48 protein-coding genes and 1 pseudogene (2 of these 49 running past the window's edge) are annotated in these 56,056 nt (G+C 71.5%); 13 read left to right on the top strand and 36 right to left on the bottom strand.

Going from position 1 to position 56,056, the window contains the following annotated elements; translation table 11 throughout:
• The 17 genes and pseudogenes from dxs to ACH4DZ_RS36030 form a co-directional block, all read right to left on the bottom strand.
• Positions 1 to 495, bottom strand: a pseudogene (gene dxs, locus ACH4DZ_RS35950) (1-deoxy-D-xylulose-5-phosphate synthase); its annotated part reaches 1,392 nt to the left of the window's first position; the annotation flags it as partial.
• A gap of 29 nt (positions 496 to 524) precedes the next feature.
• The gene (gene ispG / locus ACH4DZ_RS35955) at positions 525 to 1,706 is read right to left on the bottom strand and encodes a flavodoxin-dependent (E)-4-hydroxy-3-methylbut-2-enyl-diphosphate synthase (RefSeq protein WP_398292431.1); all 1,182 of its coding nucleotides are present in this window, start codon (positions 1,704 to 1,706) and stop codon (positions 525 to 527) included.
• Between the two features lie 4 nt (positions 1,707 to 1,710).
• Positions 1,711 to 2,733, bottom strand: a complete 1,023-nt coding sequence (gene hpnH, locus ACH4DZ_RS35960) for an adenosyl-hopene transferase HpnH (RefSeq protein ID WP_398292433.1) — start codon at positions 2,731 to 2,733, stop codon at positions 1,711 to 1,713.
• Between the two features lie 5 nt (positions 2,734 to 2,738).
• Entirely contained in the window at positions 2,739 to 3,383 is a 645-nt protein-coding gene (locus ACH4DZ_RS35965) for a 1-hydroxy-2-methyl-2-butenyl 4-diphosphate reductase (RefSeq protein WP_398292435.1), read from the bottom strand.
• Positions 3,383 to 5,413: a squalene--hopene cyclase gene (gene shc / locus ACH4DZ_RS35970; protein ID WP_398292438.1), complete on the bottom strand. Its 2,031-nt coding sequence runs from the start codon at positions 5,411 to 5,413 to the stop codon at positions 3,383 to 3,385. Before shc ends, ACH4DZ_RS35965 begins: the two co-directional genes overlap by 1 nt.
• 110 nt (positions 5,414 to 5,523) lie before the next feature.
• Positions 5,524 to 6,591, bottom strand: a complete 1,068-nt coding sequence (locus ACH4DZ_RS35975; protein ID WP_398292792.1) for a polyprenyl synthetase family protein — start codon at positions 6,589 to 6,591, stop codon at positions 5,524 to 5,526.
• A gap of 83 nt (positions 6,592 to 6,674) precedes the next feature.
• A complete protein-coding gene (gene hpnE, locus ACH4DZ_RS35980) occupies positions 6,675 to 8,099 on the bottom strand; it encodes a hydroxysqualene dehydroxylase HpnE (protein ID WP_398292440.1) in 1,425 nt (474 codons plus the stop codon).
• Positions 8,096 to 8,236, bottom strand: a complete 141-nt coding sequence (locus tag ACH4DZ_RS35985; protein WP_398292442.1) for a DUF6380 family protein — start codon at positions 8,234 to 8,236, stop codon at positions 8,096 to 8,098. Before ACH4DZ_RS35985 ends, hpnE begins: the two co-directional genes overlap by 4 nt.
• Entirely contained in the window at positions 8,236 to 9,186 is a 951-nt protein-coding gene (gene hpnD / locus ACH4DZ_RS35990) for a presqualene diphosphate synthase HpnD (RefSeq protein WP_398292445.1), read from the bottom strand. Before hpnD ends, ACH4DZ_RS35985 begins: the two co-directional genes overlap by 1 nt.
• Positions 9,183 to 10,085 (bottom strand): squalene synthase HpnC, encoded by a 903-nt coding sequence (gene hpnC, locus ACH4DZ_RS35995; RefSeq protein WP_398292447.1) that lies wholly within the window; start codon positions 10,083 to 10,085, stop codon positions 9,183 to 9,185. The genes hpnD and hpnC overlap by 4 nt, the downstream gene beginning before the upstream one ends.
• A gap of 385 nt (positions 10,086 to 10,470) precedes the next feature.
• The gene (locus ACH4DZ_RS36000) at positions 10,471 to 11,253 is read right to left on the bottom strand and encodes an ABC transporter ATP-binding protein (protein ID WP_398292449.1); all 783 of its coding nucleotides are present in this window, start codon (positions 11,251 to 11,253) and stop codon (positions 10,471 to 10,473) included.
• Positions 11,246 to 12,175, bottom strand: coding sequence for an ABC transporter permease (locus tag ACH4DZ_RS36005; protein ID WP_398292451.1), 930 nt, complete (start codon positions 12,173 to 12,175; stop codon positions 11,246 to 11,248). The genes ACH4DZ_RS36000 and ACH4DZ_RS36005 overlap by 8 nt, the downstream gene beginning before the upstream one ends.
• Positions 12,176 to 12,271: 96 nt before the next feature.
• Positions 12,272 to 13,126, bottom strand: a complete 855-nt coding sequence (locus ACH4DZ_RS36010; protein WP_398292794.1) for a glycosyltransferase family 2 protein — start codon at positions 13,124 to 13,126, stop codon at positions 12,272 to 12,274.
• A gap of 35 nt (positions 13,127 to 13,161) precedes the next feature.
• On the bottom strand, positions 13,162 to 13,941 hold the full coding sequence (locus tag ACH4DZ_RS36015) for a CDP-alcohol phosphatidyltransferase family protein (RefSeq protein ID WP_307534613.1): 780 nt from the start codon (positions 13,939 to 13,941) through the stop codon (positions 13,162 to 13,164).
• Positions 13,919 to 14,980 (bottom strand): iron-containing alcohol dehydrogenase family protein, encoded by a 1,062-nt coding sequence (locus ACH4DZ_RS36020; protein WP_398292453.1) that lies wholly within the window; start codon positions 14,978 to 14,980, stop codon positions 13,919 to 13,921. The genes ACH4DZ_RS36015 and ACH4DZ_RS36020 overlap by 23 nt, the downstream gene beginning before the upstream one ends.
• Complete coding sequence (locus ACH4DZ_RS36025; protein ID WP_398292455.1) at positions 14,968 to 15,720, bottom strand: sugar phosphate nucleotidyltransferase; 753 nt, start codon at positions 15,718 to 15,720, stop codon at positions 14,968 to 14,970. Before ACH4DZ_RS36025 ends, ACH4DZ_RS36020 begins: the two co-directional genes overlap by 13 nt.
• Positions 15,717 to 17,513: a DUF5941 domain-containing protein gene (locus ACH4DZ_RS36030; protein WP_398292796.1), complete on the bottom strand. Its 1,797-nt coding sequence runs from the start codon at positions 17,511 to 17,513 to the stop codon at positions 15,717 to 15,719. Before ACH4DZ_RS36030 ends, ACH4DZ_RS36025 begins: the two co-directional genes overlap by 4 nt.
• A gap of 308 nt (positions 17,514 to 17,821) precedes the next feature.
• Between ACH4DZ_RS36030 and galE the strand changes: the two genes are divergently transcribed.
• Together galE and idi are read left to right on the top strand one after the other, a co-directional pair.
• Complete coding sequence (gene galE, locus ACH4DZ_RS36035; protein WP_398292457.1) at positions 17,822 to 18,826, top strand: UDP-glucose 4-epimerase GalE; 1,005 nt, start codon at positions 17,822 to 17,824, stop codon at positions 18,824 to 18,826.
• A gap of 390 nt (positions 18,827 to 19,216) precedes the next feature.
• A complete protein-coding gene (gene idi, locus ACH4DZ_RS36040; RefSeq protein ID WP_398292459.1) occupies positions 19,217 to 19,810 on the top strand; it encodes an isopentenyl-diphosphate Delta-isomerase in 594 nt (197 codons plus the stop codon).
• A 30-nt stretch (positions 19,811 to 19,840) separates the two neighbouring features.
• Here the strand turns inward: idi and ACH4DZ_RS36045 are convergent, their stop codons facing one another.
• Positions 19,841 to 20,350: an ATP-binding protein gene (locus tag ACH4DZ_RS36045; RefSeq protein ID WP_398292798.1), complete on the bottom strand. Its 510-nt coding sequence runs from the start codon at positions 20,348 to 20,350 to the stop codon at positions 19,841 to 19,843.
• Positions 20,351 to 20,579: 229 nt separating this feature from the next.
• Here ACH4DZ_RS36045 and ACH4DZ_RS36050 point away from each other — a divergent pair, with 229 nt between their 5' ends.
• Positions 20,580 to 21,371: an enoyl-CoA hydratase/isomerase family protein gene (locus ACH4DZ_RS36050; RefSeq protein WP_398292461.1), complete on the top strand. Its 792-nt coding sequence runs from the start codon at positions 20,580 to 20,582 to the stop codon at positions 21,369 to 21,371.
• A gap of 51 nt (positions 21,372 to 21,422) precedes the next feature.
• Here ACH4DZ_RS36050 and ACH4DZ_RS36055 read toward each other — a convergent pair whose 3' ends face one another.
• Both ACH4DZ_RS36055 and ACH4DZ_RS36060 read right to left on the bottom strand, forming a co-directional pair.
• Positions 21,423 to 22,058: a DJ-1/PfpI family protein gene (locus ACH4DZ_RS36055; RefSeq protein ID WP_398292463.1), complete on the bottom strand. Its 636-nt coding sequence runs from the start codon at positions 22,056 to 22,058 to the stop codon at positions 21,423 to 21,425.
• Positions 22,059 to 22,194: 136 nt separating this feature from the next.
• Positions 22,195 to 23,163, bottom strand: coding sequence for a GlxA family transcriptional regulator (locus tag ACH4DZ_RS36060; RefSeq protein WP_398292465.1), 969 nt, complete (start codon positions 23,161 to 23,163; stop codon positions 22,195 to 22,197).
• Positions 23,164 to 23,341: 178 nt separating this feature from the next.
• On the opposite strand from ACH4DZ_RS36060, the gene ACH4DZ_RS36065 reads away from it, so the two are divergent.
• The 3 genes from ACH4DZ_RS36065 to ACH4DZ_RS36075 all read left to right on the top strand — a co-directional run bounded on the left by ACH4DZ_RS36065 (position 23,342) and on the right by ACH4DZ_RS36075 (position 27,020).
• Positions 23,342 to 24,208: a hypothetical protein gene (locus ACH4DZ_RS36065; RefSeq protein ID WP_398292467.1), complete on the top strand. Its 867-nt coding sequence runs from the start codon at positions 23,342 to 23,344 to the stop codon at positions 24,206 to 24,208.
• A gap of 108 nt (positions 24,209 to 24,316) precedes the next feature.
• Positions 24,317 to 24,460, top strand: coding sequence for an LPFR motif small protein (locus tag ACH4DZ_RS36070; protein ID WP_248776454.1), 144 nt, complete (start codon positions 24,317 to 24,319; stop codon positions 24,458 to 24,460).
• Positions 24,461 to 24,632: 172 nt separating this feature from the next.
• Entirely contained in the window at positions 24,633 to 27,020 is a 2,388-nt protein-coding gene (locus ACH4DZ_RS36075; protein WP_398292469.1) for a Tex family protein, read from the top strand.
• 209 nt (positions 27,021 to 27,229) lie between these two features.
• On the opposite strand, the gene ACH4DZ_RS36080 is transcribed toward ACH4DZ_RS36075, so the two are convergent.
• Both ACH4DZ_RS36080 and ACH4DZ_RS36085 read right to left on the bottom strand, forming a co-directional pair.
• The gene (locus tag ACH4DZ_RS36080; protein ID WP_398292471.1) at positions 27,230 to 28,870 is read right to left on the bottom strand and encodes an ABC-F family ATP-binding cassette domain-containing protein; all 1,641 of its coding nucleotides are present in this window, start codon (positions 28,868 to 28,870) and stop codon (positions 27,230 to 27,232) included.
• Between the two features lie 120 nt (positions 28,871 to 28,990).
• The gene (locus ACH4DZ_RS36085) at positions 28,991 to 30,010 is read right to left on the bottom strand and encodes an oxidoreductase (protein WP_398292473.1); all 1,020 of its coding nucleotides are present in this window, start codon (positions 30,008 to 30,010) and stop codon (positions 28,991 to 28,993) included.
• 66 nt (positions 30,011 to 30,076) lie between these two features.
• On the opposite strand from ACH4DZ_RS36085, the gene ACH4DZ_RS36090 reads away from it, so the two are divergent.
• Positions 30,077 to 31,042 (top strand): FAD-dependent oxidoreductase, encoded by a 966-nt coding sequence (locus tag ACH4DZ_RS36090; protein WP_398292475.1) that lies wholly within the window; start codon positions 30,077 to 30,079, stop codon positions 31,040 to 31,042.
• Between the two features lie 130 nt (positions 31,043 to 31,172).
• Here the strand turns inward: ACH4DZ_RS36090 and ACH4DZ_RS36095 are convergent, their stop codons facing one another.
• The 3 genes from ACH4DZ_RS36095 to ACH4DZ_RS36105 all read right to left on the bottom strand — a co-directional run bounded on the left by ACH4DZ_RS36095 (position 31,173) and on the right by ACH4DZ_RS36105 (position 36,269).
• Positions 31,173 to 32,903 (bottom strand): BCCT family transporter, encoded by a 1,731-nt coding sequence (locus ACH4DZ_RS36095; RefSeq protein WP_398292477.1) that lies wholly within the window; start codon positions 32,901 to 32,903, stop codon positions 31,173 to 31,175.
• A gap of 88 nt (positions 32,904 to 32,991) precedes the next feature.
• Complete coding sequence (locus tag ACH4DZ_RS36100) at positions 32,992 to 34,308, bottom strand: M14 family metallocarboxypeptidase (protein ID WP_398292479.1); 1,317 nt, start codon at positions 34,306 to 34,308, stop codon at positions 32,992 to 32,994.
• Positions 34,305 to 36,269, bottom strand: a complete 1,965-nt coding sequence (locus tag ACH4DZ_RS36105) for a Xaa-Pro dipeptidyl-peptidase (RefSeq protein ID WP_398292481.1) — start codon at positions 36,267 to 36,269, stop codon at positions 34,305 to 34,307. The genes ACH4DZ_RS36100 and ACH4DZ_RS36105 overlap by 4 nt, the downstream gene beginning before the upstream one ends.
• Before the next feature lie 177 nt (positions 36,270 to 36,446).
• Here ACH4DZ_RS36105 and ACH4DZ_RS36110 point away from each other — a divergent pair, with 177 nt between their 5' ends.
• On the top strand, positions 36,447 to 37,955 hold the full coding sequence (locus ACH4DZ_RS36110) for a M1 family metallopeptidase (protein WP_398292484.1): 1,509 nt from the start codon (positions 36,447 to 36,449) through the stop codon (positions 37,953 to 37,955).
• Positions 37,956 to 38,066: 111 nt separating this feature from the next.
• Here ACH4DZ_RS36110 and ACH4DZ_RS36115 read toward each other — a convergent pair whose 3' ends face one another.
• Positions 38,067 to 38,426, bottom strand: coding sequence for a hypothetical protein (locus tag ACH4DZ_RS36115; RefSeq protein WP_398292486.1), 360 nt, complete (start codon positions 38,424 to 38,426; stop codon positions 38,067 to 38,069).
• A 276-nt stretch (positions 38,427 to 38,702) separates the two neighbouring features.
• On the opposite strand from ACH4DZ_RS36115, the gene ACH4DZ_RS36120 reads away from it, so the two are divergent.
• The gene (locus ACH4DZ_RS36120; protein ID WP_398292488.1) at positions 38,703 to 39,407 is read left to right on the top strand and encodes a MerR family transcriptional regulator; all 705 of its coding nucleotides are present in this window, start codon (positions 38,703 to 38,705) and stop codon (positions 39,405 to 39,407) included.
• Between the two features lie 18 nt (positions 39,408 to 39,425).
• On the opposite strand, the gene ACH4DZ_RS36125 is transcribed toward ACH4DZ_RS36120, so the two are convergent.
• Entirely contained in the window at positions 39,426 to 40,151 is a 726-nt protein-coding gene (locus ACH4DZ_RS36125) for an SDR family NAD(P)-dependent oxidoreductase (RefSeq protein ID WP_398292490.1), read from the bottom strand.
• A 194-nt stretch (positions 40,152 to 40,345) separates the two neighbouring features.
• On the opposite strand from ACH4DZ_RS36125, the gene ACH4DZ_RS36130 reads away from it, so the two are divergent.
• The 3 genes from ACH4DZ_RS36130 to ACH4DZ_RS36140 are packed head-to-tail and all read left to right on the top strand — an operon-like array spanning position 40,346 to position 44,012.
• On the top strand, positions 40,346 to 41,416 hold the full coding sequence (locus ACH4DZ_RS36130; protein ID WP_398292492.1) for an ABC transporter permease: 1,071 nt from the start codon (positions 40,346 to 40,348) through the stop codon (positions 41,414 to 41,416).
• 24 nt (positions 41,417 to 41,440) lie between these two features.
• Positions 41,441 to 42,508 carry a sugar ABC transporter substrate-binding protein gene (locus ACH4DZ_RS36135; RefSeq protein ID WP_398292494.1) on the top strand — a complete coding sequence of 356 codons (1,068 nt, stop codon included), beginning with the start codon at positions 41,441 to 41,443 and terminating at the stop codon, positions 42,506 to 42,508.
• A gap of 1 nt (position 42,509) precedes the next feature.
• The gene (locus tag ACH4DZ_RS36140) at positions 42,510 to 44,012 is read left to right on the top strand and encodes a sugar ABC transporter ATP-binding protein (protein WP_398292496.1); all 1,503 of its coding nucleotides are present in this window, start codon (positions 42,510 to 42,512) and stop codon (positions 44,010 to 44,012) included.
• A gap of 25 nt (positions 44,013 to 44,037) precedes the next feature.
• Here ACH4DZ_RS36140 and ACH4DZ_RS36145 read toward each other — a convergent pair whose 3' ends face one another.
• The 6 genes from ACH4DZ_RS36145 to ACH4DZ_RS36170 form a co-directional block, all read right to left on the bottom strand.
• Positions 44,038 to 44,772: an IclR family transcriptional regulator gene (locus ACH4DZ_RS36145; protein ID WP_398292499.1), complete on the bottom strand. Its 735-nt coding sequence runs from the start codon at positions 44,770 to 44,772 to the stop codon at positions 44,038 to 44,040.
• Between the two features lie 97 nt (positions 44,773 to 44,869).
• The gene (locus ACH4DZ_RS36150; protein WP_398292501.1) at positions 44,870 to 46,495 is read right to left on the bottom strand and encodes a thiamine pyrophosphate-binding protein; all 1,626 of its coding nucleotides are present in this window, start codon (positions 46,493 to 46,495) and stop codon (positions 44,870 to 44,872) included.
• Positions 46,496 to 46,755: 260 nt separating this feature from the next.
• Positions 46,756 to 48,960 (bottom strand): 3-hydroxyacyl-CoA dehydrogenase NAD-binding domain-containing protein, encoded by a 2,205-nt coding sequence (locus tag ACH4DZ_RS36155; RefSeq protein ID WP_398292503.1) that lies wholly within the window; start codon positions 48,958 to 48,960, stop codon positions 46,756 to 46,758.
• 143 nt (positions 48,961 to 49,103) lie between these two features.
• Complete coding sequence (locus ACH4DZ_RS36160) at positions 49,104 to 50,318, bottom strand: acetyl-CoA C-acetyltransferase (RefSeq protein ID WP_398292505.1); 1,215 nt, start codon at positions 50,316 to 50,318, stop codon at positions 49,104 to 49,106.
• Positions 50,319 to 50,358: 40 nt separating this feature from the next.
• Complete coding sequence (locus tag ACH4DZ_RS36165) at positions 50,359 to 51,501, bottom strand: acyl-CoA dehydrogenase family protein (RefSeq protein ID WP_398292507.1); 1,143 nt, start codon at positions 51,499 to 51,501, stop codon at positions 50,359 to 50,361.
• Positions 51,498 to 52,718 (bottom strand): CaiB/BaiF CoA transferase family protein, encoded by a 1,221-nt coding sequence (locus ACH4DZ_RS36170; RefSeq protein WP_398292509.1) that lies wholly within the window; start codon positions 52,716 to 52,718, stop codon positions 51,498 to 51,500. Before ACH4DZ_RS36170 ends, ACH4DZ_RS36165 begins: the two co-directional genes overlap by 4 nt.
• A 249-nt stretch (positions 52,719 to 52,967) precedes the next feature.
• Between ACH4DZ_RS36170 and ACH4DZ_RS36175 the strand changes: the two genes are divergently transcribed.
• The gene (locus tag ACH4DZ_RS36175) at positions 52,968 to 54,158 is read left to right on the top strand and encodes a saccharopine dehydrogenase family protein (RefSeq protein ID WP_398292511.1); all 1,191 of its coding nucleotides are present in this window, start codon (positions 52,968 to 52,970) and stop codon (positions 54,156 to 54,158) included.
• 288 nt (positions 54,159 to 54,446) lie between these two features.
• On the opposite strand, the gene mmpA is transcribed toward ACH4DZ_RS36175, so the two are convergent.
• From mmpA to ACH4DZ_RS36190, 3 genes are all read right to left on the bottom strand, one after another.
• Complete coding sequence (gene mmpA / locus ACH4DZ_RS36180) at positions 54,447 to 54,596, bottom strand: morphogenic membrane protein MmpA (RefSeq protein WP_398292513.1); 150 nt, start codon at positions 54,594 to 54,596, stop codon at positions 54,447 to 54,449.
• 100 nt (positions 54,597 to 54,696) lie between these two features.
• Entirely contained in the window at positions 54,697 to 55,389 is a 693-nt protein-coding gene (locus tag ACH4DZ_RS36185) for an endonuclease V (RefSeq protein WP_398292515.1), read from the bottom strand.
• Positions 55,390 to 55,430: 41 nt separating this feature from the next.
• A protein-coding gene (locus ACH4DZ_RS36190) for a WD40/YVTN/BNR-like repeat-containing protein (RefSeq protein ID WP_398292518.1) crosses the window boundary here: on the bottom strand, positions 55,431 to 56,056 show its 3' portion. The gene runs 523 nt beyond the window's last position; 626 of the gene's 1,149 nt are visible here — the last part of the coding sequence; its start codon lies beyond the right edge, outside the window; the stop codon is at positions 55,431 to 55,433.

Raw genomic sequence — 56,056 nt, forward strand, 5'->3', positions numbered from 1 at the left:
GCGGTCCTTGGCGGCGGCGATGTTGTTCAGCGCCTCCCAGGCCATGCCGCCGGTGAGCGCGCCGTCACCGATGACCGCGACGACGTGCCCCTTCCCGCCCTGCACCTGCCGGGCCTTGGCGAGCCCGTCGGCCCAGCCCAGCGCGGTGGACGCGTGGCTGTTCTCGATGATGTCGTGCTCGGACTCCTCGCGGGACGGGTAGCCGGAGAGGCCGCCCTTGCTCCGCAGCTTGGAGAAGTCCTGACGCCCGGTCAGCAGTTTGTGTACGTAGCTCTGGTGGCCGGTGTCCCACAGGATGCGGTCGGTCGGTGACTCGAAGACCCGGTGGAGCGCGATGGACAGTTCCACCACTCCCAGATTGGGTCCCAGATGCCCCCCGGTCCTGGCGACCGCGTGCACCAGGAACTCCCTGATCTCCTCGGCCACTTGGCCTATCTCGGTCTCGGACAGCGCCTTCAGGTCGCGTGGTCCCCGGATGGTCTCCAGAATCGTCACGCTCGGCCCCCTCTCGGTCCGTGCTGCGGCTAACGCGCGGTGCCGGTGGGTTGCCCCGGCACCGTGACCTCCGGCTCGCCCGATGCGACGCCGTCCGCCTCCATCTGCTCCGCGATCTTCATCGCCTCGTCGATGAGGGTCTCCACGATCTTCGACTCGGGGACGGTCCTGATGACCTCGCCCCTGACGAAGATCTGTCCCTTGCCGTTGCCGGAGGCGACCCCCAGGTCCGCCTCCCGCGCTTCTCCCGGCCCGTTGACGACGCAGCCCATGACTGCGACGCGCAGGGGCACTTCCATGCCCTCCAGGCCGGCCGTGACCTCGTCGGCGAGCTTGTAGACGTCGACCTGGGCCCGTCCGCAGGACGGGCAGGACACGATCTCAAGGCGCCGCTGCCGGAGCCCCAGCGATTCCAGGATCTGGATGCCGACCTTGCACTCCTCGGCGGGCGGGGCGCTCAGTGACACCCGGATGGTGTCTCCGATGCCCTCGCCGAGCAGCGCCCCGAAGGCCACCGCGGACTTGATGGTCCCCTGGAAGGCGGGCCCCGCCTCGGTCACGCCGAGGTGCAGCGGGTAGTCGCACTGCGCCGCCAGCTGCCGGTAGGCGTTGACCATCACGACCGGGTCGTTGTGCTTGACCGAGATCTTGATGTCCCTCAAGCCGTGCTCCTCGAAGAGCGACGCCTCCCACAGCGCCGACTCGACGAGCGCCTCCGGTGTCGCCTTCCCGTATTTCTGAAGGAGGCGCCGGTCCAGCGAGCCGGCGTTGACGCCGATGCGGATCGGCGTGCCGTGGTCCTTCGCGGCCCGCGCGATCTCCTTCACCTTGTCGTCGAACTGCTTGATGTTGCCGGGGTTGACCCGTACCGCCGCGCAGCCCGCCTCGATCGCGGCGAACACGTACTTCGGCTGGAAGTGGATGTCCGCGATCACCGGGATCTGCGACTTGCGCGCGATGGTGGCCAGCGCGTCCGCGTCGTCCTGCGTGGGGCAGGCGACGCGGACGATCTGGCAGCCGGACGCGGTGAGTTCGGCGATCTGCTGCAGGGTGGCGCCGATGTCCGACGTACGCGTGGTCGTCATCGACTGCACCGACACGGGCGCCCCGCCCCCGACCGCCACCGGTCCGACCTGGATCCGCCGTGAGACACGGCGCTCCGCGATCGGCCGGACCGGCACCTCGGGGAGGCCCAAGGAGATGGCGGTCATCACGTCACCCGCGGTTTCCCGAGACGGTCTCGCGCGCGGCCCGCAGGGACTCCTTGAGGGAGCCCATGGTGGCCATGACCGCCGTCGGCTCGTAGCCGCAGTGCGCCATGCAGTTGGCGCACCGCGGGTCCTTGCCGCGGCCGTAGGCGTCCCAGTCGGTCTTCTCGATCAGGTCCTTGTACGTCGTGACGTACCCGTCGCTCATCAGGTAGCAGGGCTTCTGCCAGCCGAACAGCGAGTAGTTGGGGATCGCCCACGCCGTGCAGGGGAAGTCGACCTTGCCCTCCAGGAAGTCCAGGAAGAGCGGGGAGTGGTTGAGCCGCCAGCGGAGCCGGTTGCCGCCGGCGAATGCCTTCTTGAACAGTTCGCGGGTCTGCTCCACGCCCAGGAAGTGCTCCTGGTCGGGCGCCTTCTCGTAGGCGTAGGCGGGCGAGATCATCATCTCGTCCACCTTCAGGTCGTCATTGAGGAAGTTGAGCACCTCGATGATCGTCTGTGGGGTGTCGGTGTTGAAGAAGGTCGAGTTGGTGGTCACCCGGAAGCCGCGCCGCTTGGCCTCCTTGATGGCCGCGACCGCCTCGTCGAACACCCCCTCCTTGGCGACGGACTCGTCGTGCCGCTCGCGCAGACCGTCGATGTGCACGGCGAACGCGAAGTACGGCGAGGGCGTGAACTTGTCCATCTTCTTGCGCAGCAGCATGGCGTTGGTGCACAGGAAAATGTACTTCTTCTTGGCCACCAACTGCCGGACGATCTCGTCGATATGAGGGTGCATCAGGGGTTCGCCGCCGGCGATGGACACCATCGGCGCACCCGATTCGAGCACCGCCCCGACGGCCTGCGCCACCGGCATGCGCTGCTTGAGCACCCCGGCCGGGTGCTGGATCTTGCCGCAGCCCTCGCACGCGAGATTGCAGGCGTAGAGCGGTTCCAGTTCGACGATCAACGGGAACTTGTCCCGCTTACGGAGTTTCTGTTCCATGAGATACGTCGCGACCTTGATGGTCTGGCGAAGCGGCATGGCCATCTGGCTCACCTCCAGGGGAGCAGCGAAGAACGGTGCCATTCATAGAAAACAGGAAGAACAGCACGAAGAACACGGAAGGCTGATATTCCACCGCGTACCGTGCCGATCCGGACGAGTTCATGTTCTGGAGCGTCCACGACCACCCGTACGGCGGCAACCGGGCGCTCGCCCGCGCGGACCGCGCTGCGGAGCGTCGCCGCCGACTCCATGTCGACCGCGATCGCCCCGGTCGCGAACAGATGCGACCGTTCGGGACCGCGGACCACGTGATCGGAACCGGCGAGCGGCCCCGTGTGGACGGCGCGCCCGGGCACGGCGCGCCGCAGTTCCCCGACGAGCAGGCCGGTGCCCACGCAGGGCGTGCTGCCGCGCGCATCCCGGGTCTCCTCGGCGACGATCAGGTCCCCGGGATGCATACCGGGGGCCAGCCCGGCACAGAAGCCCGTGGCCAGGACGGCCGCCCCGCGCATCGCGGGACCGGCCAGCACCTTGCCGACCGCCCGCTCGGCTGCCGCGGGACCCATGCCCGTACGCAGCACGGTGACCGGTCCGTGGGCGCCGCCCCGGTCGCCGCCCGTGCGCAGGGCGAACCGCTCGATGCCCAGCGCACAGGCGATCAGCAGCGGGGCGGCGCCCGATGTCGCGCTCATCAGCTCGCCCTGCCGAAGGCGCTCTGGGAGCCGCTCTGCAGGTCGGCGAACGGTTCGCCGTTGACGTACCGGCCGAGTGCGGTGAGAGGGAACACCTGCCGGTAGAGGTGGTAGTTGATGGAGAAGTCCCACGGGAATCCGGTGCCGGTGAAGTACGGCTCGTCCCAGGAGCCGTCCGCCAGCTGGGTCCCCGCGAGCCAGGCGATGCCGCGCTCGACGGCCTTGGACTCCCGCTCCCCGGCCGCGAGCAGCGCCAGCAGCGCCCACGCGGTCTGGGAGGCGGTCGATTCGCCGCGCCCGCTCCACTCGGCGACGTCGTGGTAGGAGCGCAGGTCCTCGCCCCAGCCCCCGTCGTCGTTCTGCACGGTCTCCAGCCAGGCCACGGCCCGCCGGATCGCGGGATGCGAGCCGGGCAGTCCGGTGGCGACCAGCGCGGGCACCACCGACCCGGTCCCGTATACGTAGTTGACGCCCCAGCGGCCGAACCAGGAGCCGTTGGCCTCCTGTTCGGCGAGCAGCCACTCGACGCCCCGGCGGGTGCGCGGGTCCTGGGCCAGGCCCTCGACCGCGAGCATCTCCACGACGTGCGCGGTGACGTCGGCGGACGGCGGGTCGATGACCTCGCCGAAGTCGCAGAACGGCAGCCGGTTGGGGAAGGGACTGGTGTTGTCGACGTCGAAGGCGCCCCACGCGCCGTTCTTCGACTGCATGCCGAGGTTCCAGCGCACCCCCCGTCCGATGGCCTTCTCCACGCGCTCCGGGTCGTGGTGCCGCACGCGGCGCAGCGCGAGGACCACTTCGGCGGTGTCGTCGATGTCGGGGTAGTTGTCGTTGTGGAACTCGAACGCCCAGCCGCCGGGCGGGAGTCCGGGCCGTTTGACCGCCCAGTCGCCGGGGCGGACGATCTCCTCTCCGAGCATCCAGTCGGCCGCCCGCACCAGCTGCGGGTGGTCGGCGGGCACGCCCGCGTCGGCGAGCGCGATGGTCGCCAGACAGGTGTCCCACACCGGTGACTGGCAGGCCTCGATCATCCGGGCGCCGTCCTCGCGCCACACGGCGAAGCGGTCCAGGGAGGCCAGTCCCTCGCGCATCACGGGGTGTTCGAGGTCGTAGCCGAGCAGGTACAGGGAGATGACCGAGTAGACGGCGGGCGGCTGGATGCCGCCCCAGCACCCGTCGTTCTCCTGGCGCTCGATGATCCAGCGGGCCGCGGTGTTCATCGCGGCCCGGCGGAGCCTGCGCGGCGCGACCTTGCGGTAGGCGTGCAGGGCCCGGTCCAGCCGCTGGAACGCCCCGTCCCAACTCGCCACCGGCGCCAGGGGTTTGACCGGGTTGGGGTTACCGGGGTCGGTGTGCAGCTCGTCCAGCGTGAAGGGCGCCGGGCGGACCGGGCGCTTCGCGGAGACGACGGTGAGCGGCACGATGGTCTGCCGGGCCCAGCAACCGAAGTCGTAGATGTTGAGCGGCATCCACTTCGGGAACCAGATGAGTTCCGGGGGCAGTTCGGGAAGGTCGTCCCACTTCCACCAGCCGAACAGGGCGAGCCAGATCCGGGTGAAGACCCGGGCCGCGGCGATACCGCCCCGCTCCCGGATCCACGCGGAGGCCCGCGCCATGTGCGGATCGTCCGGCGCGTCACCGGCCAGCCGCAGGGCCACGTACGCCTCGACGGTGGTGGAGAGTTCGCCCGGTCCGCCGTAGAAGGAGGCCCAGGTGCCGTCCTCGCGCTGCTCGCCGCGGATGAACAGCGCGGCAGCCTGTGTGGTCTTCTCGTCGTCGATGCCCAGGAACTGACGGAGCAGCAGGTCTTCGGCGTCCATGGTGACGTTGGTCTCCAGGTCGCCCTTCCACCAGCCCTCGGCGTCCTGCGTGGTCAGCAGGAAGTCGGTGGCACGCTGTATCGCGTGCGTGGCGGTCTCTCGGATATCGGCTGTCCCGGCCGCCGCGGGAGTCGATTCCGTCCGGATGTCGCTGGCCGAGGCTGCGCGGGGCGGGAGGGCCCCGGTGCTTCCGTCGGTCGTCGCTGTCATGGCTTCCCCTTCGTGCAGTGGCATGGCTCTGCTGGGTCCGCCGTCGGCCGGTGCTCGTTCGTCCGCAGCACCGGCCGGCGACTACGCGAGGGCTATTCGACCGATAGTGATCATCTCTTTCGTACGACGACGAAGTCGGCGAGCTCCACGAACTGTGCCCGCACCCGGTCCGGCATGTCGATCGTGTCGAGGGCGTCGATGGCGACGGTGTGCTGGCGGCGCGCCTCCTGGGCGGTCCACTCGCGGCCGCCCGCCTCCTCGATGAGCGCGGCGCGCACGGCGAACTCCTCCTCGGAGAAGTTCTCGAAGTCGCTGCTCCTGGCGTCCGCGGCGAGCAGTTCGCCCAGGCGCTCCGAGGCCGGGCCGCCGGCCGCGAGCGCGGCCACGACGGGCAGGGACTTCTTGCGCTGGCGCAGGTCGCTCCAGGTCTGCTTGCCGGTGGCCACCGGGTCGCCCCAGATGCCGAGCAGGTCGTCGACGGCCTGGAAGGCGAGGCCGAGGTGGTAGCCGTACTTCTCCAGCGTGTCGGCCGTGCGGTCGTCAGCGCCGCCGAGGACCGCGCCGATGGAGCAGGCGCAGGCGAGCAGGGCGCCCGTCTTGTTGCCCTCCATCTCCAGGCACTCCTCGACGCTGACGCGGTCGCGGTGCTCGTAGGAGATGTCCTGGGCCTGGCCGTCGATCAGCGCGCGGGTGGCGGTGGTCAGCCGGCGCGTGGCGCGGCCCGCCTCGACCGTGCCCAGTTCCAGGAGCAGTTCGTTGGCCAGCGCGAACAGGGCGTCGCCGACGAGGATCGCCTGGGCGGGGCCGTGCACCTTCCAGACGGTGTCACGGTGGCGGCGCTGCTCGTCGCCGTCCATCAGGTCGTCGTGCAGGAGGGAGAAGTTGTGCACCAGTTCGACGGCGACCGCGCCCGGCACGCCCACCTCGGGGGCGGCGCCCGCGGCCTCCGCGGACAGCACGGCGAGTGCGGGGCGCACGGCCTTGCCGCCGTCGCCCTCGGCGGGGTTGCCCTCGGCGTCGATCCAGCCGAAGTGGTAGGCGGCGACGGTGTCCATGGGAGGTGCGAGGCGGTCGATGGCCGCCCGCAGTACAGGTGAGGCCAGGGTCCGGCCGCGCTCCAGGAGCGCGGTCACGTCCACCGCGTCGGCAGCCTTCGATGCCGGGGGCACAGTGGGCACAGTCTCTCCTCTATTCGCGATACGGGGGGTGCGGGGGCCGGTGCCGGAGCGGGCGACGGTGGCCCCGTCGCTCTGATCGAGCGTCACGCCGCCTCCTCGAAGAGCTCGAAGAGATGGTCGCGCGGCCGGCCCAGGGCAGCGAGTACGGCGTCCGCCGCGCTCACGCCGCTGCGGACCGCACTCTCCATGGTCGCGGGCCACCCTGTGGCGGTCCACGCGCCGGCCAGGTACAGGCCGGGTGCCTTGGTGCGGGCGCCGGGCCGCAGCCGTCCGACGCCGGGGGTCGGGGCGAACGTCGCCGTACGCTCCCTGGTCACGAAGAAGTCCCGGACCTCCGCGTCCCTGGTGTGCGGCAGCAGCCGCTCCAGTTCCGGCAGGTATCGCTCGCGCAGCGCGGCGACCGGTGCGTCGATCTCGTCCTGCGCGGCCGACTGGGACAGCGCGAGGTACTGGCCCTCCTTGAGCCCGGACGCCTCGGTCCGGTCGAAGACCCACTGCACCGGGGAGCCGAGCGCGGCGAAGAACGGCCGGCTGAGCACCTGGCGGTCGTACACGACGTGGATGTTGAGGATGGGTGCCGTACCGATCTCCAGCAGCCGCTCGGGGGCGTCGAGGGCGCCTTCGGGCAGCAGATCGTGGGCCTCGCGCTGCGGCACGGCGAGGACGACCGTGTCGGCGTCGAGCGTCTCGCCGGGAACCTGAACGCTCCAACGTCCGTTCTCGTGTCGGGAGATGGAGGTGACTCGTGTACGGACCTCGGTACGGACTCCCGCGGAGTCGAGCGCCTTGCGGGCCAGCCGGTCGTGCAGTTCACCCAGCGGGACGCGCGCCCAGCCGATGTCGGCGGCGCCCGGGTCGGACAGCAGACCGGTCTTGAACACCATCGCGGCGAGCCCGAGCGAGGCGTCGCCGGCCACCGCGTTGAGGGTGGCGACCCCCACCAGGTCCCACAGTGCCTCGATGGCCCGATCGGACTGACCGTGCGCGGTCAGCCAGGTGCCGAAGCTCTGCGCGTCGAGCGCCGGATCGGCGAGGTCGAGCCCCTTGAGCGCCAGAGCGGCACGTCCGACCCTGGCGCGCTCGGCGAGCGACAGATGCGGGTAGGTCGCGAGGCTGCGCGCCAGATGCAGCGGGACGGGCAGCGCCGTTCGGCCGATTCTGCCGAGCCGTCGTCCGGCCGGGGCCCCGGCGTCGAGGACGGGCACGTCGAGGCGGTCCTGCAGCGGCGCGAGGTCCGCTCCTTCGACGCGGTCGAGGAACCAGCGGTACGCCGTGCAGCAGCGCAGGTACACATGCTGGCCGTTGTCCACGGTGAGTCCGTCGCGCTGGAAGGAGAAGGCGAGTCCGCCCAGGCGGGGCCTGCCTTCGAGCAGCGTCACACGGACTCCCGCGTCGGCCAGCGCGAGCGCCGCGGTCGTCCCCGCGAGCCCCCCGCCGACCACTACGGCCGACGCGGGGCTGCCCGACGAGCCGGCATCGGACCCCTCGTCCTGCGTGGTGTCGTTCATCGTGCACCTTCCCCCGCGGCCTCGCCGAGCCGGTGGAGCGGGGCGCGGGCGGCCGATGCAGTCAGGGACGCAGTCCCCGGCCGAAGGGTTGCGCGCCGTTTCCAGGTACTTGCGTCATCTTGGGCCGGAGTGTCCATCAAGCGCGCCTCCTGACGGTTCGGCGGGAGACATGCCGGGCGTCGAGGCCGGAGAGGCCGCGCACGGCGACGTACGCCTTCTCGCGTCCGGGGAGCGAGACCCGGCCGCGCAGGACGGCCTCCGGTTCGCGCTCGATGCGGTCCAGGAGGCGGCGGTAGATGCCGGCCATCGCGGCGACACAGGCGCCGCTGCGGCGGTCCAGCATGGGCAGCAGCCGGTAGCCCTCCGCGAAGAGCGCGCGGGCCCGGCGCACCTCGAAGTGCACGAGGCCCGCGAAATCGGAGCCCTCCGGTGGGCGCGGCCCCTTGAACCCGGCCGAGCAGCCGAACTTCGCGAGGTCGTCCGCGGGCAGATACGTCCGCCCGTTCCCGGCGTCCTCGCGAACGTCTCTGAGGATGTTGGTGAGTTGCAGCGCGAGCCCGAGGGTGTCCGCGTACTCCGGCGCCCGCTCCGCGCCGCGCGCCCCCGGTTCCGTACCGAAGACGCCGAGCGAGAGGCGGCCGATGGCTCCGGCGACACAGCGGCAGTAGACCTTCAGGTCGTCCCAGGTCTCGTACGTCTCGCCGCGGACGTCCATGAGCACGCCGTCGATGAGTTCGTCGAGGCCGTCGAGCGGGACCGGGAAGTGGTCCGCCGTGTGCCGCAGGGCGACGGCGACCGGATCGGTGTCGTCCTCGTCGACCGAGCGGTCGCGGATCCGGCCGAGCAGCGCCCGGGTCTCCTCCAGCCGCTTCGCCTTGACCTCGGGGGCCAGCGCTCCGTCACCGATGTCGTCGACGCGCCGGGAGAACGCGTACAGCGCCGACATGGCCCGGCGCTTGGGCGTCGGCAGCAGCCGGATGCCGTACGCGAAATTCCGGGCCTGCTGCCCGGTGACCGCCTCGCAGTAGCCGTAAGCGGCGAGTACCGGTGCGGACATGTGTGGTTCCGACTCCACGGTCCGGATCACCCCTCTCCTCGCAGAGTCACTCCCACCTCGCGCAGCAACTGGATCTTGCCGGGCTTCGGCGGGCCGGGAAGTACGTCGTATTCGGCGGCGGCGATCGCCTGGATCGCCGCCCTTCCTCCTGCCACGAACCCCGCGAGCAGCAGCTTCAGTCTGCCGTGGACGCTACCCACGAGGGGGGTGCCTTCATTCAGGAGGTTCCGGGCGCGTTCTGCTTCGTATGCAACCAGTGCGCGCGCCGATGCGCCTGCCGTGGGCGTGGCGAGATCCGCCTCCTGGACGTGAAAGCGCTTCATGTCCTCGGCGGGAAGGTAGATGCGGTCGCGGCCGAGGTCCTCGGCGACGTCCTGGAGGTGCTCGACGATCTGCAGGGCCGTGCAGATCGCGTCGGAGAGGCGGACCCGCTCGGGGGTCGAGGTGCCGGTGACGGACAGGACGAGTCGGCCGACCGGGTTGGCGGACAGTTCGCAGTAGGCGAGGAGGTCGTCGTAGGTCTCGTACCGCTTGACGAGCTGGTCCTGGCGGTTCGCGGCGATCAGGCCGAGGAAGGGCCCGGGGGTCAGGCCGGTGCGGCGGACCGTCGGCTGCAGGCGGCGCAGGATCGGGTGGCCCGGAGTCGAGTCGAAGACCTTGCGCAGGTCCGCCTCGAAGGCGTCGAGCAGGACGAGCCGGTCCTTCGCCTCTTCGGGGGACAGGCCCAGGAGGCGGGCGTCCGCGCCGCCGGGGGCCAGGTCTCCGTCGCCGATGTCGTCGACGAGGCGGGCGAAGCCGTAGACGGCCATGAGGTCGGCCCGCCACGCCCTGGGCAGGAAGAACGGCGCCACGGGAAAGTTCTCGTCCGCGGCCTTGTCGAGGGTGCCGCGCTCCGGGTCACCGGCGCGTGCCGTTCTGGCCGGCGTCATCGCCCGCCGCCCGGGCCGGGGACGGCACACGCGAGGACGGCACACGCGCAGCGGAGCTGGAGAGTTTCCGTAGCCATTGCCGTCACATCTCCCGTTCTACACTGCTGACCCAATGGTGACTATTTCGGACACGCCGCCCGGCCGTCCGCGCGACAGACCCTATGCCTGGTGTCGCGCAGTATCGCCCCACTTGCCGCGAATCAGCACCGGTACAGCTTACGTTGTACAACCCGCCGTGCTCCGCCGGGGTGTCCCGCACATCACAAGAACACACCGATTGACGTCAAGATTCCTACGGGCGACCGGAGTTGGCGTTTCCTTTGCAGACGCAGGGCCCCGCCGAACCGTTCCGGCGGGGCCCTGCGTGCTTCTTCTACGACTGGGGCTACTTGCCCGTGAACTTCTCGTACTCCTTGAGGACCTCGTCGGTCGGGCCGTCCAGCCGCAGCTCGCCGCGCTCCAGCCACAGGACGCGGTCGCACGTGTCACGGATGGACTTGTTGTTGTGGCTGACGAGGAAGACCGTGCCGGCCGATTTGCGGAGCTCCCGGATCCGGGCCTCGGAGCGCTTCTGGAACTTGCGGTCGCCGGTCGCGAGGGCCTCGTCGATCATGAGGACGTCGTGGTCCTTGGCGGCCGCGATGGAGAAGCGCAGCCGGGCGGCCATGCCGGAGGAGTAGGTACGCATGGGCAGGGTGATGAAGTCGCCCTTCTCGTTGATGCCCGAGAAGTCGACGATGTCGTCGTAGCGCGCCCTGATCTGCTCGCGCGTCATGCCCATGGCCAGTCCGCCGAGGATGACGTTCCGCTCGCCCGTGAGGTCGTTCATCAGGGCCGCGTTGACGCCGAGGAGCGAGGGCTGGCCGTCGGTGTAGACGTGGCCCTTCTCCGCGGGGAGCAGTCCGGCGATGGCCCGCAGCAGGGTGGACTTGCCGGAGCCGTTGGAACCGATGAGGCCGATGGCCTCACCGCGGTAGGACTTGAAGGAGACACCGCGGACGGCGTGCACCTTGCGGACGCCTCGCTCCTCGCCGCGCCGGAGTATGCGGCTGAGGGCGGAGGTGGCGCTGCCCTTTCCGGTCTTGGCGCCGTTGACGCGGTAGACGATGTGCAGCTCGTCCGCGATGACGGTCGGGATCAGGGGGTCCCTGTCGTTCTGCTCAGCCACGGCCGTAACGCTCCTCAGCCTTCCAGAAGTACACGAATCCGCCGACGGCGACGAGGACGGCCCAGCCGCCCGCGACCGCCCACACGTGCGGCGGCAGGTTCTCGGAGCCGTACCCGTCGATGAGCGCGAAGCGCATCAGGTCCATGTAGATGGCGGCCGGGTTCCACTGGAGGATGTCGGCGATCCACTCGGGGTGCTCTTCGAGCATCACGGGGATCGAGAACATGACACCGGACGCGTACATCCACGTACGCATCACGAACGGCATGAGCTGGGCCAGGTCCGGGGTCTTCGCGCCCATCCTGGCCATGATCATCGCGAGGCCGGTGTTGAAGAGGAACTGCAGCACCAGTACCGGCAGGATCAGCAGCCAGGACAGCCGGGGGTAGCTGCCGAAGCCGACCGCCACGACGAACAGCACGATCATCGAGAAGAGCAGCTGCTGGAGCTGCTGCAGCGAGAACGAGATCGGCAGCGCGGCGCGCGGGAAGTGCAGCGCCCGGACGAGTCCGAGGTTTCCGGAGATCGCGCGCACGCCCGCCATCACCGAGCTCTGCGTGAAGGTGAAGACGAAGACGCCTGTCACCAGGAACGGGATGTAGACCTCCCGGTCCATGCCGCGGTCGGCCTTCAGGATCAGGCCGAAGATCAGGAAGTACACGGCCGCGTTCAGCAGCGGTGTGGCCACCTGCCACAGCTGGCCGAGTTTGGCCTGGCTGTACTGGGCGGTGAGCTTCGCCTGCGAGAAGGCGAGGATGAAGTGACGCCGTCCCACGAGCTGGCGGACGTACTCGACGAGTCCGGGCCGGGCGCCGCTGACGGACAGCCCGTACTTGGCGGCGAGGTCCGCCGCGCTGAGCCCTTCATCGGGGGACGGGGGGGCGCTCACCGCGACGCCGCCGTCATGCGTTGTCTCACTCACAGGGAAACTTTCGTCCTCAAGGTGCGCGGCCTGGTAGGGCGTAGGCCAAAGACAGGGACCGGGGTACGGCCCGAATGCTCTCAGATATCGAGCGTGTCAGATGACGGGTGGTCGGCCCAGTCGGGTCAGGCGCCATACCGTACGCCACTTCATGGGGCGCCGGGGGCCGCACGGGCTGGTCCAGCCCTCCTTGAAACCGCCGAACCAGGCCTTGAGGGCCGGGCGCGAGGGCCGACGGGCGAGCGTGAGCAGCATCCACACGCCGAGGTACACGGGGACCAGTGGCGCGGGCAGGTTGCGGCGGGCGAGCCAGACGCGGTTGCGGGCGACCATCCGGTGGTAGACCGCGTGCCGCGAGGGTGCGGTCGTGGGGTGGTTGAGCACCATGTCCGAGCGGTAGTCGATCATCCAGCCCGCGTCGAGGGCCCGCCAGGCGAGGTCGGTCTCCTCGTGGGCGTAGAAGAACTCCTCGGGGAGTCCGCCGACCTCGGCGAGCACCTTCGTACGGACGGCGTTGGCGCCGCCGAGGAAGGTGGTGACGCGGGAGTCGCGCATCGGGTCGGAGGCGCGCAGCCGGGGCACATGGCGACGCTGGGTGATGCCGGTCTCGGGGTCGGCGATACGGAAGCTGACGATGCCCAGCTCCGGGTCGGCCGCGAAGGCCTGCCGGCACAGCTCGGCGGTGTCGTGGCGGGCCAGGAGGCCGTCGTCGTCCAGGAAGAGCAGGACGTCGACGTCGGTGCCGCCGGGGCCGAACGCCTCGATGCCGACGTTGCGGCCGCCGGGGATGCCGAGGTTCTCCGGCAGCTCGACCGTGCGGACACCGGGTAGGGAGCCCGTGACGTCCGGGACGGGCGAGCCGTTGCCGACCACGACCACCTCGACCGGGTCGCCGTCCTGCTTGGCGACCGAGTCGAGGAGGGCGCGGAGTTCGTCGGGGCGGTTGCCCATGGTGATGATCACCGCGCCGACCTTCGTGGCCGTGCTCACTTCAGCCTGCTCGAAGCGAGGATGGACACCAGGTGCAGCACGGTCTGCAGCAGCGCGATGCCGGCCAGCACCGCGACGCCGAGCCGCGAGAAGAACAGGTCGTCCCGGACCGTGTCCAGGACCGCGAGGACCAGGATCAGCAGGGAGGCCTCTATACCGAGGACGAGCCGGTGGAACTTGAGCGCGCCCGCGGCCCGGCGGGCCAGCGCCATGCCGGAGGAGCGCGGTTCGGACGCCGACTCCTGGACCGGTGCCTTGCCGGTCTGGTGGCGGGCGACACCGACGAGGTCGGTCTCGGACTTGATCAGTACGGCGCCGAGGGCGGCGAGCGTGCCGAGGAAGGCCCACAGCCAGTCGATCCGCCCGGTGCCCCACAGGTCCGCCGCGCGCAGGCCGAAGCCGACGAGGACCGCGGCGTCGCACAGGTAGGCGGCGACGCGGTCGACGTACACCCCGGTCATCGAGTACTGCTTGCGCCAGCGGGCGATCTCGCCGTCGACGCAGTCGAACAGCAGGTACAGCTGGACCATCAGTACGCCGAGCAGCGCGCCCGGGATGCCCGGTACCAGCAGGGCCGGGGCGGCGAGCACGCCGAAGACGGTCATCACGTAGGTCAGCTGGTTGGGCGTGACCTTGGTGTTCACCAGGTGCCGGTCGATGCGCAGCGAGATCTCGCGCATGTAGAGCCGGCCTCCCCAGTGCTCGCCGCTCCGCCGGTCCTTGACACCCGGGGGGTGCACGACCGGGCGGAGCTCAGCTACCGATGGCTTTTGCATAGTCGGCGTATGCGTCCCTGATCTGGTCGGTGGAGAGGTCGAGGTGTTCGAGGATGGTGTAGCGGCCCGGCCTGGTCGACGGAGCGAACTCCACGACCTGGACGAACTCCTCCGGGGTGAAGCCGATCTCCTCCGGCAGCACGGGCAGCCCGTGGCGCCGCAGGACCTCGGCCATGTACGCCGACTCCTCGCGGGCGCCGCGCAGGTGCATCGCGAAGGCCGCGCCCAGACCGCACTGCTCGCCGTGGCTGGCGGCGCGCTTGGGGAAGAGCAGGTCGAAGCCGTGGTTGATCTCGTGGCAGGCGCCGGACGCCGGCCGGGAGTCGCCCGCGACCGACATGGAGATGCCGGTGAGGACCAGGCCCTCGGCGAGCACCTGGAGGAAGGCGTCGTCGCCGACACCGCCCGGGTGCCGCAGCACGGCCTCGCCGGCCTGGCGGGCCATCGCGGCGGCGAGCCCGTCGATCTGCTCGCCCTTCTCCCGGTTGGCCAGCTCCCAGTCCGCGACCGCGGAGATGTTGGACAGGGCGTCGCCGATACCGGAGCGCACGAAGCGGACCGGGGCCTCACGGATCACGTCGAGGTCGATGACCACGGCGATCGGGTTCGGCACACCGTACGAGCCGCGGCCCGCGTCGTTGTCGAGGGTCGCGACCGGGGAGCACAGACCGTCGTGCGAGAGGTTCGTCGCGACGGCGACCAGCGGGAGGCCGATCCGGGCCGCGGCGAACTTCGCGCAGTCGATGATCTTGCCGCCGCCGAGGCCCACGACCGCGTCGTAGCGCCCCTTCTTCATGGCGTCGCCGAGCTTGATCGCGTCGTCCAGGGTGCCGCCGCCGACCTCGAACCAGTCGGCGCCCGGCAGCGCCGGGGCCAGCCGGTCGCGCAGCTTGGCGCCCGAGCCGCCGCTGATCGCGACGGCCAGCTTGCCGGAGTGCGAGATCCGCTGGTCGGCGAGGACCGCCGCCAGGTCGTCCAGCGCGCCCGGACGGATGTCGACGACGACCGGCGAGGGGATGAGCCTCGTCAGTACTGGCACGCGATCACGCGTCCCTTGGCGAGGTCCTCGTGGTTGTCGATCTCGACCCACTTGACGTCGCCGATGGGGGCCACGTCGATCCGGAAGCCGCGGTTCACGAGCTCCTGGTAGCCGTGCTCGTAGAACTGCTGCGGGTCCGTCTCGAAGACCGTCTTCAGCGCGTCGGCCAGCTCGTCCGCGGCGTCGCCCTCGATGAGGGTCACGCCGATGTACTCACCGGTCGCCTCGGCGGGGTCCATCAGCTTGGTGATCTTCGTCATGGAGCCCTCGGGGCCGACGACGACCTTCATCTCCTCGTCGGCGAGGGACTTCACCGTGTCGAGGGCGAGGATGATCTTCTTGCCGTCGCCGCGGGCGGCGAGCAGGGTCTTCTCGACGGAGACCGGGTGCACGGTGTCACCGTTGGCGAGGATCACCGAGTGCTTGATCGCGTCACGGCCGCACCACAGGGAGTAGGCGTTGTTCCACTCCTCGGCCTTGTCGTTGTCGATCAGGGTGATCTTGACGCCGTACTTCTGCTCCAGCGCCTCGCGGCGCTCGTAGACGGCTTCCTTGCGGTAACCGACGATGACCGCGACCTCGGTCAGGCCGATCTCGGCGAAGTTGCCGAGGGTGAGGTCGAGCACGGTGATGCTGTCCTCGTCGCCTTCGGGTCCCACCGGCACCAGAGCCTTGGGCAGGGTGTCGGTGTAGGGGCGCAGACGCCGTCCGGCGCCGGCAGCCAGCACGAGGCCGATCATGCGGGTTCTCCTTCATCGTGTACGGCGGGTGCGCCGCGCCTGTGGGCGGTCACCCAGTAGCGGATGCTCTCGAAGAGCACCACCAGAGCCACGGCCACGGCGAGAACCGTGAGCGCGACCTTGAAATCTTCTGCGGTGAGCAGCGCGGCCAGGACGGTGACCAGCAGCGTCCTGCCTTCGTGCCCGCCGATCGCCCGCACCAGCCAGTGCGGGGGCGCGCCGGCGTTGCCGCGGATGCGGTACACCGTGTCGTAATGATGGTAGGCGACGGCCGCCACCAGCCCGAAAGCTGCCGGAAGGGCGCCGTTCACATCGGCTTCGGCGGCCAGGATCAGTACGGTGCCGTATTCGGCGGCGCGGAAGAGCGGGGGGAGCAGCCAGTCGAGGGCGCCGTCGAGGGGATGCTTGATGACGTCCGCGGCCACCAGGACGTACACGACGGCGATCACGACGACCGACCAGCCCGGTCCGTCGGCCCAGCCCGTGTACAAGAGCAGTACGAGGCACGCCAGGGCGAAGAGCCGCGTCACGGCAGGCTGGGTGCGGACGGGGAGGCGTGCCAGCAGCTCGGCCAATGGGCCGCTGTCGGTGAGGTCCGCCAGCGCCTGCAGGGCCCTGTCGGAGCGCTGTGCCCTGCGGGTCAGCGAACGCAGCACCCGGCCCGCTGTGGTGTAGCACGCCGCGAACGCGCAGCCGATCAGCAGCACGTAGAAGGTGATACGGGGCGTCGTGAGCGCAGTAAGTACTGCGATCATCGCCCAGCGCTCGCCGATGGGCAGGACGATCATCCGGCGCAGCCAGACCGTCCAGCCGACGCTGTCGAGCTTGCCCGAAAGGGCCGCGGTGGGGCTGGTGTTGGCCGCCGTGCTGTCGACGTTCGCCTCGTTGAAGGAGAAGTCGACGACGTGCCGGCAGGTCTGCAGGACCATCGCGGCGAGGGCCAGCGCCCATACGTCGTCGCCGCCGCGGGCCGCGCCGAGGGCGAGGCCCGCGTAGTAGGCGTACTCCTTGGCGCGGTCGAAGGTCGCGTCGAGCCAGGCGCCGAGCGTGGAGTACTGCAGGGAGTAGCGGGCCAGTTGGCCGTCCGTGCAGTCGAGTACGAAGGAGAAGAGGAGCAGCAGGCCCGCGGCGACGAAACCGGGCCGGGTGCCGGTCGCCGCGCAGCCTGCCGCGATCAGCGCGGTGACCAGCGATGCCGTGGTCACCTGGTTCGGGGTCAGACCGCGGCGGGCGCACCAGCGGGCGAGGTAGCGGGAGTACGGGCTGACGCAGTACGTGGTGAAGAAGCCGTCGCGGGACTTCACGGCCGTACGCAGCCGGATCGCCTCGTCGTCCACGGAGGCGACGGACTGCCGCGCCTCGTTGCGGGCCTGCGGGTCCCTGGGGACCTCGGCGACGAGTTCGCCCAGCTCCGGGCGGTGCAGATCGGTGTCGAGGGTTTCCGCGACCCGGTCGGCGACGATGCCGACCACCACGGAGCCGTTCGACGCGTCCGAGGAGGCGATGCGCAGCGCGCGGGCCAGCGCCGGACGCGCCGCGGACCTGGCGGTGACGGCGCCAGGGATCGCGGCGGCCTCGAAGCGGGGGTCGGTCAGGCCGAGCCGCAGTGCGTGGACGTGGCCCACGAAGCGGGCGTCGACGACGGCCACCCGCTGGTCAGCGGGGACGGCGGCGAGGAGCGTCTCGGCGTCGGCCGCGTCGGTGGCGGCCCGCACGTCGAAGCCGAGGGACCGCAGATCGCCTTCGAGCGACGACCCGGGGACCGGCTGACCGGTGAGGATGGCGGTCGACAGACGAACTCACTCCTCTGGGTTCCGGCGTGCACGACGCCGGGCAGGTGCGTGGTGGGGGTGCGCCCTGGGACGGCCGGGCGGCATGTCGGCAGAGGCTATCGGATGAATGGAAGCGGCCGTTCACCGCCCGTTCACGGGCCGATCAACACGTTCTGATCGGTACGTCCTCGGCGATCATCATCGTGGATTCGGGCCCCCGCCCACAAACCACGGCCTATTCCGGCGCAATTCAGGGCACGGCTTCCGCTCCCTGTGGTCGAGGCACATGTGCGCTCCGACCGGAGCGGACCGGCATAGGGTGGGCGTCCATGACATGGCTGATCACAGGTGGGGCTGGATACATCGGGGCGCACGTGGCGCGTGCCATGGCCGAGGCCGGGGAGCGCGTGCTCGCGCTCGACGACCTCTCGGCCGGGGTTCCGGCGCGGCTGCCCGACGGCATTCCGCTGGTGCAGGGTTCGTCGCTGGACGGGGAGTTGCTCAAGCGGGTCCTCGCCGAGCACGCGGTGACGGGTGTGGTGCACCTGGCCGCGCGCAAGCAGGTCGGTGAGTCCGTGGCCCAGCCCACGCGCTACTACCAGGAGAACCTGGGAGGGCTCGCCACACTTCTGGACGCGGTGGCCGGGGCGGGTGTGCGGCGGTTCCTCTTCTCCTCCTCCGCGGCCGTGTACGGCAACCCGGATGTGGACCTCATCACGGAGGACACCCCGTGTGCCCCGATGAGCCCCTACGGCGAGACGAAGCTCGCGGGTGAGTGGCTGGTGCGGGCCGCCGGCCGCGCGCACGGCATCGACACCGTGTGCCTGCGCTACTTCAACGTGGCGGGCGCCGCCGCCCCCGAGCTGGCGGACACCGGTGTCTTCAACGTGGTCCCGATGGTCTTCGACCGGCTCACCCGCGACGAGGCTCCCCGGATCTTCGGCGACGACTATCCGACGCCGGACGGCACCTGCGTACGCGACTACATCCATGTCGCCGATCTCGCCGAGGCGCATCTCGCGGCGGCCCGGCGGCTGGCCTCCCCGGACCTCCGGGGAGGCGCCGGCGGTGGGGGCGGTGCGTCCGGCGCGGGCGATCTGACGGTGAACATCGGCCGCGGCGAGGGTGTCTCGGTGCGTGAACTGCTGACGCTCATCGGCGAGGTCACCGGCGACACGCGTGAGGTGCTCGTCGAGCCGCGCCGCCCGGGTGACGCGCCGCGCGCGGTCGCCTCGGCCGCGCTGGCCGCCGAGGAACTGGGCTGGAGCGCGCGGCGCGGGGTGCGCGAGATGGTCGAGTCGGCGTGGCGCGGCTGGCAGCTGCATCACGCGTGACGAGCCGGCCGGTCCCCCTGCCCGGTGGCTCCGGCATCGGGCAGGGTGGCGTGCGGGGTCGACGTGGGTGGGCCGGCGTACGCCCGGTGGTGGAGGCGCCACGCACGGGCGAGGGCCGGTCGGCGGGCGCGGCACACCGACTCCGGGCTACGGCGTACGGCCCGGTTTCCGCCGAGGGTGAAAGGGCGAAGACTCCCGTTCTGGACGGTTCCGTACCGGTAGAGGGGGGAACGATGAGGTGTCCGGCCCCTTTCGGCGTCCGGCTGGTACCGGCCGCGATGTCCGGTTCGGCCGCGCGGCGGAACCGGACGTGCGGGACCCCGCGTGGTGCCGGGAGTGCCGGTTCGGTACGGCAGACTTGGGGCTTGAAGACCGATGCGAAGGACGGGTATGCCGATCACTCCTGCCACCGCGACGCACAGTTCGTCGAACGGCAACGCTGAAGCCATCTTGCTCGAACTGGTCGACGAGGACGGCACCACGATCGGCACGGCGGAGAAGCTCACGGCCCATCAGCCACCCGGGCAGTTGCACCGGGCGTTCTCCGTCTTCCTCTTCGACGAGCGGGGCCGGCTGCTGCTGCAGCAGCGGGCGCTGGGCAAGTACCACTCCCCCGGCGTCTGGTCCAACACGTGCTGCGGCCACCCGTACCCAGGCGAGGCGCCCTTCGCGGCGGCCGCTCGGCGGACGTTCGAGGAGCTGGGGGTCTCGCCGTCGCTCCTCGCCGAGGCGGGCACGGTCCGCTACAACCACCCCGACCCGGACTCCGGACTGGTGGAGCAGGAGTTCAACCACCTGTTCGTCGGGATGGTGCAGTCGGCTCTGCGGCCCGACCCCGAGGAGGTCGGGTCGACGGTCTTCGTGAGTGCGGGCGAGCTGGCCGAGCGGCATGCGGAGGACCCGTTCTCGGCGTGGTTCATGACCGTGCTGGATTCGGCCCGGCCGGCGATCCGGGAACTGACGGGCGACTCAGCGGGCTGGTGACTCTCGGGGCGCTCTGCGGGCCGGTGGCCCTCAGAGCGCTCGGGCGGCGGTGAGGGGCAGTGCCGACCAGATCACCTTGCCCCCCGTCGCCGTGTGCTCCACGTCGCACACCCCGCCCGCCTCGCGGGTGATCTCGCGTACGAGGAGGAGGCCACGGCCGCCGGTCTGGCCGTGGTCGGCCTCCAGGGCCGTGGGACGGTAGGGGTGGTTGTCCTCGACGGAGACCCGCACCCACTCGGCTCCGACGGCGACCTCGACGCCGAGCATCGGGGAGAGCAGGGCCGCGTGCCGCACCGCGTTGGTCACCAGCTCGGAGACGATCAGCAGGAGCCCCTGGACGATGTCGTCCGAGACCGGTACGCCCTGGCGGGCCAGCAGGTCGCGGACCGCGTGCCGTGCCTGCGGTACGGAGGAGTCGACGGCGGGAGCGGTGAACCGCCAGACCCCCTCGTACGGCAGTGGGCCGGGCGGTCTCTCCTCGGGGGGCGCCTCCCCTCCGCCTTCAGGACGTGGGCCGGTCCCCCACCCCTGGTCGTCCATCGTCCGGTCGCCGCCCTTGCGCTCGATTGTCACCACACGTCGAGTGTTGATAACGCGCTGGTCCGTACCGGATGACTGAACAGAAGTCAGCGATTATCGATGCTTTCTGATCGCCGACGCACGCAACCGTCAGTCGCGTGACCGATCTTGTCCGTCCTGTGCCGAATCCGGAACTCTTCGGGTTGTACGGGTTTGGCCCGGCACGAGGCCGACCACGTAGCATCCGGCCATGGAGCCGCAGCTGTTGCACAGCGTCGCCGACGGGGTCGCCACCGTCGTCGTCCACCACCCCGCCAAGCGCAACGCCATGACGGCGGACATGTGGCGCGCGCTGCCGCCCCTGCTCGGCATCCTGGCCGACGACCCGGCCGTACGCGTGCTCGTGCTCACCGGGGAGGGCGGGACGTTCTGCGCGGGGGCCGACATCTCCTCGCTGCGGGGGTCGGCCGGCGAGGCGCAGGGCCTCGCCGTGCGCGCGGAGGACGCGCTGGCCGCCTTCCCCAAGCCGACGATCGCCGCCGTACGCGGCTACTGCGTGGGCGGCGGGTGTCAGCTCGCCGCGGCCTGCGATCTGCGGTTCACTGACGAGCGGGCCTTGTTCGGGATCACTCCGGCGAAGCTGGGGATCGTCTACGCGGCCTCCTCCACGCGGCGGTTGGTGTCCCTCGTGGGGCCCGCGACCGCCAAGTACTTGCTGTTCTCCGGCGAGTTGATCGACGCGGGGCGGGCGCTGCGTACCGGCCTGGTGGACGAGGTGCTGGCCGACGGCGAACTGGACGGGCGCGTGGCGGAGTTCGCCCGGATCCTCGTGTCCCGCTCACAGCTGACGCAGGCGGCGGCGAAGGAGTTCGCCGACGGTCGTACCGACCGTGACGGGTACTGGGCGAGGCAGGCGCGTGAGGGGGACGACACCGCGGAGGGGGTCGCCGCTTTCCTGGAGCGCCGCGCGCCGGAGTTCACCTGGACCGCTTCCGCGCCCGGCGAGATCAGCCGCCGGGCCGACCGCCGGGTCGGCCCTTGAGCCGGCCCTTGCGTCAGCCCTTTAGTTGGCCGCCGGATTCTCTCCTCGGACCTAGGAGAGGATGAAGCGGCTGCGGGAGCGGAGCTGTTCGACGAGGTGGGCGGGTGCCTTCCGCGGGGAGCCCGCGTCGTAGGGCGGCCGGGGGTCGTACTCCACCGCCAGCTGTACGGCCTGGGCGTGCTCGTCGCCCGCGATCCTGCCGAGCAGGGTGAGGCCCATGTCGATGCCGGCCGAGACGCCGGCGGCCGTCACGTACTTGCCGTCGGTCACGACCCGCTCCCCCGTCGGCTCGGCGCCGAAGCGTTCCAGGTGGTCGAGGGCCAGCCAGTGGGAGGTCGCGCGGCGGCCCCGGAGCAGTCCGGCCGCGGCCAGCAGGAGCGAGCCCGTGCACACGGACGTCGTCCAGGTGCTGGTGGCGTCGGCCGTGCGCAGCCAGTCGAGGAGCGTCTCGTTCTCCATCTGCGGGGTCTGTCCGGGGCCTCCCGCGACCACCACGATGTCCGGGTGCGGGACCTCGGCGAGGGCCTTGTCCGCCGTGAGGGCGAGGTTTCCGGTGTCGGTGCGGACGGGGCCGCGCTGCCCGGCGACGAAGACGGTTTCCGCGTCGGGGAGGCGGCCCAGGGTTTCGTAGGGGCCGACTGCGTCCAGGGCCGTGAAGCGGTCGAAGATGACGATGGCGATCTGCATGGGTGCGCCTTCTTTTGTGGCGGGGTGTGGAGGTCCGGGGTGCGGAGGTGTGGGGTCGGGTGCGGGTTCGGTGGGGGCTTGTCGCGCAGTTCCCCGCGCCCCTGAAGGGCGCCCCGAGCGCGGCCACGGGGCCCGCTCACCGGACAGGTACCGGGTGGAAGCGGCGGCGGTACTCCGCCGGGGACGTGCCAAGGGTCTTCACGAAGGCTCGGCGCATCGCCTCGGGGGTGCCGTAGCCGCCGGCCCTCGCGATCTCCTCGACGCCGTCGGTGGTGTCCTCCAGGAGGCGGCGGGCGTGTTCGAGGCGGACCGAGTCGACGTAGCGCCCGGGAGTCGTGCCCGTCTCGGCCTGGAAGGCGCGGGCGAAGTGGCGGGGCGACAGCCGGGCGCGGGCCGCGAGCTTCTCCACGCACAGGTCGTCGCCGGGGTGCTCGGTGATCCACTGCTGGACGTCCCTCAGGGGCGCGCGCCGGGCCGTCTGGGCGGAGAGCTGGGCGCTGAACTGGGCCTGGTTGCCCGGGCGCCTGAGGAAGACCACGAGATGGCGGGCCACGGCGAGCGCCGCCTCCCGTCCGACGTCCTCCTCGACGAGCGCGAGGGCCAGGTCGATCCCGGCGGTGACCCCGGCCGAGGTGGCGACCCTGCCGTCACGTACGTAGATCGGGTCGGGGTCCACCTCGACGGCCGGGTGGTCGCGCGCGAGCCGCTCGCAGTACGCCCAGTGGGTCGTCACCCGGTGGCCGTCAAGGAGGCCCGCCTCGGCGAGCAGGATCGCCCCGGTGCAGACGGAGACCAGCCGGTCGGCGCGCGGGCCGTGCTCGCGCAGCCAGTCGAGCACCCGCGGATCGGGGCCACGTGAGCCCCGCCCACCCGGGACCAGCAGAGTGTGCGGCGCCGGGGCGTCGGCGAGCGCGTGGTCCGGTACCAGGGTCAGCCCGCTGGAGGTGCGCACCGGCCGGCCGTCCAGGGAGGCGGTGTGGACGCGGTACGTCTCCCCGGGTGCGCCGGCCTGGAGGTCCGCGCCCGCGAAGACCTCCACGGGGCCCGTGACGTCGAGGCTCTGGACGCCGTCGAAGAGGACGAGGAGGACGGTTCGGTGCGCCATGTGCCTGATTCTTCGCGGCTGCCCCGATGGCCGCAATGACGAGTACCCCACCTTTTCTGCCATGCGGGTGCCCTGCGGGGGCCTTGTGGGTGCCTTACGGGTGCCTTGCGGGTGCGAGCAGGGCCGGATGGGCGCCCCGCCATTCCCTACGTACCAACCAGTCGGTAACGTGCGAGGCATGACGACAGCCCTGCCGGAGCGTGCCGGACGCCGATGCCACAACGTCCTCAACCCGCTGCACTCGTGCCAGTACTTCTCGCCCGAGCTCGGCACGGAGCTGGCCGCGGTCGGGGTGACGGACCGCAGCGCCGCCTACTTCGCGGTGCGCGCCGCGGCCATGGGGGCGGTGGGCGCGGGCACGGTCACCGCGACCTTCTACAACTTCCGCCACGAACTGGTGGCACGGCATGTGCCCGAGGTGTGGCGGACCGCCTCTCCGCAGGTGGTGCTCGCGGCACGTCTGCGGGCCGCCGACGGCATGCTGCGACGGCTGCTCGGGGACGAGGTGATCGCCTCCGAGGAGGTCGCCGAGGCGGCGGCGCTCGCCCTGCGCGCCACGGAGGCGTGCACCAGGACCGCCCGCCCCCTGTACGCCGCCCACGCCGACCTGCCGGTGCCCGACGAACCGCACCTCGCGCTCTGGCACGCGGCCACGCTGCTGCGCGAGCACCGGGGCGACGGGCACCTCGCGGTGCTGCTCGGCGCGGAACTCGACCCCATGGAGGCGCTGGTGAGCCACACCGCCACCGGCAAGGGCATGGCGCCGAAGTGGGTCATGTCCACCCGCGGCTGGCGCCGTGAGGACTGGGACGCGGCCTGCGACCGGCTCCGGGAGCGCGGACTGCTCACCGCCGAGAACGAGTTGAGCGAGGACGGTGTCGCCCTGCGCAAGGAGATCGAGGCGAGTACGGACCGCCTGGACACGGCTCCCTACGAGCATCTGGGCGCCGCCGGTGTCGAGCGCCTCACGGAGCTGGGTACGGGGCTGACGACGAAGGCGCTGGCCGCCGGCGCCTTCCCCGAGAGCGCGTTCGGCAAGGGCTGAACTCCCCCTCGCGCAAAGGCTTCTCGAAGTCGGCGGGGTTCGGAACCCGGATCCGAGGTACCCGTGAGTCTCCCGGCCGTACCGATCGGGAGACGAAAGGGGTAGCTCGTGTTCCGTGCCATCGCAGACGTGTTCCGGCAGATCGGCGGGGCCGTCGCCACCGTGGTGACGCTTCCGTTCCGGGCAGTGGCCCGGCTGTTCGGCGGCGCTTCCAGTTCCACGCGCCGCGGCGGACGGACTCGCAGGGCCTGACCGAAAGACCGCTTCGGGAGCCGGACACGCCAAGGGCGTGTCCGGCTCCTCGCGTGTCCGGGCACGTCCGGCTCGTACGCCCTGGCACGTCCGGTGCGCCCTTGATCCCCCGTTGTCGGTGCCACCTGCCACAATTGCCGCGCAACCTCAGTCAAGAAGGCGGTACGGGATCGTGACGACACCCCTCGTAGGGTCCATCGAAGGCAGGATCGCCGAGGAACTCGGCGTACGGGAGCGGCAGGTCAAGGCGGCCGTCGACTTGCTCGACGGCGGCTCGACGGTGCCCTTCATCGCCCGCTACCGCAAGGAAGCGACCGAGATGCTCGACGACGAGCAGCTGCGCACGCTCGAAGAGCGGCTGCGCTATCTCCGGGAGCTGGAGGAGCGGCGCTCGGCGATCCTCGACTCGGTGCGCGAGCAGGGCAAGCTCACCGAGGAGCTGGCGGCCCGGATCCAGGGCGCGGAGACCAAGGCGCGGCTGGAGGACATCTACCTGCCGTTCAAGCCGAAGCGGCGCACGAAGGCGCAGATCGCCCGTGAGGCGGGCCTTGAGCCGCTCGCCGAGGGACTTCTGGGGGACCCGTCCGTCGATCCGGTCGCCGCGGCCACGGCCTTCGTCGACGCCGACAAGGGCGTCGCCGACCCGCAGGCCGCCCTGGACGGCGCCCGTTCGATCCTCACCGAGCGCTTCTCCGAGGACGCCGACCTGATCGGCGAGCTGCGCGAGCGCATGTGGGTGCGCGGCCGGCTGGCCGCCAAGGTCAAGGACGGCAAGGAGGAGGCGGGCGCCAAGTTCGCCGACTACTTCGACTTCAGCGAGCCCTTCAAGGCGCTGCCCTCGCACCGCGTTCTCGCCATGCTGCGCGGTGAGAAGGAGGATGTCCTGGACCTCGTCCTGGAGCCCGAGGAGCCGTCGGAGCGGCCCGGCCCGTCCTCGTACGAGGGGATCGTCGCGCAGCGCTTCGGGATCGCCGAGCGCGGCCGGCCGGGCGACAAGTGGCTCAACGACACGGTCCGCTGGGCCTGGCGCACCCGGCTGCTCGTCCATCTCGGCATCGACCTGCGGCTGCGGCTGCGCACGGCCGCCGAGGACGAGGCGGTCGACGTCTTCGCGACGAACCTGCGCGACCTGCTGCTGGCGGCTCCCGCGGGCACGCGCTCGACGCTGGGGCTCGACCCGGGCTTCCGTACGGGGGTGAAGGTGGCCGTGGTCGACGCGACCGGTAAGGCCGTCGCCACGGACGTCATCCACCCGCACGTCCCGGCGAACCGGTGGGACGAGGCCATCGCCAAGCTCGCCCGCCTCGCCAAGGAGCACGCGGTCGAGCTGATCGCCATCGGCAACGGCACGGCGTCCCGCGAGACGGACAAGCTCGCCGGTGAGCTGATCGCCAAGCACCCGGAGCTGAACCTCACCAAGGTGATGGTGTCCGAGGCGGGGGCGTCCGTGTACTCGGCGTCGGCGTTCGCCACGCAGGAGCTGCCCGGCATGGACGTGTCGCTGCGCGGCGCCGTCTCCATCGCGCGGCGGCTGCAGGACCCGCTCGCCGAGCTGGTGAAGATCGACCCGAAGTCGATCGGTGTCGGCCAGTACCAGCACGACCTGTCCGAGGTGAAGCTCTCGCGCTCCCTCGACGCGGTCGTCGAGGACTGTGTGAACGGCGTCGGCGTGGACGTGAACACGGCGTCCACTCCCCTGCTCACCCGGGTCTCCGGCATCACCTCCGGGCTCGCCGAGAACATCGTGGCGCACCGCGACGCGAACGGCCCGTTCACGTCACGCACCGCGCTGAAGAAGGTGGCCAGGCTCGGCCCCAAGGCGTACGAGCAGTGTGCGGGCTTCCTGCGGATCCGCGGCGGCGACGACCCGCTGGACGCGTCGAGCGTGCACCCCGAGGCGTACCCCGTGGTCCGCCGGATGGTGAAGACGGCGGGAAGCGGGGTCGGCTCGCTGATCGGCAACACGGGGGCGCTGCGCTCGCTGAAGCCGACCGACTTCGTGGACGAGAAGTTCGGCCTGCCGACGGTGACGGACATCCTGCGGGAGCTGGAGAAGCCGGGGCGCGACCCGCGGCCCGCCTTCAAGACGGCGACCTTCAAGGACGGCGTCGAGAAGATCGCCGACCTGGAGCCGGGGATGGTGCTTGAAGGGGTCGTCACGAACGTGGCCGCCTTCGGGGCGTTCGTGGACGTGGGCGTGCACCAGGACGGTCTCGTCCATGTCTCCGCGATGTCCAAGACGTTCGTCAAGGACCCGCGGGACGTGGTGAAATCCGGGGACATCGTCAAGGTGAAGGTGCTTGAGGTCGATATCCCGCGCAAGCGGATCTCTTTGACCTTGCGGTTGGACGACGAGGCGGCGCCGGCAGGGCAGGAGGGTGGCTCCGGGCGCCCTCAGCGCGGTGGCGCGCGCCCGCCTCAGCAGCGTGGGCGTACCGGCGGGGGCGGGGGCGGGGGGTCGCGTCAGGCTGCCGCGCCCGCGCCCGGGAACAGTGCGATGGCTGACGCCTTGCGGCGGGCGGGGCTCGCTGACCCGAAGGGGCGTAAGGGGCGGGGCTGAGTTTGCGGCGGCCGGACCCGCGCCGTCGTGACGTGCGGGTCCGGTGGGGGCTGGTCGCGCAGTTCCCCGCGCCCCTGAAGGGCGCGCCCTCGCGGCAGCCGCGAGGGCGACATGGGTCCGCGTCCAGGCAGCGCCCGGAAGGGGTGTGAGGAACTGCACGACCAGCCACGAAGCACCCGCGGACAGCGCACCGGACTTCCAGCGAGCGCCTAGCGTTCCAGTACCTTGCCCGCCGCCACCTCCAGGCGGCGGGTCGTGTGGACCGCGTCCAGCATGCGGCGGTCGTGGGTCACCAGGAGCAGGGTGCCCTCGTAGGAGTCGAGGGCCGACTCCAGTTGTTCGATCGCCGGCAGGTCCAGGTGGTTGGTCGGCTCGTCGAGGACCAGGAGGTTCACTCCTCGGCCCTGGAGCAGGGCCAGGGCCGAGCGGGTGCGTTCTCCCGGGGAGAGACTGGCGGCCGGGCGCAGGACGTGTTCCGCCTTGAGGCCGAACTTGGCCAGCAGCGTGCGGACCTCGGCCGGCTCGGTGTCGGGGACGGCGGCGCAGAACGCGTCGAGCAGGGCCTCCGTGCCGTGGAAGAGCTTGCGTGCCTGGTCGACCTCGCCGACGATCACGCCCGAGCCGAGCGTGGCGTGGCCCGAGTCCAGGGGCACCCGGCCGAGCAGGGCGCCGAGCAGCGTGGACTTGCCCGCGCCGTTCACGCCCGTGACGGCCACCCGGTCCGCCCAGTCGATCTGGAGCGTGGCCGGGCCGAAGGTGAAGTCGCCCCGCCGGACCTCGGCGTCGCGCAGGGTGGCGACGACGGATCCCGACCGCGGGGCCGCCGCGATCTCCATCCGCAGCTCCCACTCCTTGCGCGGCTCCTCCACCACGTCGAGCCGCTCGATCATGCGCTGGGTCTGCCGGGCCTTCGCGGCCTGCTTCTCGCTGGCCTCGCTGCGGAACTTGCGGCCGATCTTGTCGTTGTCGTTGTTCGCCTTGCGCCGGGCGTTCTTGACGCCCTTGTCCATCCAGGAGCGCTGCATCTGGGCGCGGCCCTCCAGCGCCGACCGTTTGTCGGCGTACTCCTCGAAGCCCTCGCGGGCGTGCCTGCGGGCCACGTCCCGCTCTTCCAGATAGGCCTCGTAGCCGCCGCCGTACAGGGTGATCTGCTGCTGGGCCAGGTCGAGTTCGAGGACCTTGGTGACCGTGCGGGTGAGGAACTCGCGGTCGTGGCTGACGACGACCGTGCCCGCGCGCAGCCCGGAGACGAAGCGTTCGAGGCGCTCCAGGCCGTCCAGGTCGAGGTCGTTGGTCGGCTCGTCGAGCAGGAACACGTCGTAGCGGGACAGAAGGAGCGAGGCGAGTCCGGCGCGGGCCGCCTGGCCGCCGGAGAGCGAGGTCATCGGCTGGTCCAGGCCGACGGCGAGGCCGAGCGAGTCGGCGACGTCCTCGGCCCGCTCGTCGAGGTCGGCGCCGCCCAGCGCGAGCCACCGCTCCAGGCTGTCCGCGTACGCGTCGTCCGCGCCCGGTGACCCGTCGACGAGTGCCTGCGTGGCCTCGTCCATCACCCGCTGGGCCTCGGCCACGCCGGTGCGGCGCGCCAGGAACTCCCGCACGGACTCGCCGGGCCGGCGCTCCGGCTCCTGCGGCAGATGGCCGACGGCCGCGGCGGGCGGGGAGAGCCGCAGCTCGCCCTCGTCGGGCTTGTCGAGGCCGGCGAGCATCCGCAGCAGGGTGGACTTGCCCGCGCCGTTGGCACCGACGAGACCAATCACGTCACCGGGCGCGACGACGAGGTCGAGTTCGGCGAAGAGGGTGCGGTCGCCGTGGCCGGCGGCGAGGTTCTTGGCGACGAGAGTGGCAGTCATCAGGAGGCCGATCCTAATCGCCGGGGCCGCGCGCCCGCGCCCGGGTTCAGCGCCGCCCGCGTCCGCCGGCGTCCGCCCGCGTCCGGCCTCGTCACGCGCGCGGGCGTCCGGGCCGGGCTGTCAGCGGGCCATCGCCTCCACCAGTACGCTCCCGGACGTCCGCGCCACGATGAAGGACTCCCCTCTGGTCGCCCTCGTGTCCAGCGGAAGCCGGTGGCGGCCCGCTTCCAGGACGCCGTCGAACACCTCGTGCATATGGGTGCGGTAGAGGCGGTCCAGCCGGTACGCGGTCAGCTGGACCCGGCAGGGGGAGGTGACCTCGATGCCCGCCTCGCCGTCGGCGGCGACCAGCCGCGTCAGCCGGCGCTGTTCCCGGGGGCTGCGGTCCAGGGCGTTCTCTATCTGGGCGACCAGGAGCGGGACGATCGGGGCCAGCCCGTCGACGTACGCGACGTCGACGCCGGCCTGTTCGAAGGAGTGCCGGACGTCGGCACGTTCCTGTTCGGTGACGGCCCGGCCGAAGGCGACGGCGCCGTAGGTGCGCAGTTCGTCGACGGGCACGCCGGCGGCGTCCCGGGTGATGTCGGCGCCGATGCCGATGATGCGCAGGGCGGCGGCGAGTTTGGCCAGGACGGCGGCCCGGGCGCCGATGAGCAGGACCCGGCGGCGCTCGCCCCCGGCCCCGGCGAGCAGGGAGCCCAGGGCGGCACGGTATTCGTCGCCGTGGAAACGGAAGGGGCCGATGCCGTGATAGCCGTTCCGTTCCAGGTCCGGGTGTTCGTCGGTCTGCCAGGCGAAGTCGCGCCAGACGAAGTCGTCGCCGTGGCGGTCGATCACGGCGGTCACGGCACCGCAGGCGAGGTCCTCGCACTCCGGGCAGCCGTATATGACGTACCGGCCGCCCTCCAGCGGAGGGTCGGCTTCCAGCAGCAGGCTCTGCACCTGGGCCATGAAGATCGCGGGTGGTACGTCGGAGGCGAGGGGGGACACGGCGTCGAGGTCGGACAGCTCGTACAGCAGCGGGCGTCCGTCGACGATGAAGTCGACGAAGTCCCGGTGCGCTCGGTAGTCACCGTTGGCCAGTACTCCACCGGCACGCATCGCCGGTGCCAGGCCGAAGGTCGCGTACTCGGCAGACATGCTGTGAGTATTCCCGGACTGGGCCGACTCCGAGCACGGCATGACATATTCCGCTAACGTCCCCGCGTGGCGGAAGAGCGAAGCGGTGACGTGATCGTGGTCGGCAGCGGGGTCATAGGACTCACTACGGCCCTCCTTCTTGCCGAGAGCGGCAGACGCGTACGGATCTGGACGCGGGAGCCCGCCGAGCGGACCACCTCGGCGGTTGCGGGCGCGCTGTGGTGGCCGTACGCCATCGAGCCGCGGGACCTCGCGCGGGCGTGGGCACTGCGATCACTGTCCGTGTACGAGGAGTTGGCGGCGCGGCCCGGGGAGACGGGCGTACGCATGGTCGAAGGTGTCATGGGCGAGGCGCGGCTTGACGAGCAGGGGCCGTGGGCCGCGGCCCGGCTGCCGGGACTACGGGCGTCCACGGCCGAGGAGTACGCGGGCGCGGGGCTGTGGGCGAGGCTGCCGCTGATCGACATGCCGGTGCATCTGGGGTGGCTGCGCGCGCGGTTCCTGCGGGCGGGCGGGACGATCGAGTCACGGGTTGTGACGGACCTCGCCGAGGCCCGGGCGCGGGCGGGGGTCGTCGTCAACTGCACGGGGCTCGGTGCGCGGGAGCTCCTGGGGGATACGGCGGTCCGGCCCGTGCGGGGGCAGTTGGTGATCGTGGAGAACCCGGGGATCCGGACGTGGCTGGTGTCGACGGACGCGGTCGCCGGGACGACCACGTATCTCTTTCCGCAGCCGGGGCGGTTGGTTCTCGGCGGGACCACGGACGACGGGGAGTGGTCCCTGGAGCCTGATCCCGCGGTGGCCGCGGGGATCGTCGCGCGCTGTGCGGTGCTCCGGCCGGAGGTGGCGGGAGCGCGGGTGCTGGGGCATCGGGTGGGGGTGCGGCCTGTGCGGTCCGCTGTGCGGCTCGAACGGGACGCCTCCGGCGGCGCGGCTGGGAGTGGGGTGTTGGTGCACAACTATGGGCATGGCGGGGGTGGGGTGACCGTGGCGTGGGGGTGCGCGGAGGTTGTCCTGGGGCTTGTGTCGTAGGCGCGGGTCGGCTGTAGCCGAGGTCGCGCAGTTCCCCGCGCCCCCAGGTACCTGGGGGCGCGGGGAACTGCGCAGCCTCAGCCGCGATGTGGCCGCGGCCGACATACGACAACCCTCGCGGGGCGCGCGGTTACGTGTGGTCGTGGCCCAGCGGGTCGCCCTCCGTTTCCGTGCCCGCACCCGGGCCGACCCGGATCTCGAAGTCGCCGTCGTACTTCTTGTGGCCTTCGATCACGGCCATTTCCACCGCCTCGGAGCCCATCTCGTTGCGGACGATGACCGGGTCCCGGCGCAGATCGCGCATGAGGGCGATGCACATACCGATCATCACGAGGACGAAGGGCGCGGCGGCCAGGATCGTGAGGTTCTGGAGGCCGGTGAGCGCGTCCCCGTTGCCGCTGCCGACGAGCAGCATGATCGCGGCCACCGCGCCGGTCACCACGCCCCAGAAGATCACGACGAAACGGCCGGGTTCGAGGGCGCCCTTCTGGGAGAGCGTGCCCATGACGATGGACGCCGCGTCGGCGCCCGAGACGAAGAAGATGCCGACCAGGATCATCACGAGCAGGCTGGTGGCCGTCGCGATGGGGAACTCCTGCAGGACGCCGAAGAGCTGGCCCTCGGGGGTCGTCTTGCCGGCGAGCGCGCCGCCCTCCTTCAGCTTCATCGCCGTACCGCCGAAGATCGCGAACCAGACCAGGCTGACCGTGCTGGGCACGAGGATGACGCCCCCGACGAACTGCCGGATGGTGCGGCCACGGCTGATGCGGGCGATGAACATGCCGACGAAGGGCGTCCAGGAGATCCACCACGCCCAGTAGAAGACGGTCCAGCTGCCGAGCCAGTCGGCCACGCCCTTGCCGCCGCTGGCCTCGGTGCGGCCGGCGAGCTGGGGCAGGTCACCGAGGTAGGAGAAGATCGAGGTGGGCAGCAGGTCGAGCACGATGATCGTGGGGCCCGCGATGAACACGAAGACCGCGAGCACCAGGGCCAGCACCATGTTGATGTTGGACAGCCACTGGATGCCCTTCTCCACACCGGAGACGGCCGAGGCGACGAACGCCACGGTCAGTACGGCGATGATCGAGACGAGCAGTCCGTTGCTCACCTTGTCCAGCCAGTCCAGCTCGGTGAAGCCGGAGCCGATCTGCAGGGCGCCGAGGCCCAGCGAGGCCGCCGATCCGAAGACGGTGGCGATGATGGCGAGGATGTCGATGGCCCGGCCGACCGAGCCGTTCGCGTGCTTCTCGCCGATGAGCGGGGTGAAGACGGCGCTGATGGTCTGGCGCCGGCGTTTGCGGTAGGTGCTGTAGGCGATGGCGAGGCCGACCACCGCGTAGATCGCCCACGGGTGCAGGGTCCAGTGGAAGAGGGTGGTGGCCATCGCCGTCTCCATGCGTTCCGCGGAGTCGGCGGGCGTGGTGCCCGGCGGAGGTGTCATGTAGTGCGAGAGCGGCTCGCTCACGCCGTAGAACATCAGGCCGATGCCCATACCGGCGCTGAACATCATCGCCACCCAGGAGACGGTGCGGAACTCGGGCTCCTCACCCTCGGCACCCAGGTGGATTCTTCCGTAGCGACTGATGGCGAGCCACAGCGCGAAGACCACGAAACACGAGGCCGCGAGCATGAACGCCCAGCCGCCGTTGTGGATCAGGCCGTTGAGCATGGTTGTGGAGGCGCTCTCCAGGGAGTCGGTGGCCACCGCTCCCCAGATCACGAACGCCACGGTGAGTGCGGCCGTGACGCCGAACACCACCCAGTCCGTGCGGGGTCGGGGTCCCCGGCCTTGGGCGTCCGGGCCGCCGGGGACGCCCGACGGATCGTCCCGGCCTCCCCTGTCCTTCAGATCTTCGGTCATCGGCGGCACCTTCCCTGGAAAGCTTTCGGACACACATTCCTGATCGTGTGCCTACGACCTACCACAGGTGCCGCCGTTCGCAACCGCCTCAGCAGCGGGTGTCGGGCTCCGCGACTGTCAGGTGGTACGGCGCACGCTCGTCGAGCAGCAGCGGGACGAGGGCACGCAGGGACTGGCGCAGGGGTACGCGGGCCCCGGCACCGTCGGAGTCCTGTCGCGCCGTGACGCCGTGCAGGGCCAGTTCGTCCTTGACGTCCGCGTACTGGTCCGCCGTCAGCCGGTAGGCGCAGGGCGGGTCCGCGATGATCTCGGACGGTTCGGCCGGGTCGTTGTCGGCGCCTCCCGTGTAGACCGGTCCGGTGTCCCGGTAGCCGGCCAGCCGGGCCGCCGACGTGGCCGCCCCGAGCCGGCCGCGCCGTTCGTCGGTGAAGTCGAACAGGCCTCCCAGTGCGGCGAGTTGGGAGTGGACGCGGCGCCGGTTGTTGAGCGCCTCGTCGGCCTTCTCGGCCTCCGTGAGGGGATCGACCCGGCTTTCGATGAGCAGTCCCACGCCGTGCTTGACGCCGGACATGTTCCGCAGGATCCGCTCCTGCCCGTCACCGGCCACCTGCTGGATCGGGTCGCCGGTCACCGGGTCGGTCCAGATGCCGTACGTCCCGGTCGAGTAGCCGGCGGCCTGCGCGGCGGGCCGTACGTACGTCTGCGAGAGGGTCTGTGCCTCGTCATGCACGGCTGTGCCGGTGTTGAGGTTGCGCGGCCAGAGGTCGAAGAGGTCCTTGTCGTAGTAGGGGGGTGTGGCTCCGTACTCGTGCAGGTCGTAGATCACGTCGGGCTGCCGGTCACGGACGACGGCCGCCATCGCGCGCGCCTCGGCCGTCCGGAGCGCGAGGTGGTCGCGGTTGATGTCGACGCCGTCGCTGTTGCCGCGGGTGTCGGCGGCTCGGCCGTCCGGGTTGGCGGTGGGCACGACGAGCAGCGCGGTGCGGTCGAGGAACCTGCGGGTGCTCGCGTCCTTCGCGTACGCGAGATCGCGGACGGTGGTGAGGCAGGCCTCGCGGCCCGATGGTTCGTCACCGTGCTGGCTGCAGACGAGCAGCACGGTGGTGGCGGCGTGCGGGTTTCCGACGCGTACGAGCTGGACGGGCCGGTTCTGTTTCGTGGTGCCGATGCGGCTGAGCGAGACCCGCTCGCTCGCCCGGTCCACAGCCGTGAGGAAGGTCTGTTCCTCGGCCTGGGTGGTCCAGCGTGCTCCGTCGGTCCGCTCGAATCCGGTGCGCGGCGGGCGCTCGGCCGCGTGGGCCGGCGCCGTCAGGAGGGGTGCGGTGAGGAGGGGGGCGGTGAGCGCCGCCACCGTCAGCGCGAGGGCTGCGGTCCGGCGGGGTGTTGTCGGTCGTCGCCGTGTCATCGGTCGGTGCCTCCGGGGACGCGGTGGGTGGCGCGGGGTTCGCCGACTCCGTCGAGGATCGCGTCGGGCGTGATGTACGAGGATCCCGAGGTGGCGCGGGCGAAGGCGCCGGTCCCTCCGACGAGCGGCACGGAGGCAGACGTACGGGACAGGTCGAGCGTGAGCGTCGGGGTGGTCGACGGCGGGTCGATGAGGCCCTGGTCGGTGCCCGCGACGATCAGCGCGAGCCGGTGGCCCTCGGGCACGACGTGGTCGCTCGCGTGCAGGTCGAGGGTGATGGTGTAGGCCCTGCCCGGGGTGAGCGGCTCGCCCTTCGTGGCGGAGGAGTGGTTGCCGAGGTCGGCCCAGCCGCGACTGAACACCGTGTACTCGACGTCGGTGGTCCTGGCCGCGGTCTCCTTGAAGCAGGAGCTGTCACCGGTGGTGCTCGGCCCCCAGCAGGTGCGGTCGGTGAGCGTGGTGATGCCCTCGCCCGCGGCGGCGTAGTCACGGATGGTGTCGGGGCCGAGGTCGACGAGGACCGCGGACAGGTGGGCGCTCGTCGTGGTCGGCGTGGCGGTGACGGTCACCTTGGAGGACCCGGAGACACGGACGTCACGGGTGAGCGGCTTCGTGGTGAAGCCGGCCTTGGCCGGCGTGGACCGGTCGATCTCGGCGGCCCAGGCGGTCTCGTCCTGGCCCGGGTCGTCGGTGAAGGTCTCGGTGCCCGATCCGGTACGCAGTCCGAGGGTGCCGACGCCCGCCTGCTCGCCCCTGCCCGGACGCAGCTTCACGGTGTCGGTGCTGCGCGGCGGCCAGACGGCCGAGGTGGCCCACTGGTCGGGGCCGCGCTCGATGTCGGCCATCGGCTCGTCGTCGACGCCGTTGTCGTAGCCGAGGAGTTCGTGGTCGAACCAGCGGTGCAGGGTGTCGGCCCATGCGGCGCGACGGAAGTCGAAGGGGTCGACGTGGCCTGTCTGGGACAGCCAGATCTTGCGGTCGACGCCGTTCTTCGCGAGGCCGTCCCACCACTGGCCGAAGTGCTTGGTGCGGACGTTGAGGTCCTGCATGCCGTGGATGACGAAGACGCTCGCGTCCACCTTGCGGACGTCCTTCACGTAGTCGCGCTCGGTCCAGAACTTCGTCCGGTCGCCGGTGCGCGGGGCTCCGTCGACGATCTTCTGCTGGACGGCGGCGCACCTGGCGCGGGCGTCGGGGCTCTCGACGTAGTCCGACAGCCATTCGGGGCCGGAGTCGTACAGGGGGGCGCCCTTGGCGAAGTAGTAGTCGTACCAGGAGGAGATGGCGGCGATCGGGACGATCGTCTCCAGGCCCTCGACCCCGGTGGCGGCGACGCCGTTGGCGATGGTGCCGTCGTAGCTCTTGCCGATCATGCCGGTCCTGCCGTTGGTCCAGCCGGCCTCGGCCTTCGTGGTCCCCGTACGGGAGGTGTAGCCCTTGCCGCGGCCGTTCAGCCAGTCGACGACGGCCTTGGCGGACTGGACGTCGGAGCGGCCTCCGACGTCCACGCAGCCGTCGGAGCGGTTGGTGCCGGCGAGGTCGACGGCGACGAAGGCGTAGCCGCGCGGTACGAAGTAGTTGTCGTAGTACAGCGGCATCTGGACGACATCGCCGTCCGCGTCGTACGTCTTGCGCTGGCTCTCGTTGCCCCGGCCGCAGCAGGAGTAGTACGGGCTGGCGTCCATGATCACGGGTACCTTGCGGCCCTGCTGGGCGGGCTCGCTCGGGCGGACGATGTCGACGGCGACCCGGTCGGTCCTCCCGTCGCTGTCGCCGTCGAGTCCGGTGTCCACCCAGACGGACTCACGGACGGCGTTGTCGTACGAGTAGACGGGAGTGCTCTCCCGTGGAGCGCTCTGGGCGGCGGCCGGGGTGAGCAGCGTGGCCATCAGGGCGGCGGTGGCCGCCGTCGCGAGCGATCTCCAGGTGATGAGGCGCATGTGGCGCGCAGGTGTCCGCATGCGCGGAAGGTACTCCGGTCAACTCCTGTGCAAAAGGGGGCCGATTGGGGGTGTCGGCATCACACGTGTCCGCCGAATGGCGATCGTGTGAAGGGAGCGGCCGTGGACAGGGGTGGGCCCACAGCGCGTGCATAGGCTCCGGACAGACTTCCTGCCCCCCACGACTTGGAGCTCGACGTGCATCGCAGACTCATCGCCCCGGGCGCGCTCGCGGCCTCCCTGCTGCTGGCGATCCCGGCATCCGCCGCGAGCCATTCCCCCGGGGCGCCGGGCATCGGCGACCCTTACTACCCGGCGTACGGCAACGGTGGATACGACGTCTCCCACTACGATCTGCGGCTCACGTACCAGCCGGCGACGGATCGGCTGGAGGGCACGGCGACCCTGCTGGCGAGGACCACCCAGGATCTCTCGCGCTTGAATCTGGACTTCCTGCTCGATGTGAGCGAGGTGCGGGTCAACGGCGCCAAGGCGTCGTTCACGACATCCGGTGAGCACGAACTGGAGATCACGCCGAAGAACCCGCTGCCCGCCGGTACGGCCGTCACGGTCGTGGTGCGCTACAGCGGGGTGCCGTCCACGAAGACGGCGTACGGGTTCACCAGCTGGCACCGCACCCCGGACGGCGGGGTAGGCGCGAACGAGCCCGAGGCGGCCTGGTGGTGGTTCCCCAGCAACGACCATCCGCTGGACAAGGCCACCTACGACGTGTCGGTCGCCGTGCCGGACGGTACCCAGGCCATCTCCAACGGCACGCTGCAGTCGACGAGTTCGCGGGCCGGCTGGACACGCTACAACTGGCGGTCCGACAAGCCGCAGGCCACCTATCTCGCCACGCTGGCCGTCGGGAAGTTCGACGTCACGACCGGGACGTCGGAGAGCGGCATCCCGATCGTCAACGCGTACAGCAAGGACCTGGGCGACAACTACGGGGCCGCACGGGCGAGCATCGAGCGGACCGGGGAGGTCGCCGACTGGCTGGCCGAGTACTTCGGGCCGTATCCGTTCAACTCTTTGGGCGGATACGTCCCCAACACGAACACCGGGTACGCGCTGGAGACGCAGACCCGGCCCTTCTACAGCCCGCGGCAGTTCGCGAGCGGGACCAACGTGTCCGTGGTCGTCCATGAGCTGGCCCACCAGTGGTACGGCGACTCCGTGTCGGTCGCCGGGTGGAAGGACATCTGGATCAACGAGGGCTTCGCGCGGTACGCGCAGTGGCTGTGGTCGGAGCACGAGGGCGAGGGCACGGCGCAGGAGATCGCGGACTACGTGTACGCGTCACGGCCCGCGGAGGATCCGTTCTGGACCGTCAGGCCCGGGGACCCGGGGCCGGAGAACCAGTTCCACCTCGCGGTGTACGACCGCGGGGCGCTGACCTTGCAGGCACTGCGGAACGAGGTCGGGGACGAGACGTTCTTCGCCCTGGTGAAGGGCTGGCCGAAGCGGTACGCGTACGGCAACGCGACCGTCGGCGACTTCGTGCGGTACGCCGAGTCGGTGTCGGGGCAGCCGCTCGCGGGGTTGTTCGACACCTGGCTCCACCAGGCGGCCAAGCCGGGGGTGCCCGCCGCGCGGGCCGCTTCGATCGCGCCGGGGGCGGAGGGGGACGGGGCCGTAGGGGCTGTGGCGCGGCCGAAGTCCTGGAAGAAGATCGCCGCTACGAATTCTGTGCACGATCACTGAGGGTGCGGCCGGGAGGGTGGCTGGGCGCGCCGTTCCCCGCGCCCCTCACGGGCGCGGCTCCACCGGGGCGGGCCAGAGGGTGGCGGCCTGTGCCCGGTGGGACCGTGCGGGCTACAGGTGGCCGGGCGGGCCGTTCCCCGCGTCCCTCACGGGGCTGGGGCCGTCCGCTGCCAGGTTCGAGGCCAGTTCCGAGACGGCGATGCGGAGCTGGGTCTCGGCGGCGGCGCAGTGGGCCGCCCGGCGGGCCCGGCCCTCGGCCAGGATGGAGTCGCGTGCGCGGTGACCCTCGGCACGGGTGGCCGCGAGCGCCGCGGCGTCCTCCTCCGGGGCCTGCGGGCCGGCCACGGCCTCGTGACCTGCCTCGTCACCTGCCTCGTCGCGTATCTCGACGCCCGCGTCGCCCGCCTGCCGTATTCGGGGCAGTACCCGGCGGTAGAACAGAACGGCGACGACGAACAGCGGCAACGCCACGGGGACCATGGTCGTGACTTACCCGATCATGTGCGTGCGGCAACGCATATCTGCGCCACTGTTGACCGGAACTCACCGTTTGGCGAACTCCGCTCCGCCTTCGCGCGTTCGGCTCCCGCCCGCGAGTCCGCGGCCGATGCGCGGCCGATGCCCATCCGATGCGCGGGATGTGCGCGGACACGCCCGGCCCGACCGCGGAATCTTTCACAACGTAGGTGAGACAGCAATACTGTTTCACCGCGTCCGGTGGTGGGCGCCGTACGTGGAGGAGCAGGCATGGCGACGGACACCGGGGAGCCGACGCTCACCGTCGACGAGCTGGCCGCGCGGGCGGGTGTGACGGTGCGGACGGTGCGCTTCTACAGCACCAAGGGGCTGTTGCCGCCGCCCGTGATCGGGCCGCGTCGCGTGGGGCACTACAGCCAGGAGCACCTGGCGCGGCTCGCGCTCATCGAGGAGCTGCAACAGCAGGGGATGACGCTGGCCGGGATCGAGCGCTATCTGCAGCAGCTGCCGGACGGGCTCAGCGCCCAGGACCTGGCCATCCACCGGGCCGTGGTGGCCTCCTGGGCGCCCGACGCGGCGGAGGAGGTGAGCCGGGCGGAGCTGGAGCGCCGGGCGGGGCGATCGCTCGGCCGGGAGGACCTGGACCGGCTCGCCGCGATGGGTGTCCTCAGGGAGGCGGCGGCCCCGGACTCGTACCGCGTGGACCTCGGGCTGCTGCGGCTCGGCGTCCAGCTGCTCGACGTACCGATGGCGCACGAGACGATCCTCGCCGCGCGCAATGTCATGGTGAAGCACACGCGTGCCGCGGCCCGCGAACTCTCCGTGCTGTTCCGGGACGAGGTGTCCGAGCACGAGTCCGTCGAGGCCGTGAGGGACCTCTCGGCGCACATGCAACCCCTGGTGGTGCAGGCCCTGCTGACGACGTTTCAGCGCTCGCTCAACGAGGAACTGCGGGAGTGGCTCAGGAACTCCTGAACCTGCCGGGCCCGCGTCTCACAGGTAGGCCGAGCCGCCTGCCACGTTGAGGGTCTGGCCGGTCAGGAAGCCGCTGCCCTCGTCGACCACGTACAGCAGGGTGGAGACGAGGTCGCACGGCTCCTGGGTCCTGGGGACGGCCTGCTGGGCGCGGACGTGCTCGAACCCGCCGTCCGCGCCGACCGTGCGCTCGGCGGTCTCCGTGCGGACCATGCTCGGCGCGATCGCGTTGACGGTGATGTCGTACGGCCCGAGCGCCGAGGCGAGCGCGCGGGTGAAGCCGATCAGTCCGGCCTTCGAGGCGGTGTACGCCACCATCGTGGGCGGGGCGGTGAGCACGGCGGCCGAGGCGATGTTCACGATGCGGCCCCAGCCCGCCGCCTTCAGATGCGGCAGTACCGCGCGGGTCATCAGGAACGGCGCCTCCAGGTTGACGCGCATCACCCGCCGCCACTCCTCGGGCGTGATGTCCTCGAAGTCCGACTCGGGGTAGACCCCCGCGTTGTTGACCAGGACGTGCAGGGTGCCGAACTGTTCCAGCAACTGGGCCAGGGCCACACCGATCTGGGTCTCGTCCGTGACGTCGGCGACCAGCTCCACGTAGTCCAGAACGCGGTCGGCCGTCTCCCGCTGCGGAACCAGGTCGAGCCCCGCGACGCGGTAGCCGCGTCCCGCGAGGGCGACGGCGAACTCCTGCCCGAGGCCCTGTGCCGCGCCGGTCACCAGGGCGGTACGCGTCTCCATGCGCCGAGTGTGATGACCCGTCAGGCAGCCTGCAAGGGGGCGTTTCCGGTCTACGGAACGCCCTGCGGAACGGTCGCCGACCGGGTCTCGGGCCAGCCGCTGTTCCATTCGCCGGAACGTCCTTGTTGCCGCGTACGCCCCGCGGGCCGACGCTGCGGGCGGACCCAGCCGCCAGCGTTCCGGAGCCGTGGCCGATGACCGAGACCGACCGTGCCGTGGACGACGCCGAGCGCGCCCGCGAACAGGGCGGAAGAGGAGGGCGGCGGTCCGGGCCGCCGTCGGCCGGATCGTGGGCGGCGCGCCTCTCGCCACGGTGGCTCCCCGACGAACTCGGCGTCCTGGTGGTCCTCGCCCTTCTCGTCGCCGGCATCGGCATCCCGTACCCCGGCTTCCTCGACAGCGACAACCTGCTCACCACCGCGCACAACTCCGTCTACATCTCGCTGATGGCGTGCGGCATGGTCTTCGCGCTGGCCATGCGCGAGGTCGACCTGTCGGTCGGCGGCAGCTACGCGATGTGCCTGGTCGTCGGCGCCCTGCTGGTACGGGAAGGTGTGCCACCCTGGCTGGCGGTCCCGGTGGTACTGCTCACCGGGACCGCGCTGGGCGTCTTCAACGCGCTGGTCACCACCCTGCTGGCGCTGCCCTCGTTCATCGTCACGCTCGGCACCCTGATGCTGTTCCGGGGCATCGGGCTCGCGCTCGCCGACGGCAAGCAGATCACCGATCTGCCGCTGGACGACTCGTTCTTCACCCTCGCGGGAGGCGACGCGGGCGGCGTGCCGTTCGCGCTGTGGGTGCTGCTCGCGGTGACGGCCGTCCTGACGGTGGTGCTGGCCCGTACCCGTTTCGGGTCCCGGGTGCGGGCCATCGGGTCCAATCCCGACGCGGCCTCGTTCAGCGGAATCCCCGTTGTCCGTACACGGATCCAGGCCCTCGCGCTGTCCGGACTCACCACGGCCTGCGCGTCGGTGCTGGCGCTCGCGTACTACGGCGCCGGGGACCCGACGCTGGGCCAGGGGTACGAGCTGCAGGCGATCGCCGCGTGCATCATCGGCGGCACCCCGCTGGCGGGCGGTCGCGGCTCGGTCGTCGGGGCGGTGGCCGGCGCGCTGATCCTGTCCGTCGTCGCGTCCGGCCTCGTGTTCTTCGAAGTACCCATCAACTGGACGTCGTTCGCGACCGGCGCGGTGATCCTCGTCGCGGTCGCGGCGGACAGCGCCCTGCGCCGCAGAGGGCGCCGCCGAGACAGCCGCAGACACTGATCGTCACCGCACCTGGAGGCCCCGATGCACCCCCGGTTCCGTACCCTCTCCGGCGCCCTCGGCGCGCTGGTGCTCCTCTGTGCCACCGGATGCGGCGACGACGACTCCGGAGGCGGGGGCGGCGGGCAGCTCGACATGGGCATCGCGGTGGCCAACATCAGTCTCAACTTCGCGCACGAGATGGTGCTCGGCGCCGAGAGCGCCGCCGACCACGCGGGGAAGGTGGACTTCAAGGCCGTCGGGCCGCCCAACACGGACGGTCCGGCCGAGGTCCAGCTCTTCCAGAACCTGACCGCCGTCGCCAAGGACGGCATCGTCCTGGAGAACCTCGACCCACCGATCTTCACCCGGCCCGCCGCCCGCGCCGTCGACCGGGGCATTCCGATCGTCGCTCTGGACACCTCCCCCACCGACGGCAGCAAGGTCACCTTCTACGTGGGCAACGACAACTACGCGCTCGGCGAGCTGATGGCCCGGGAGGCGCTGAAGCGGCTGGGCGACGACCCGAAGGGGGAAATCGTCGTCGGGGTGCCCAATCCTGGGACGCCGGTGCTCGACAACCGCGCCGAGGGCATCACTGACACCTTCGAGAAGGAGGCGCCGGGCGTGAAGGTGCTCGGCCCCTTCCAGACGTACAGCGATCCTGGTCAGAACCACAGTTCCTGGGCTTCGCAGGTCGCCGCCCATCCCGAGGCGCTCGCGTTCCTCGGGGTCGGGGACGCCGACAGCTACAACCTCGCGAAGATCAAGAAGGAGAAGAGCGGGAAGTGGCTGACGGCCGGCTTCGACGTCGACCCCAAGACCCTGGACGCGGTCGAGGACGGCTCGAACTTCGTGACCATCGACCCGCAGCACTTCCTCAAGGGCTATCTCTCCACGGCGATACTGATCGAGTCGGTGCGCGAGAACGGCGGGAAGCTGCCCGACGGCTGGTTCCTGTCCCCCGGCGGTGTCGTGGACTCCTCCAACATCGACGAGGTCGCGGCGCGGCAGAAGTCCCCTCGGGCCGCGTACGACTGGTACGAGCCCGTGATCGACAAGCTGCTCGGCGACCAGGAGGCACAGCTCAAGCCGTTGAAGGACGCGCGCTGAGATGCATCACGGGGACATGCTGGACGGACGGTCACTCGTCAAGTCGTACGGCGGGGTGAAGGCCCTGGACGGGGCGGACATCCGGCTGCGGGGCGGCGAGGTGCACGCGCTGGTCGGGGAGAACGGGGCGGGCAAGTCGACACTCGTGCGGATCCTGTCGGGAACCCTGGCGCCGGACGAGGGATCGGTGCGGCTCGCCGACCGGGCGCGGCAGGGCGGAATCGCCGTCGTATCCCAGGAGTTGAGCCTCTTCGCCGATCTGACGGTCCGGGAGAACCTCTTCCCCCACCGTCCGCCGCGCCGCTTCGGACTGCTCGACCGGGGCGCGATGGACCGCGCGTCCCGGCCGGTCCTGGCCGAGTTGGGGCTCGACGTCGACCCCGGCGCGCTGCTGGGCGAACTGCCGCTCGCCGACCAGCAGTTGACGGAGATCGCGCGGGCTCTGCTGCGCCGGCCGCGCGTCCTGGTCCTCGACGAGCCCACCTCCGCGCTCCCCGCCGCCGCCGTGGACCGCCTCGAACACGTCCTGCGCACCCTCACGGAACGGGGCATCGCGGTCCTGAACGTCACCCACTTCCTGGAGGAGGTGATGCGCTTCGCCCACCGCGTGACGGTTCTGCGGGACGGCCGGGTCACCCTGGCCGGTGTGCGGGACGAGGAGATCGGCGTACCGGACCTGGTCAAGGCGATGCTGGGCGCCGCGCCACCGCTTCCGGTACGCCGCGAGCGCGCCCCCGCCGACGGGCCGCCGCCGGTCGTGCTCTCCGAGGTGTGCGTCCCGGGGCGGCTGACGGACGTGACGTTCACCGTGCGCGCGGGCGAGGTGGTGGGCGTGGCCGGGCTGCAAGGGGCGGGCCATCTCGACGCGTTGGCTGTGGTGTGCGGGCGTTCGGCCATCTCGGCGGGCCGGGTCGGCGTCGGCGACCGGGGGCTCCCGCGCTCCTTGCGCGACGCGATCCGGGCGGGGGTGGCGTTCGTGCCGAGCGACCGGAAACGGTTCGGGCTGATGACGGACCGCACGGTGTGGGAGAACACCACGGCGGTGAGCTGGCTGGCGCTCGGCCGGGGCGGTGTCATGCCGTCCCGCGCCGAACTCGTCCGCCGGACGGCCGACTTGACCGGGCGATTACGCCTGCGGGGCGGCCCGCACGACGTGGTGGCCCGGCTCTCGGGCGGCAACCAGCAGAAGGTCGTCTTCGCCAAATGGCTGGCCACGGACCCTCGTATCGTCGTTCTCGACGACCCCACGCGCGGGGTCGACGTGGGCGTGCGGGCCGAAATGCACGCGATCGTCGGGGAGTTGGCGGCGGGCGGCGCGGCGGTTCTGGTCGCGTCGACCGACCTGGCCGAACTGACGGAGGTCTGCGACCGCGTCCTGGTCTTCGTGCGGGGGCGCATCACCGGCGAGGTGAGCGGCGGACGCCTCACGGAGCACGAACTGGCGGCGGCGATACAGGCGGGGGCGGACGTGCGCGCCGACGGGCACGGGCGTCAGCGGAGTTGACAGTGCCGCCCGCCCGGCTCGCCCTTCACGCGGACAGTTCTCGTGTCAGGGCGCGGGCCGCCGCGCACACCCGTGCGCCGACGCGGTCCACGTCGAGGCGGCGGGTGCCACCGGTCACGGAGAGGGCCGCCACGGGGCGGGGGTCCTGGGCGTAGACCGGGGCCGCCACGGCCGAGACGCCGACCTCGGCCTCCTCCAGGTTGACGCCGAAGCCACGGGCACGGGTGCGTGCGAGATCGCGGGCGAGCTGTCCCGGCAGGACGAGGGAGCGGGGCGTGAGGCGTGCCAGGGACGGGCCGGGCGGCCGGGGGTCGTGGGCCAGGAAGACCTTCCCCGTGGCGGTGCAGTGGGCGGGCAGCCGCCCGCCGGTGCGCGAGACGATCGGCGTGGCACGGCGGCCGGTGAGTTTTTCCAGGAATAGCGTGTCGGGTCCGTCGGGGACGGCCAGGTGCACGTTCTCGCCCGTCGCCTCGTACAGGTCGCCGAGGAACGGCAGTGCCACGTCCCGCAGTTCGCGTGCGGAGGGCGCCGACTGGCCGAGGACGAAAAGCGCGAGTCCGATGCGGTAACGGCCGTCCGGGGCCCGTTCCATGAGCCCCAGCCGGACCAGCTCGGCCAGCAGGCGGTGCACGGTCGGTTTGGGCAGACCCGTGCACAGCGACAGCTCGGCCAGGCTCTGCGAGCCCTCCGACTCGCCGCAGGCGCGCAGCAGCGCCGCACCGCGCGCGAGCACCGACTTCGGCACCTGACCGTCCGTCATGGACCGATGGTCGGGCCCCGGGAGGCCGGTGGCAAGGTGCGGGTCCCTGTGAGTCGTCGTGAGTCGTCGTGAGTCGTCGGCGACTCGCCCGGTCCCTCTACCGCAGGGGCACGTCGACGAGCATCGGCCGGGTCAACTCGCCTGCCCCCGCGACGATTTCGCGCAGCTGGTCCGCGCTGCCCACCCGCACGGCGTCGACCCCGAAGAACCGGGCCGCCTGGGTGAAGTCGAGCCGCCCCAGCTCGGTGCCGGGGCAGATCCCGGTGCCGCCTCTCGCCTCGTAGGTGTCCTGGAGGGTCCGGTAGGCGCCGTTGCTCATCACCACGAACAGCACGGGAGCCGCGTACCGTGCCGCGCTCCACAGGCCCTGCAGTCCGAAGAGGGCGCAGCCGTCGCCCAGGACGGCGACCACGGGCCGGCCCGGTTCGGCCAGGGCCCGGCCCACCGCGGCCCCGATCCCCCAGCCGAGGCCGCCGCCGACGGTGTGCGTATAGCTGCCGGGCCGGTCGAGGTGGACGAGTCTGCGGAGCAACAGGCCCACGGTGATGGCCTCTTCGACGACGGCCGTGCCGGGCGGCAGTCCGCGCGCCACGGCGTGGGCGGCGGCCCAGGGAGCCAGGGGCGCCGGGGAGTACGCGGCGCGCGCGGCGGATTCCGTACGGCCGCGTTCGGCCGTGTGCCGGTCGCCGGCGCGCAACACCCTGGTCTTCGCGGTGTGCGCGGTGATCCGCTCGGGCAGCAGTTCGGCGAGCCGGTCCAGGGAGGGGCCCAGTGCGCCCACGAGGCCGTGGTCGGCGGGGAAGTTGCGGCCGATCTCGTCCGGGTCCGAGTCGAGCTGGACGACGGTGATGCCGGGCGGCAGCGCGGGGCCCGGGGTGTAGTGGTGCGGCGTGAAGGCGTGCGCTCCCACGACGAGCACGGTGTCGTACGGGTCCAGCGCGGCCCGGATCGCGTCGTGGCGAGGTGGCAGCATCCCCGCGTACAGGGGGTGGGTGGTCGGGAAGTTCAGGTGGTCCGCCATCGGCTGGTGGTGCACGGGTGCCCCGCAGGCCTCGGCGGTGCGGACGAGCGCGGCCGTCGCGTCCTCGCGGCCCACACCGTCCCCCGCGACGATCACGGGCCGTGCACCGCGGCCGAGCAGGACGGCGGCCCGGTCGAGTCCGCCGGCCGGCGCGGGCCTGGGTGTCGGCGTACGGGCGGGGACCTCGACCTCGGTGTCCTCCGCCAGCAGGTCCATGGGGACGGAGACGAGCACCGGCCCGGCGGGCGGCCGGGTGGCCAGCGCGAAGGCGCGGCGCAGCGCGAGCGGCAGGTCGCGGGCGTGCTGGATGTCGTACGCGGCTTTCACGGCGGGTGCGGCGAGCGTGACGAGGTCGGCGCTGAGCATGGGGTCCTGCTGGAGGTGGCGGCGGTCCTGCTGGCCGGCCATCACCACGAGCGGGGTGCGCGAGCGGCGGGCGTTGAGCAGGCCGACGAGTCCGTTGGCGAGGCCGGCCGCGATGTGCAGGGTCACGAAGGCGGGCCTGCCGGTGGCGCGGGCGTATCCGTCGGCCATGGAGACGACCGCGCCCTCGTGGACACCGAGAACGTACTCGGGTGGCCGTTCGGTGTCCGCGAGGGCTGCCAGGAACGGCAGTTCGGTGGTGCCGGGGTTGCCGAAGACGCGGTCCACGCCCTCGCCGCGCAGGATGTCGAGCAGGGCGGGGGCGGGGCGGCGACCCATCGTTGGCTCCTCGTGGGGACGGGGACCGGTCGCCCGTCAGCGTCCGGGCTCCGCCCCACGGGGGCAAGGGGTGCGTACCACTCAGCGATACCGGGTGGTCGGGCGTGTTCGTCTGCGGCGCCATCGTGGCCGAGCGCGCAGTTCCCCGCGCCCCTCAAGGGCGAAAACCTGTGGCGCAGTCCCGTTCTTAGGGGCGCGGGGAACTGCGCGACCAGCCACGACGGACCCGCAGACGAACACGCACCCCCCGGAGGGCCCCGTCACCGGTCGGTGAACCGCTCCCCCTTCGACGCCTTCTCCACCAGCAGCGCCGGCGGCGCGAACCGCTCCCCGTAGCGCTCGGCGAGCTCCCGCGCGCGGGCCACGAACGCGGCGGGCCCGGTGCCGGACCCGCCCCGGCCCTCGTAGCCGTTGATGTACTGCAGGACGCCGCCCGTCCAGCCGGGGAAGCCGATCCCGAAGAGGGACCCGATGTTGGCGTCGGCGACCGAGGTCAGGACGCCCTCCTCCAGGAGGCGGACGGTGTCCAGCGCTTCCGAGAAGAGCATGCGCTCCTGCATGTCCTGGAAGGGGATCTCCGCACCCGGTCGGGTGAAGTGCTCCCGCAGTCCGGGCCACAGCGCCGCGCGCTTGCCGTCCTCCCCGTACTCGTAGAAGCCCGCGCCGCCGCTGCGGCCGGTGCGGCCGAACTCGTCGACCATGCGGTCGACGACCGCGTCGGAGGGGTGCGCCGTCCACGTGCCGCCCGCCTCCTCGACGGCCCGCTTCGACTCGGCGCGGATCCTGCGGGGCAGGGTGAGCGTCAGCTCGTCCATCAGGGAGAGCACCTTCGCCGGGTAGCCGGCCTGGGCGGCGGCCTGCTCGACGGAGGCGGGCTCGATGCCCTCGCCGACCATCGCCACGCCCTCGTTGATGAAGTGCCCGATGACCCGGGAGGTGAAGAAGCCGCGCGAGTCGTTGACGACGATCGGTGTCTTCCTGATCTGTCGTACGAGGTCGAAGGCGCGCGCCAGGGCCTCGTCGCCCGTCCGCCCGCCCTTGATGATCTCGACGAGGGGCATCTTGTCGACGGGCGAGAAGAAGTGCAGTCCGACGAAGTCGGCCTGCCGCTCGACGCCCTCGGCGAGCGCGGTGATCGGCAGGGTCGAGGTGTTGGAGCACAGCAGGGCGTCCGGTTCGACGATGTGCTGGATCTCCTGGAACACCTTGTGCTTGAGCGCCGGGTCCTCGAAGACCGCCTCGATGACGGCGTCGCAGCCCGCCACGTCCTGGGGGTCGGCGGTCGGCGTGATGCGGGCGAGCAGCGCGTCGGCCTTCTCCTGGCTCGTACGCCCCCGGGAGACGGCCTTGGAGCAGAGCTTCTCGGAGTAGGCCTTGCCCTTGGCGGCGGCCTCGGCGGAGACGTCCTTGAGGACGACGTCGATACCGGCGCGGGCGCACGAGTACGCGATCCCGGCGCCCATCATCCCGGCGCCGAGGACGGCGACCCGGCGGACCTGGCGGGGCTCGACGCCCTTGGGGCGGTTGGCGCCCGAGTTGACGGCCTGGAGGTCGAAGAAGAAGGCCTGGATCATGTTCTTGGAGGTCTGGCCCGCGGCCAGTTCCACGAAGTAGCGCGCCTCGATGACCTGGGCGGTCTCGAAGTCGACCTGGGAGCCCTCGACGGCCGCCGCGAGGATGTTGCGCGGCGCCGGGTAGGGCGCGCCGGCCGTCTGCTTGCGCAGGTTGGCCGGGAACGCGGGCAGGTTCGCCGCGAACTTCGGGCTGGCCGGGGTGCCACCCGGGATGCGGTAGCCGGGCTTGTCCCAGGGCTGGCTCGACTCGGGGTTGGCGTCGATGAAGGCGCGGGCCTTGGCCAGCATGTCCTCCGGCGTGGCCGCCACTTCGTGGACGAGGCCGTTCTCCAGGGCGCGCTGCGGGCTGTACTGGGTGCCCTGGAGGAGCACCTTGAGGAGGGCGTCGGCGATGCCGAGGAGGCGTACGGTCCTGACGACACCGCCGCCGCCGGGCAACAGGCCGAGCGTGACCTCGGGGCAGCCGATCTTGGAGCCGGGCGCGTCGAGGGCGACCCGGTGGTGGCAGGCCAGCGCGATCTCGTAGCCGCCGCCCAGGGCCGCGCCGTTCATGGCGGCGACGACGGGCTTGCCGAGTGTCTCGATGCGGCGCAGGTCGCGCTTGATGGCGAGGCCGCCGTCGAGGAGCTGCTGGGCGGTCTCGGGCGTGACCCGGATGAGGTCCCGCAGGTCGCCGCCGGCGAAGAAGGTCTTCTTGGCGGAGGTGAGGACGATGCCGCGGATGGCCGCGGGGTCGGCCCGCACCTCGGCTTCCAGGCGGTCGGCGATCGCGGTGAGCGACTGCCGGAACGCCTGGTTCATGGTGTTCGCGGACTGGCTGGGATCGTCGAGGACCAGGGTGACGACACCGGTGTCGTCCTGCTCCCAGCGGATGGTGGTGCTCTCGGTCATCTGGGGATCTCCGTAGCTGTCAAAGTCTTGTCCGCCGCGAGGGCGAGAGCCCGAGGGTGCGGTCCGGCGGTGCGGTCGGGCAGTGCGGTCGGGCAGTGCCGAACCGGCCTGCGTCCGGCGAAGATGAGGAGGGGCTCACGTGCCTACAGGCGCTCGACGATCGTCGCGATGCCCATGCCGCCGCCCACGCACAGCGTGGCGAGGCCGAACCGCTTGTCCTGGCGCTCCAGTTCGTCGACGAGCGTGCCGAGGATCATCGCGCCGGTCGCGCCGAGCGGATGGCCCAGGGCGATCGCGCCGCCGTTGACGTTGACCTTGTCCAGGGACAGGCCCATGTCCCGGGCGAACCGCAGGACGACCGCCGCGAAGGCCTCGTTGATCTCGACGAGGTCGATGTCGTCGATGGTCAGCCCGGCCTTGGCGAGCGCCTTGCGCGTGGCGGGCGCGGGCCCGGTCAGCATGATGGTCGGCTCGGAGCCGGAGACGGCCGCGGAGACGATCCGCGCGCGCGGGGTGATCCCGAACCGCTCGCCGACCTCCTTGGAGCCGACGGCGACCAGCGAGGCGCCGTCCACGATCCCGGAGGAGTTGCCGGCGTGGTGGACGTGGTCGATCTTCTCCACCCAGTGGTACTTCTGCAGCGCCACGGCGTCGAAGCCGCCGAGGTCGCCGATGTCCGCGAACGACGGCTTCAGCCTGCCCAGCGAGTCGGCGGTGGTGCCCGGGCGCGGGTGCTCGTCGTGGTCGAGGACGACGAGTCCGTTGCGGTCCTTCACGGGGACGACGGACCTGCCGAAGCGGCCGTCCTTCGCGGCCTCGGCGGCGCGCTCCTGGGACAGCGCCGCGTACTCGTCGACGTCCCGGCGGGAGAAGCCCTCGATCGTGGCGATGAGGTCGGCGCCGATGCCCTGGGGTACGAAGTCGGTGGCGATGTTGGTCATGGGGTCGGCGAACCAGGCACCGCCGTCGGACGCCATCGGCACCCGGGACATCGACTCGACGCCGCCAGCGAGGACGAGGTCCTCCCAGCCCGAACGGATCTTCATCGCGGCCAGGTTGACGGCCTCAAGCCCCGACGCGCAGAAGCGGTTCTCCTGGACACCGGCCACGGTGTCCGGCAGCCCCGCGGCGATGGCCGAGATACGGGCGATGTCGGAGCCCTGGTCGCCGACCGGTCCGACGACACCGAGCACGATGTCGTCGATCGCGGCCGGGTCGAGTCCGGGGAAACGGGCCTGGATCTCGTGGATGAGCCCGACGACCAGGTCGACGGGCTTGGTGCCGTGCAGGGCGCCGTTCGCCTTGCCGCGGCCACGCGGGGTGCGGATCGCGTCGTACACGTACGCTTCGGTGGTCACTCGTGAGCCTTTCAGGAGGAGCCCGGGGGCACTGGGCGGGTCAGCCGAGCAGGGAACGGCCGATGATCTCCTTCATGATCTCGGTCGTCCCGCCGTAGATGGTCTGGATGCGGCCGTCGGTGAAGGCCTTCGCGACGCGGTACTCCGTCATGTAGCCGTAGCCGCCGTGCAGCTGGAGGCAGCGGTCCGCGACGCGTTTCTGCAGTTCGGTGGCCCACCACTTGGCCATCGAGGCGTGCACCGCGTCGAGTTCGCCCGCCGTGTGGTCGACGATGCAGCGGTCGATGAACGTCCGGGTGACGGCGCACTCGGTGGCCATCTCCGCTATCTCGAAGCGGATGTGCTGGAGCCTTGCCAGCGGGCGCCCGAAGGCCTCGCGCTCCTTGACGTAATCGGTGGTGATCTCCAGCAGGTACTCGGCGGCGGCGATCCCGGCGACGGCGATCCCCATCCGCTCCTGCGCGAGGTTCGTCATCAGGTGCACGAAGGCGCCGTTCAGCTCACCGAGCAGGTTCTCCTTCGGGACGCGTACGTCGTTGAAGAACAGCTCGGCGGTGTCCTGGGCCTTCTGGCCGATCTTGTCGAGGTTGCGGCCCCGCTCGAAGCCCTCCGTGCCGCGTTCGACGACGAGCAGGGAGAGGCCCTTGGCGCCTCCCTCGGGGGTCGTCCTCGCGACGACGATCACGAGGTCGGCCAGGATGCCGTTCGAGATGAAGGTCTTGGAGCCGTTGAGCAGCCAGTGGTCGCCCCGGTCCTCGGCGTGCGCCCTGATGCCCTGGAGGTCGGAGCCGGCGCCGGGCTCGGTCATCGCGATGGCCGTGATCAGCGAGCCGTCGCAGAACCCGGGCAGCCAGCGCCGCTTCTGCTCCTCGGTGCCGAGCCCCGTCAGATAGGGCCCGATGATGTCGTTGTGCAGTCCGAGAGCCAGCCCGGCGGCTCCCGCGCGGGTGAACTCCTCGGCGAGCACCGCGCTGTAACGGAAGTCGGCGTTGCCGCCGCCCCCGTACTCCTCGGGGACGGCGAGACCGAGCAGTCCCTGCCGGCCGGCCGCGAGCCAGGCCTCGCGCGAGACGATGCCGTCCTTCTCCCACTGCTCGTAGTGCGGGAGCACCTCCTTCGCGAGGAAGGTGCGGACGGTCTCGCGGAACGCCTCGTGCTCGGGCGTGAAGATCTGCCGCTTCATTCGGGGGTGCCCTTCGGTTCGGGAGCGCCCGTCGGTTGCGGGGTGCCCTGCGGTGCGGGAATGCCTTTCAGGAGGCCCGGTACGTCCCAGTCGCGGGCCACGTCGGCGGTGCCGGAGCCGGGCAGGGCGGGCCCGCCGCGGACGGCGGTGGGGGTGGCGGAGAAACGGGGTGCGGGGGCGGGCTGGGTGATGCCGCCGTGGTCGGTGAAGGTGCCGCGGGCCGCGAGATGCGGGTGGTGCGGCGCCTCGCGCAGCGACAGCACGGGCGCCACGCACGCGTCGGAGCCCTCGAAGACCGCCGTCCACTCGTCGCGCGTACGGGTCCTGAAGCGGGCCGCGACCGCCTCGCGCAGCTCGCCCCAGCGGGACAGGTCCTTGCGCGCGGAGGCGTACTCCCCGAGGCCCAGCAGTTCGGTGAACTCGTCGTAGAACTGCCCTTCCAGCGCACCGACCGCCATGTACCGGCCGTCGGCCGTCTCGTACGTGCCGTAGTACGGGCAGCCGCCGTCGAGGAGGTTGGCGCCGCGCCGGTCCTGCCAGCCACCGGCCGCCAGCATGCCGTGGATCATCGAGGAGAGATGGGCCGTGCCGTCCACGATCGCCGCGTCCACCACCTGTCCCGCGCCGGTCGCGCGTGCGTGGTGGAGTGCGGCCAGGACGCCCACGACGAGGTACAGGGAGCCGCCCGCGTAGTCCCCGACGAGGTTCGCGGGGACGGCCGGCGGCTGGTCGGGAGCGCCGATCATGCCGAGGGTGCCGGTCAGCGCGATGTACGCGATGTCGTGCCCGGCGCGCGGGGCGAGCGGTCCCTCCTGGCCCCAGCCGGTCATGCGCCCGTAGACGAGTCCCGGATTGCGGGCGTGGCAGGCCTCGGGTCCGATACCGAGGCGTTCGGCGACACCCGGCCGGAAGCCCTCGACGAGGATGTCGGCGCGCTCGACCAGGGCGAGGACCCGCTCGGCGCCGTCGGCTGCCTTGAGGCCGACGATCACCGAGCGCTTGTTGCGGTTGGTGACGTCGTAGGCGGGGTCGATCGCGAGGGACCCGCCGCCCGGCCGGTCCACACGGACGACGTCCGCGCCCAGATCGGCCAGGAGCATGGCGGCGAACGGGCCGGGCCCGATGCCCGCCAGCTCGACCACGCGCACCCCGGTCAGCGGGCCGTGCCCCGCCGTTCCGGCCTTTTCCGCCGATTCCACCGAATCCGCCGCTGTCATCGAGCCCCCAACACTGTGACACAACTGATGTAACATCAGTGATGTTAAGAACGCGTTCCCCTTCGCACAAGCCCCTGGCGAGCAAGCGCTCAGTCAATTCCGGGAGTCGGCCGGGAGCCATGGGACGAGGGGGCGGCGGCGAGTGCGGGTCCTGCTCGGCCCCTGCGGCGGGGTCCTGGTTCGGCTCCTCGTACCTCACGCTAGCCTCGGCCACCGACAACGGCGCGGGCTGAACGGCTGAGAGGTGCCATGAGCAGGCAGGACAGGACCGAGCGCGCGTACGACATCGTGCTCTTCGGAGCAACGGGGTTCGTCGGAAGGCTGACCGCGGAGTACCTCGCCGCGCACGCCCCCGAGGGGCTGCGCTGGGCGATCGCGGCCCGCGACACCGCGAAACTGGAACGGCTGCGGGACCGCCTGGCGGCGATCGACCCGGTGTGCGCGGAGCTGCCCGTGCTGCGGGCCGATGTCACGGATCCGGTCTCCCTGCGGGAACTCGCGAAGCACGCGCGCGTGGTGGCCACGACCGTCGGCCCCTATGTGGAGTACGGCGAGGACCTGGTCGCCGCCTGCGCGGACGCCGGCACCGACTATCTGGACCTCTGCGGAGAGCCCGAGTTCGTGGACCTCATGTACGTGCGGCACGACGCACGCGCGCGTGAGACCGGGGCCCGGCTGGTGCACGCCGCCGGATTCGACTCCGTCCCCCACGACCTGGGTGCCTACTTCACCGTGCGGCAGCTCCCCGAAGGGGTGCCGTTGACCGTGGACGGCTTCGTGCGGGTCGGGGCGATGTTCTCGGGCGGCACCTTCGCGTCAGCCCTCAATCAGTTCTCCCGCGGGCGGCACGTGCTCGCCGCCGCGCGCGACCGCAAACGGCACGAGCCGCGCCTGGTCGGACGCCGGGCGTACGCGCCCCTGAGCCCCCCGCGCTACGCGAAGGAACTCGGCGCGTGGGCACTGCCGCTGCCCACCATCGACGCACAGATCGTGCAGCGGTCCGCGCGGGCGCTGGAACGGTACGGGCCCGACTTCCGCTACCGGCATTACGCGGCGGTCGAGACGCTGCCGTCGGCCGTGCGCGGGGTGGCCGGGGCCGGGGCGGTCTTCGCGGCGGCGCAGGTGCCGCCCGTGCGGCGCTGGCTGTCGGGGCGGTTCAAGCCGGGTGAGGGGCCGAGCGAGGAGAAGCGGGCCGCCAGCTGGTTCTCGGTGCGGTTCGTCGGTGAGGGCGGCGGGAAGCGGGTCTTCACCGAGGTGGCCGGTGGGGATCCCGGCTACGGGGACACCGCGAAGATGCTGGCCGAGTCCGCGCTGTGTCTCGTCTTCGACGAGCTCCCTGCCACCTCGGGGCAGGTGACGACGGCTGTCGCCATGGGGGACTCGCTGATCGAGCGGCTGCGGGGGGCTGGGATCACGTTCCGCGTCGCCGCCACGCGGTAGCGCTGCGCAGCGAGGGCCGTGTGCTGCGCGGCAAGCCGTATGGCTGCGGGCTGCTGGCTGCGGGCGGGCGGCTGCTGCCGGATGACCGTGCGGGTCCGCCGTGGCTGGGCGCGCAGTTCCCCGCGCCCCTTTGGGGTGCCTTCCTGGGGCGGGCCGTCACGGCAGAGGGCGGAGGCGGATGGCTGCTGCCGGATGACCGTGCGGGTCGACCGTGGCTGGGCGCGCAGTTCCCCGCGCCCCTTTGGGGTGCCTTCCTGGGGGCGGGCCGTCGCGGGGGCTCGGAGTTGGTCAGAAGGGCCAGTCCAGGAGCGTGTAGATCATGCCGGCCGTCCAGGCGACCCCGGCCACGACCGCGAGGGCCAGGCCTGCCAGCACAGTGCGCTCGGCGGGCTGGGTGGCGGGGACTGGGGCGGGCTCGGGAGCACGGTGTGTCGTCATGTGGCCAAGACTGTCGATCATGGCGGGCCGCGGCATCCGTACGCGTACTTAGAACGCGTACTCATGACACGTACTCAGAAGGCATGCTCAGAAGGCGTACTCAGGCCGTCGTCGCCTTCAGGGCCCGGCGGCACAGCGCGTCCGCTCGGCGGGTCGTCTCCGGGAGGCGGAATCGCGGTGCGAGGTGGAGGGTGTGGGCGCAGGCGGTCTCCAGCGTCACGCGGTGGCCGACCGAGACGAACACCGGCTTGATCCCCGCCTGGGTGCGCAGCGCCCGGCCGACCTCCTCCTCGCCCGCGAGCAGCGGGGAGGAGGAACCGCGTGGGGCGCCCGGCTCCTCATGGGCGAACGTGAACGGGTTCTTGGCGACCCCGATCGTCGGAAGGCCGGTGAGGACACCGAGATGGCTCGCCAGGCCGAAGCGGCGGGGATGGGCGAGCCCGTAGCCGTCGCAGACCACCAGGCCCGGCGCGCACGGCAGCGCTTCGAGGGCCGCCATGACGGCCGGGACCTCCCGGAAGGCGAGCAGCCCGGGGACGTACGGGAAGGGCACCTGGCCGACCGCCGTGGACTCGGCGACCACGGCGAGGGTCGCCGCGTCGAGCACCACGGCCGCGGCCACGACGACATCGCGCGCGTCGTCGTAGGCCACGTCGACGCCGGTCACCCGGCCGGTTCCCGGCGGCGGGCCGGGTTCGTCGAGGACCACCCGCGCCCGCAACTCGTCCTGCACGGCCAAGGCCCGCTCTTCGGTGGCGGGCCAGCCCGCCGGGATGCGTACGGTCGTCGTCATGGTGCCGTCGAGCCTATGGCAGCCCCCGGGGCACCGGAACGTCAGCGTTCCAGGCGGGCCACCCGGCCCTTCTCTCCGGAGGCCCAGCAGGCCAGGTCCGGGGTGCAGTCCACGGTGTCGTACGAGCCGGTGTCCAGCGTGCGCCAGGTGCGGCCGCCGTTCGTGGTGAGGTCGGTGCCGGTGGGACCGACCGCGAGGGCGGAGGTGCGGCTGTGCGGGAGCCAGGCGACGCCCGAGCGGTAGGCCGGCGGCGGCGTGCCGGCCGTCGTCCAGGAGCGGCCCCCGTTCCCGCTGACGGCCGCCGCCTTCGGCGAGGCCTGGTCGGCGCGGTAGTCGCCGCCGACCGCGATGCCGTGCGTCCGGTCGCGGAAGGCGAGGCCGAAGACTCCGCGGGCCGGGTCGCCCGCCGGGATCGGGGTGTCGGTGGCGGTCCAGGTGCGACCGCGGTCGGAGGAGTGCAGCACACGCGCGCGTGCCGCCCCGCCCGTGGCGAGCCAGACGTCCCGCGGGCCCGAGCTGACCAGGCACTGCCCACTCGCCGCGAAGCCCGCCTCGCCCTCCTGGGCCGCGGGCATGCCGTCGGCGGGCAGCACCTTCCAGGAGCGGCCGCCGTCGCCGGTCGACAGGATGCGGAACTTCCCGTCGACGGGGTCGCTCATCGCCAGGC

The sequence above is a fragment of the Streptomyces sp. NPDC017991 genome, assembly GCF_044328075.1.
In the GTDB taxonomy this organism is placed as follows: domain Bacteria; phylum Actinomycetota; class Actinomycetes; order Streptomycetales; family Streptomycetaceae; genus Streptomyces.

Excerpts from the sequence above, each read along its gene's own strand:
- ACH4DZ_RS36145 (WP_398292499.1), bottom strand. The coding sequence starts at position 44,772 with ATGACGGACGGTCAGGTGCCGAAGTCGGTGCTCGCGCGCGGTGCGGCG.
- ACH4DZ_RS36055 (WP_398292463.1), bottom strand. The coding sequence starts at position 22,058 with ATGCAGATCGCCATCGTCATCTTCGACCGCTTCACGGCCCTGGACGCA.
- ispG (WP_398292431.1), bottom strand. The coding sequence starts at position 1,706 with ATGACCGCCATCTCCTTGGGCCTCCCCGAGGTGCCGGTCCGGCCGATC.
- ACH4DZ_RS36175 (WP_398292511.1), top strand. The coding sequence starts at position 52,968 with ATGAGCAGGCAGGACAGGACCGAGCGCGCGTACGACATCGTGCTCTTC.
- ACH4DZ_RS36120 (WP_398292488.1), top strand. The coding sequence starts at position 38,703 with ATGGCGACGGACACCGGGGAGCCGACGCTCACCGTCGACGAGCTGGCC.
- ACH4DZ_RS36105 (WP_398292481.1), bottom strand. The coding sequence starts at position 36,269 with ATGCGGACACCTGCGCGCCACATGCGCCTCATCACCTGGAGATCGCTC.
- ACH4DZ_RS36130 (WP_398292492.1), top strand. The coding sequence starts at position 40,346 with ATGACCGAGACCGACCGTGCCGTGGACGACGCCGAGCGCGCCCGCGAA.
- ACH4DZ_RS36065 (WP_398292467.1), top strand. The coding sequence starts at position 23,342 with ATGACGACAGCCCTGCCGGAGCGTGCCGGACGCCGATGCCACAACGTC.
- ACH4DZ_RS36060 (WP_398292465.1), bottom strand. The coding sequence starts at position 23,163 with ATGGCGCACCGAACCGTCCTCCTCGTCCTCTTCGACGGCGTCCAGAGC.
- ACH4DZ_RS36010 (WP_398292794.1), bottom strand. The coding sequence starts at position 13,126 with ATGGGCAACCGCCCCGACGAACTCCGCGCCCTCCTCGACTCGGTCGCC.
- ACH4DZ_RS36150 (WP_398292501.1), bottom strand. The coding sequence starts at position 46,495 with ATGGGTCGCCGCCCCGCCCCCGCCCTGCTCGACATCCTGCGCGGCGAG.
- ACH4DZ_RS36135 (WP_398292494.1), top strand. The coding sequence starts at position 41,441 with ATGCACCCCCGGTTCCGTACCCTCTCCGGCGCCCTCGGCGCGCTGGTG.
- hpnH (WP_398292433.1), bottom strand. The coding sequence starts at position 2,733 with ATGGCCATGCCGCTTCGCCAGACCATCAAGGTCGCGACGTATCTCATG.
- idi (WP_398292459.1), top strand. The coding sequence starts at position 19,217 with ATGCCGATCACTCCTGCCACCGCGACGCACAGTTCGTCGAACGGCAAC.
- ACH4DZ_RS36170 (WP_398292509.1), bottom strand. The coding sequence starts at position 52,718 with ATGACAGCGGCGGATTCGGTGGAATCGGCGGAAAAGGCCGGAACGGCG.
- ACH4DZ_RS35985 (WP_398292442.1), bottom strand. The coding sequence starts at position 8,236 with ATGGACACTCCGGCCCAAGATGACGCAAGTACCTGGAAACGGCGCGCA.
- ACH4DZ_RS36015 (WP_307534613.1), bottom strand. The coding sequence starts at position 13,941 with ATGCAAAAGCCATCGGTAGCTGAGCTCCGCCCGGTCGTGCACCCCCCG.
- ACH4DZ_RS36165 (WP_398292507.1), bottom strand. The coding sequence starts at position 51,501 with ATGAAGCGGCAGATCTTCACGCCCGAGCACGAGGCGTTCCGCGAGACC.
- ACH4DZ_RS36080 (WP_398292471.1), bottom strand. The coding sequence starts at position 28,870 with ATGACTGCCACTCTCGTCGCCAAGAACCTCGCCGCCGGCCACGGCGAC.
- ACH4DZ_RS35965 (WP_398292435.1), bottom strand. The coding sequence starts at position 3,383 with ATGAGCGCGACATCGGGCGCCGCCCCGCTGCTGATCGCCTGTGCGCTG.
- ACH4DZ_RS36050 (WP_398292461.1), top strand. The coding sequence starts at position 20,580 with ATGGAGCCGCAGCTGTTGCACAGCGTCGCCGACGGGGTCGCCACCGTC.
- hpnC (WP_398292447.1), bottom strand. The coding sequence starts at position 10,085 with ATGACGCCGGCCAGAACGGCACGCGCCGGTGACCCGGAGCGCGGCACC.
- ACH4DZ_RS36140 (WP_398292496.1), top strand. The coding sequence starts at position 42,510 with ATGCATCACGGGGACATGCTGGACGGACGGTCACTCGTCAAGTCGTAC.
- ACH4DZ_RS36095 (WP_398292477.1), bottom strand. The coding sequence starts at position 32,903 with ATGACCGAAGATCTGAAGGACAGGGGAGGCCGGGACGATCCGTCGGGC.
- ACH4DZ_RS36125 (WP_398292490.1), bottom strand. The coding sequence starts at position 40,151 with ATGGAGACGCGTACCGCCCTGGTGACCGGCGCGGCACAGGGCCTCGGG.
- ACH4DZ_RS36045 (WP_398292798.1), bottom strand. The coding sequence starts at position 20,350 with ATGGACGACCAGGGGTGGGGGACCGGCCCACGTCCTGAAGGCGGAGGG.
- shc (WP_398292438.1), bottom strand. The coding sequence starts at position 5,413 with ATGACAGCGACGACCGACGGAAGCACCGGGGCCCTCCCGCCCCGCGCA.
- ACH4DZ_RS36155 (WP_398292503.1), bottom strand. The coding sequence starts at position 48,960 with ATGACCGAGAGCACCACCATCCGCTGGGAGCAGGACGACACCGGTGTC.
- ACH4DZ_RS36185 (WP_398292515.1), bottom strand. The coding sequence starts at position 55,389 with ATGACGACGACCGTACGCATCCCGGCGGGCTGGCCCGCCACCGAAGAG.
- hpnE (WP_398292440.1), bottom strand. The coding sequence starts at position 8,099 with ATGAACGACACCACGCAGGACGAGGGGTCCGATGCCGGCTCGTCGGGC.
- ACH4DZ_RS36085 (WP_398292473.1), bottom strand. The coding sequence starts at position 30,010 with ATGTCTGCCGAGTACGCGACCTTCGGCCTGGCACCGGCGATGCGTGCC.
- mmpA (WP_398292513.1), bottom strand. The coding sequence starts at position 54,596 with ATGACGACACACCGTGCTCCCGAGCCCGCCCCAGTCCCCGCCACCCAG.
- ACH4DZ_RS36100 (WP_398292479.1), bottom strand. The coding sequence starts at position 34,308 with ATGACACGGCGACGACCGACAACACCCCGCCGGACCGCAGCCCTCGCG.
- ACH4DZ_RS36025 (WP_398292455.1), bottom strand. The coding sequence starts at position 15,720 with ATGATCGGCCTCGTGCTGGCTGCCGGCGCCGGACGGCGTCTGCGCCCC.
- galE (WP_398292457.1), top strand. The coding sequence starts at position 17,822 with ATGACATGGCTGATCACAGGTGGGGCTGGATACATCGGGGCGCACGTG.